This window comes from Vibrio celticus, assembly GCF_024347335.1.
Taxonomy (GTDB): Bacteria; Pseudomonadota; Gammaproteobacteria; order Enterobacterales; family Vibrionaceae; genus Vibrio; species Vibrio celticus.
Genome location: NZ_AP025464.1, coordinates 1095760 through 1153430 on the forward strand (window position 1 = coordinate 1095760; position 57671 = coordinate 1153430).

Below are 57671 nucleotides of genomic sequence, written 5' to 3' on the forward strand. Positions count from 1 at the left end.
TTGAATAACATTTAGTATGAGCAACACGTTAAAAAGTGCGTTGCTTCAGCTTTTGCTCATCAAATACATTGATACGGAGCAAAGCGCGGTATTCTGAGGCTTTTCCCCCCATTCAGCAACTAAATTCTAATCGCAGCTAAAATTCAACCTAGATAACTTGTCGCTTCTGTTCGTACATTTTTTCATCAGCGGCTTTCAAGAGCGCATCGACATCATTGTAGTTACTATTGTGAATAACCCAACCCACACTGATTCTGAGATAAATAGAGTGCGCTTCGTACACAACTGGCGCCGAGCATATCGCCTTTCGTAGTTTAGTCACGATTGAAGATACGTGTTGATCATCGATGATGCGTGGCAACAAGACCAAGAACTCATCACCGCCTATCCTTGCGACGATATCTGAAACACGCAGCTCACTTCTTATGCGGTTAGCACACTCGATCAATACCTGATCGCCTGCCGCGTGACCATAAGTGTCGTTGATTGCTTTAAACCCATCGAGGTCGATATTTACAACAGCAAAGGTTCTCGCTCTCTGTTTTTGAGTGGTTTTGAAGGCTTGCTTGAGGCTATACATGAAGTATCGACGATTCGGTAACATCGTTAACTCATCATGCATAGAGCGGCTATCTGCAATGCGGTAAAGGCGATAAATAGTAAAGAAAGCAAACGCCAGCACTAATATTATGGAGTAGCCCACCAGCCTTACCGCTTGGATGCGATACCAAGGCTCATCCATCAATACATGTTCGTTACCGGAGAGAGCAAGGTACCAACCCCCGTATGGAAAACTCACCTGTTCATTGGCAAACGCATTATCAAACACATCCTGAGTACCATAAAAGACAGCGCCATCTTTCCCTGAACTGTTTGCACCACGAATTGCTAATTCATACTTTTTCTCGATCTTGCCGATTCCAACATCTTCAAACAGCTCATCTAAACCGATAACAGCACTGGAGACACCCCAATAATCTTGATTAAAAGGCGGATCTCGGAAGATCGGAGTACGCGTAATGAGGGCTTGCCCACCTTGAAACAACTCAAAGGGACCAGCAATAAAGGTGTTGCCAAGATTACGGGCTATCTCAACCGACTCCCATTGATTTGGGTGATCACGATAATTAATACCGAGAATCTGCTCATTACCTTCCAGCGGGTAAACAAAATTTAGAATGTCGTCTTTGGCGAGTCCGATAAGTCGAATATGGAAGCCATCTTGAATGATATTCTCAGCAATCTTATCCCAATTTTTCACCTCACCATCGGGGTTGATGGTCACTAAGGTCGAGAAATTATTGAGGATATACATATCTGACACGATCGCGGCTTCAATCCGAGAACGAATAATGGATAGTTGCTTTTTTGCCTGTGAATACGATTCGTTTTTAAGAAAAGTTAATTGCTTGGCATGAAAGAACTCAATTGCGCTTACTATCGCAAGGAAAAAAAGAAAAGCTACTACTCTGGCAGACCACTGCTTGCTAGAACCACTTGGCATTTACGAACCTCTAACACTATTGTTCTATATACTGCCTTATAACGGCTCATTTCTGGCTTATTGCTCCAGTATGCCGCTAAGTCATTAAAAATCCATACTAACGTCGACTATCTATCAAATATTGAGTGATCCATCACTTCAAAATTCTTTACCAAACGAATGGTTTAATCAAAAAGGGTTAGTGAACCTTATAAAGCTTACATTGTATTGACTCAAACCTTACATTAAAGGATTCATCGATGTTATTTTACATAGACTATTAATCAGCTTGGTACCTCACGACATGAAGCTAAAAACGATTACACTGTGCACATTACTATCGGCCTCAGTTACGGTCGCTGTTCACGCACAAGAGAACGCTCTGGCGACAAATGTACCGAGTATTCAAACCCAAGCAGATTCTCTCAACTCTCATGAACAATCTTTCAAACAATCTGCAGACCTCATTCGCACCACCTACGAAAGCCAGCTTTACACTCTGCCTGCATTCAAAGAAGGTCACTACGGGCTGCGCATGTATCGCCAAACATTAGACGATAAGTATTCGGCTGCGGTGTGGAGTGACATGGCACGAGTGGCAAGCAAGCTCAGCACCCTGTCGAATGACGTTCAAACCATGGAACAAATCGTACTCTACTCAGAGAAGCGCGTTGCATCTTACATTGGTGATAATGATGAGCGCAGTGTTCGACGCTACAACATCACCAAACACATGCCTGAATACCTTTACCTTGGTGTTGACCTTCTAGGCTCTATGGCTCGTGCTAATGAATACGGTTTAGAACACAAGAACGATGCCAAGCTGCGCGAAATCATTCGTCGCTATGACTTCTCACGATACGTGACCAATGAAGACATGGTGAAAGCGTGGGCGGCTCAACTCGCCAATCAAGTCTACTGGCTGCGCCAACTGGGTGAACAAGATGTCGTTGATGAGTTTGTCGAAACCTTCAAAAAAGCGTACCCAGACGATGAAGATAAGAAGCTTTCAAGTCAGCAATTTGGCAACAAACTCTACGGCATGACACACGTCATCTTTGGCGATTCCGAGTACTATCAGCATCAAGTGAGCGAGCAAGATCATCAATGGATCTACGATTACTTCAGAGAAAACATCGATACGATTCTGTTGCGTGCGAAAGAAGATGTGATTGCTGAGGTTGGATTGACCTTCTTGCTGGCAGGTTTAGAAGATGACCCAGTTCTAGAGAAAACTCGACTCGCGATTCAAGCTTCTATCGATGAGAAACAAGGCATGATCCCTTCTATCACTGGTGATTTTGATCTTGAGTACGGTGAACACCGCAATGTGCTAGCAATCATGCTACTCGATTGGCAGCAAGTGAATGAAGCGCCGACCTATGAAGGCAACCCTAAGGTATTTACTAACATCCCTTACGGACTTATTAAAAACCAACCACCGAAGAACTAGCAGCATACCTAGCCTAGGTTGGTCATAGAACCCAAAAAGCCGCATACCTTTCAAGGTCTGCGGCTTTTTAACTCTTACCAAACAATCACTTCACTCAAGCTTAGTCTTAGGTTTAAGTTCAGGGGCAGACTTTGTTCATCACTATCGTGAAATCCCCTTCTGCGTAGCCCTCTATTAAAGAGACATCATCGCAGAGCGTTTTACAGAAACGATAGACACCTTGAGGGTGATAACTCATCAAGGTATTACGTGAAGGATATTGGCTTGAATTGAGAAGATTAAAAATCACCGTCTGATTCGCCAACTCAAACATACGAGTAATCATGTTTGTCAGATAGTCAGGATCACGAGAGATGTAGTTCAGTGAACCACTAGCGATAACAATGTCGTGCACCTCAAGGCTCATTTTACTCATGTCACCCGACAAAAACTGACAACGATCTTCTGTGTAGTTCTGCCTAGCCTTTTTTAGAAAGCCTGCATGTTGGTCAACGCCGGTGTAAGATTGAATACGATAGATGCTGTCGAGTAGTTCAAACAACTCGCCATAGCCACAACCCAAATCTAAAACACGCTTCTTTTCGAAGTCCGCCGCACGAGCGATCACTTCAAAGCGACACAATTGACTCTCTTCACTAGTCCAACCTAAAGCTTTAGCCTTGTCGCCATTCGAGCGGTTAGTCTGTTTTCGATGATAGCGATACACCTTCCAACGATCGAGCCAGTGCATTCAAATCAGCCCTACTTCAATGAACATCAGCACACCTTGATAAGATTAAGCTTTAGAACTTGAAGAAAAGAGCCCACCGATTTTATAACCGATCGCATAGCAAACCACGGCGACAGTGACAAACACCAATGCCGAGAAGAAATACGCTACAGACGCTGCGACACCAGCCCCCCACACGACACTGAACACCAAACCGAGATAAGCCTCTTTTGGCCACTGGTAGATAGGAAACTGAGCGCCGCCGGCAATTAGGTAAACCGTCGCAAACAAGCCAATGAAGGTAACAATAAGACCGATGAGAACGCGAATGTTCATGGAGAGACCCTTGATTAATTTGAGCTTGGTTGCCATTGTTTTTAGTCGAAAGCGGATATGCTTAGTCGAAACCGAATATTCTCAATCGAAACAGAATGTTATTAATCGCAACCTGATGATATTCAAGTATATCGGATAAAAGGAACTGGCTCTATTACTCTTCCGAGTGAGCTTTTAGTCACGACAGGCAAATGGCACTCGACAACGAAAACCTAAGTTCGCTTGATTAGCAGGCACAAAAAAGCGGACACCCTTCTTACGTTAACTCCGTAAGCAAAGTGTCCGCTTTAACTGAATCTAGCTTAAAGCAGGATGAAAATACCCGCTAAGCATGCACTCATTAGGTTTGCTAGCGTACCAGCAGCTACAGCCTTCAAACCTAAGTTTGCAACTTCAGCACGGCGCTCTGGTGCCATAACACCGATTGAACCTAACTGAATCGCGATAGAACCAATGTTAGCAAAGCCACACAGAGCAAAAGTCACGATTACTTGGCTGTGTTCAGATAGTAGCGCTTTGTTCTCAACGAAGTCGATGAAAGCAACAAACTCGTTCATAACGATCTTCTGACCGATGTAAGAACCTGCCATCAATACTTCATCACTTGGGATACCGATTAGCCATGCAAGAGGCGAGAACAGGTAACCGAAGATAGCTTGCAGCGTAATACCCGCAAAACCGAACGTTTCACCTAGGCTTTCTAGGCCAGTGTTGACCATCGCAATCACACTCACGAAGGCAACCAACATAGTACCAACCGCTACCGCAACCTTCATACCGTTCATCGCGCCGCTTGCCAATGCATCAATCACGTTGCTTTGGTCAGCTTTATCTAGTTCGATATGGTCGTAATCACTTGGTGTGCTGCGCTCAGGAACGATGATCTTCGCCATTAACAGACTGCCCGGAGCCGCCATAAAGCTTGCAGCGATAAGGTATTTAAGCTCAACACCAAGGCCAGCATAACCACCAAGTACACTACCCGCTACCGACGCCATACCACCTGCCATTACAGCAAACAGTTCCGAACGAGTCATAGACTTTAAAAAGGGACGAATTAGAAGAGGAGACTCACCCTGAGAAAGGAAGATATTACCTGTAGCAACCAGAGATTCAGCTTTACTTGTACCCAGCAGTTTTTGCACCGCTCCGCCCAAGATTTGAATCACTTTTTGCATGACGCCTAAGTAATAAAGCGCAGAAATCAAAGCACTGAAGAAGATAATGATTGGAAGCACGCGAACCGCGAAAATGAAGCCTTCAGTAGCAAGGTCACCGAAAAGGAATGCGATACCAACGTCTGCAAAACCAAGCAGGCTAGAAACACCATTACTTAGGCTTGTTAGCGCCAATTGTCCCCATGGGAAATACAATACTAAGGCTGCAAATCCGATTTGAAGTAATAGTGCACGAGAGACCGTTTTCCAGTTAATTGAAGAACGACTTTCAGATAGCAGGTACGCGCAAGCAATCAGTGCAAGAACACCGACAAAACCAAATAGAATATTCATAATGTGTCCTAGTAATCCTTAAAGAGTGAACATGAGCCAAGCAAATGACATCAAAGGAACAGGACAAAGAACCGCAAGCAAAACGCTACGCGATGAAGGAGCTAACAGGGTTAGCGAATGTAACAACGAGTTGTTCATGTAAAAAATCACCTTATACAAGCAGTGGAACGTAGCTGGTCCGGTCCGTGGGGTCATTCACATATCCATGTGACGGCTTGTATTGGCTAAGCACCGGCTTAAAACCGGAAGAGAAGTATAAACAGTTAAGTGAGACTTTCATCACATTTTTTGACGCAAACGATCGCGCGGTCAAGGATTAAGCAAAATGTATTGTTTGTCGTCATTTTCGTGCTTCAAAACTGTAAACAATCTGTAGGGAGTTGAATTTGTAATGTTAAGTCTTTAAGTGTGTGAGCGTAATCACTCGGTTAATTCTGTGTGATTCTTACTACTTTTCTGTGCTCTGCCTCATTTCCCGAGACTTCAATATTCATCTTAAGTTTAGATGCGTATATACTTTGTGTGATCTCACCAAATAATTATCTATAAAATACCAATAGAGCTGATTAGATATAACAGCCATCGAGACTAAGAGAGGAAACACGTGAAGAAAATGGAAGCTCCGCACGACATGAACAATGGAGCTAGATTCAAAACAAATAGACACGGCTATGTGACAGTAGTTGAATATTATAATACCTATACTGTTATTGTCGCGTTTGAAAATACCGGAAATATCCGCGCTATTAGTGCGGCGAAATTACGTACAGGTCAACTCACCGATCGCTCTGTTGCGCCTGAATCAATTATGATTGGTGAAAAGGTTGAATCGGTTAAACACGGGATATTAACCATAACCCAAGTTGAATCTGAAAATATTGTCGTACTGACCAATGCCAATAACGAAGAAATTAGAATGTTATTGCCTGCCGTACAGAAAATGAAAGATAAAACTGAAGAAGTCGACAGTGAAAATATTGCCTCACCAAAACCAACCTCTCTTAGCCAACTGACTAAAAGAAATAAAAAGACCAAAGACGTTAATAGCATGCTTAAGAAAATGCTTACTGACTACGGTCGATACGATTAATTCTCTATTTTCTACAATAAAGCCTCTATAGATTTATATTCTGATATAAAAATTAATTAAGCCCGCCTTTCTCAATAAAATACGTTGCATATTCGAGTGAAAAGTTAAATTTGATCAAAGTCTCACTCTGGATCTTTACTACAAATTAACGAGATCTCCGTCACAATCTCATTTTAGCTTTGTGATGGAGATCTTATTGAAATCTGAATATTTCCATTACTATGCTCTCACACAATAAGAGAACGAAGTTTCTCAACCCCTAAAATCCAATTGAGACAAATATTATGAAAAAGATTCTTGTAGTTTGCGGTAACGGCCTTGGTACTTCTCTAATGATGGAAATGGCAGTAAAAGAAGTCGCTAAAAAAATCGGTTTCGAAGCAGAAGTTGATCACGAAGATCTATCATCTGCAGCATCAAGCAATGCGGATATTTGGGTTGCAGCAACCGACGTTGCAAACCAACTAAAAGACGCTGGTAAAGAGAACATCATCAGCCTTAAAAATATTTTTGATAAAGCATCAATTGAAGAACAACTAAAAACTTTCATGTAAGGTCAAATTTATGCAAAACTTTTTCGAGTTCATGCTCGGCTTATTAAAAGAGCCGGCGATCATGGTAGGTTTAATTGCTTTTATTGGCCTAGTTGCACAAAAAGCAGATGTTTCTACCATTCTAAAAGGCACAATTAAAACCGTAATGGGTTTCCTAATTTTAGGTTTTGGTGCTGGTGCTCTTGTTGGCGCACTAAATAACTTCTCAGTTGTATTTACTGAAGCATTCGGCGTAAGTGGTGTTATTCCAAATAACGAAGCAATTGTTGCATTAGCACAAGAAGCATTCGGTTATGAAATGGCTCTAATTATGTTTTTCGCATTCGTTGTGAATATTTTATTGGCTCGTTTAACACCTTTAAAATATATTTTCTTAACGGGTCACCACACAATGTTCATGTCTATGCTGGTAGCGGTAATCCTGTCTACAGCTAACATCGAAGGCACTGCTTTAGTTGCAATCGGCTCGATCATTGTGGGTTCACTGATGGTTATCATGCCTGCACTTGCTCAAAAATACACAGAGAAAGTGATGGGTACTGATCAGTTGGCGATGGGTCACTTCTCAACGTTCTCATACTTAGTATCGGGTTACATTGGCAGCAAGTTTGGTGACACTTCAAAATCAACAGAAGACATCAACGTACCTAAGAGCCTAATGTTCTTGCGTGATACGCCTGTTGCAGTAGCAACAACAATGGCTATCTTCTTTATGTTTGCTTCAATTGTTGCTGGCGGTGACTTTGTTGAAACAGTATCAAACGGTCAGAACTGGGTAGTATTCACCTTCATGCAGTCTCTTGTGTTTGCCGGTGGGGTTTACATCGTACTGCAAGGTGTGAAGATGCTGATTGCTGAAATCGTTCCTGCATTCAAAGGTATCTCTGACAAGCTAGTACCGGGCGCAAAACCTGCTCTAGACTGCCCTATGGTATTCCCTGTAGCACCAAACGCGGTACTTATCGGTTTCCTTTGTTCTTTCGCTGCTGGCCTACTAGCAATGGCAGTTCAAGGCGCGCTTGGCTGGACAATCATTGTAGCTGGCGTCGTTCCACACTTCTTCGTAGGTGGTGCAGCAGGCGTTTACGGTAATGCAACAGGCGGTCTACGTGGTGCAATTCTAGGTTCATTCACGCAAGGTCTATGTATCTCTTTCCTACCAATGCTACTGCTTCCAGTACTGGGTGGCCTTGGTCTTGAAGCGACAACATTTGCTGACTTCGACTTCGGTGTTGTTGGTCTTATCCTAGGGTGGATTGTTTCATGAGCTTATTCGATTTAATTGGTAACCAAGGCGTTATCATCAACTCTGAAGAAAACCTAACGGTTGATGCTGCGATTGATGTGACTTGTTCAACACTGCTAGCGAGCAACAAAATCGAAGCAAGCTATGTTGAAGCTATCAAGCAAAAACACAAGGACATTGGCGCGTACTATGTTCTAGCACCAAAGATTGCGATGCCTCATGCTCGCCCTGAAGATGGTGTGAACGAAGCATCACTGCAAGTAACGGTATTCAAAAAGGGTGTTGATTTAGAGTCAGAAGACAACGGTGACGTTTACCTTTTGATTACTCTGGCGGCGATGGACTCAGATAGCCACATCCATACGATTATGGCGCTATCAGAGTTGTTCCAAAATGATGATGACATTGATGCCATCATCGCAGCGGAAACTGAGCAAGCGATCATCGAGATCTTAAAACGCTACTAATCTCGATATAAAGATCCTGATAAGCCCCCATGAAGAAAGCGATAGCCTCGGCTATCGCTTTTCTGTTTCTGGTGCTTGGTCATTCCTCATCGAATATGAGTTAAGGCATCACACCTCGAAAGCATTCAGTGGCGTTAAAACGCGTACATTCTTTTATCTGTCGATAATTCAAAGCAATATTGCGCGTGTTTATTAAGGCACTCAAACACTTCTCGATCCAACTTAAAGTTATCAACGTGGTCCGTCAAAATAGCGAGTGTTTCTTCTAATGTCATACCTGCACGATAAGGGCGAGACTGAGTTAGCGCTTGAAACACATCCACTACAGCAACAATTCGACTGGGTTGATCCAACTCTTCAGCCGTTTTGCCCATTGGGTAACCCGAACCATCTAACCTTTCATGGTGATTAGATGCCCACTGACAAACCTGAGGTGAACTGAACAACTCCTGCAATGCGAATCGAGTGTCCGTTGCATGGCGTTTAATACAGCAATACTCTTCTTCAGTAAGTAAATCCGGCTTATGCAGAATGTCATTAGGGGTTTGCAGTTTACCGATATCATGAACCAACCCAGCCAGATAGAGTTTACGCTGAGTGGTGTATGAATAACCCAGCTGTTTGGCGAGGTATTCTGAAAGCTGCCCAACCTTCAAAGAGTGCTTAAAGGTAAACGAACTTTTGGTATCAACGACGTTGGCAATAAATTCGGCAAAGGCCACTGTTTCATCCAACGACATCTGTTGAGAGAAGAATGGCACAGGCTCAAAATTATCCCTCATGTTCTCGATGTATGGGATCTCCATAGAAAACCAGAAATCATCTAGATCGACCAACTCACACATGTGTTGAACAAGGTTGGTTTCGAACATCTCATCGGCTTGTTCAGTCAAACGTTCAATGATGCTCGCTTTACCATCGGGTGTTAGGTTTCCATAACGATCAGAAGAAGTTATGCCGTATAGATAATCCACTCTATCAGCAAGCATCACGATAGCTGCTAACTCTTTTTCTAACTCGCTGATATGAATAGCCTTTAGCTCAGACCACGGAGTATGGTGATAAAGAACCGGCTTAGCGAATATAGAAAGAACTGGGCACTCTTTTAATATTTGGTAGCCCTTTTGACAATGGTGATAGCTTGAGTCAGGTACAAACCCAGACGTTAAACTGAGCTGTTCATCAATTTGCGAGACACCACAGTCGTGAATCAAGCCTAACGAAAACGCGAGCTGCGCTTGCTCTTCTTCCCACCCCACACTCAGAGCACATCGATACGCGATGTAGCCCACTCTCTGTCCATGATTTTTACTTTCGAAACCGACGTTATCAAGCGCCTTAGCAATACCGAATAGAGCCTTCCTTAGGTCCACGGTCACGTCCTGGCAATGTTGATTCATTATTTAAGCCTAGCATTTTTATAGTTTTTATATATTTAGGCCGCTAATACTAATGCATAGCTAATGATTATATACACAACTATTGTAAGGTTTAATGAGTTTCGTGATAGATCTAACGTATCACGAAAAATCCGTGCTACAAGTGGTTGCATATTAAAAATCATGCGACATTATAGCCTGCCGACTAAGATTCGCTTAAATTAAGCAGCCATAAAAAAGGAAAGACATGTTTAAAACGGTTATCGACAACGAACTCTCCATCGCATTGGTTGAAGAAAGCTTCGCTTCTCACTACGCGGAAATCTCACAAAGCCAGAATGAGTACCTAAGCCAATGGCTCGCGTGGCCGCCACATTGTAAAACCGAGCAAGACTTTAGGATCTTCATCCAACGCTCGCTACACGATTATGCGGAAGGGAAAAGCATGACTTGTGCGATCGTGTATCAAGACAAGGTCGTCGGTAACTGCAGTTTCAATACCATTGACCATGATAAGCAAAAGGTGACGATAGGTTATTGGTTATCTGAGACATACCAAGGAAAGGGGATTGTGACGCGCGTTGTCCAGAAGCTGATTGATATTGCTTTCAATGAGTTAGATATGGAAAAGGTCGAGATATCAGCCGCAACCGGTAACCAAAGCAGCCGCAAGGTTTGTGAGCGCTTACATTTCACGTTAGAAGGCATCATCACGCGTAACGAGAACTTGAATGGTCGCATCGTTGACCACGCTATTTATGGCCTTCATCGCTCTAAGCTCTAAGCTCTAAGCTCTAAGCTCTAAGCTCTAAGCAGTAGTACTAAGAAGTCACTAGCTTGTAAATCGGAATATGAAAAAGCCACGGTATTAGTCCGTGGCTTTGTTATTTGACGAGCCAGAAGAGCTCTTAAAGCTACAGTTTATGCGATCTTAGGAATCACGATACTGAACTTGGCACCACCATGGTTGCTGTCGTCGATTTTAATATCCCAAGAAAGCTTTTTAGCCGCCGATAGAGCAATCGCGAGGCCTAACCCCAATCCACCTGTGGTCGACGTTCTGCTTGAGTCTAGTCGAGAGAACGGAAGGAATACCTCATCACGCTTATTTTCGGGTATTCCAGAACCATTATCTTCAATCACCACCAGCCAGTTTTCTGAGTTCTCATCTAACGTCATCCACACTTTGTCTTTCGTGTAATTACCCGCATTCTTAAGAACGTTATCGAACACCAAGCGCGCCATTGAACAGTCACACTTAATCTTGCACTCTAGCTGTACCTTAGATTCAAAGGTGGCATTGTCTAGTTTCGAGTAACGAATTCGGTCTAGGCAATAGTCACGAAGATCGGAGGTCATTTTAACGAGCTCAAAGAAAGAGTTATCCATGACATTCAACTTCGACAGCATGATGATTTCTGACGTGAGCTCGTTGATATCCTCAATGTAGGTATCAATGTCATCGAAAAGAACCTGATGATTATCGGGGGCTCCCCTTCTTAGGATATCGGTCGCCAGTTGAATACGACTTAGCGGAGTTCGTACTTCGTGTGGGATAGCTTGAGCGAAAATATGACTTTGTTTTACTTTGCTTTCGATCTCTTCAGCCATGAAGTTAAAACTGCTGGCCAAATCAGAAACAGGATGGATATCGTCCATGTCAGATCGAGTACTAAGCTTGCCCTTACCAAACTGTTTCTGCTTCTCGACGAGCAACTCTATTCTTTCTTGAAAACGCCTCACAGGTAAGTAAACACTTGCTCCAATCGCCACAATCACAGCCAACAACAGCCCTAACAAAAAGTGTCGTTCTGAGTCTTCGTACCATTCAATGTCAGGAGAGAAAAAGTCCCCTACCTCACTGAACCCAAAACTGAATTTAGAGTTTGGTAGCTGAAACACGGCCGAATAGAGGTTGTCATCACTTAGATATATCGGCACACCGTTTAAGGTTGTGTATAACTCACATTGTTGGCAAGGCGCCTCGCCCGACCAATTCTCCAACAGGCGCAAATTGAAGATATAAAATTGTTGGTAGCCTGTTCTATCGAGCTCTTTATAGAGTGAGTTTTCTTGATTGTGTTGACGAACATACTGCTCCGCAAAGTAGATGCCATCATTGAGGAAGGTTTCGATCTCGGTGCGTCGCATGTGCCCCTCACCAAGGTTCAAGAACAAAAATATCGTTGCCGACATCCCAGTCACAATCCCAAGGTATAAGCGAGCAAACATCGAAACCGAGCGAAGCTTCGTAGCAATGAACTTACGCAACCAGCATGTACCCCTTGTTGCGAACCGTACGAATCAACTGTTTGTCTTTTGCGTGAATGCGCAGCTTTCGGCGTAACCCAGACACGCGCATATCAATCGAGCGGTCGTTGAACGCGTAATCTATCCCTCTAAATAACTGACAGCACTGGTCTCGAGTCACGACCTGACAGATGTTATTAACGAGAAGGTTTAAGATTTCAAATTCAGCAGAAGTAAGCTTAAGGTTTTGGCCGTAGAGCGTGGCACTTTGAGCAGAGCTGTTGATTACAATATCGCACTGTTTTTCAGCCGTAGTTTCTTGGGCAGTTGTTACGGGAGTCGCTCGACGTAATAACGCTTCAATTCGCGCTAACAAGGCATGGCCACGAATCGGTTTGGCAACGTAATCGTCCGCACCAAATTTAAACAAGCTGACCTCGCTCATTTCATCGGCGGAAGCCGTTAGCACTAAAATCATTCCATTGTAAAACTCACGGGCTTGACGGCAAATTTGCGCTCCGCTCATCCCTGGAAGCATCAAGTCCAACAGCACTAAATCAGGTTCAATACTGCGGATCGCTTCAAGTGCCAAGTTCCCTTCATGAACAACGCTAACATTGTAACCTTCAGCTTCGAGGTAAAGCGTCGTTAGACGAGCTATCTCTTGGTCATCTTCAACAATGAGCACTTTGGTTTTCGACATTCCTATCACCAGTATTTATTAAAAGCGAAGGCAGTATATATACTGGTCATAGATCATCAATATTGGAATCAGAGCCCTACATTTACCGTACGCAAAACATAGTAATCACTTTTGTACATACACGTTTACAGAATAGAGAACCAACAACCGGTGCGCCTTGGTTTATCAAGGTTTCCTCCTTCAGAGCACATTATTTGCTGTGTTTTAATCGCCTACCACCCGCTTACATTTGCTTTATTTTCTTACGCGCACTTACATTTGATGCGTTTACAAAACCCAATCAAACCAACTATCCATACACCAATGATATAACAGTTAATAATACTGAAAAATCTCAATTTACTGGATATAAAATTCAATGTTATAGACTTACAAGCAAAGGTAATCGATTACCTAATCCTACGCTCAGAGCTTTCCATTTTTCATCGTGAGGTGGACCCTGTTAAGCAATACCTTATTAAAGTAACATTCACCCCATTAATAAATAGATTCAATATTACGCAATAATTACTTCCACAGGGCCTATTTTAAGATGAATAAAACGCTTTCACTGTTATTGACCACCACCGCTTTAATTTCAATATCGTCTTCTACTGACGGTTAGAAACCAGAATCCAATTTGATGCGCGACAACCGAACACACGATTTCGGTGATCGCTGTTCGACCAAAATATCAGTTCACCGAGTTCAATATGATGACAAGTTATCAACCTTTCGAGCATCTCCAGTGTCCAATTTGAATATATGACATTGATAATAAGAGAATAACTTGGGCAAACAGCAGCGCCCTTCCTCTATGGGAGTCTGAATCTCTATTTGAGCTGACATCACGCGACTTTAGTGTCGAGATGTCAAAAGCAATCGAAGCGACATTGGAAGAGTACCAAAGGCAATTTCTACGCAACGAAAGCATCAAGACATGGTGGAACTTCACTCCCAACTACATTTCGAAGCGTGCATTATGTCTGTTTTCTGGGATCCCATTGCACGATGGTCGAACGGGTATGTTGGTACAAGTCGTCGCTGAAGAAGGCAGTTTAAGGCACGACCTCGCTTGCTCTGATGGTGCAAACCTCTCCCTTCTATTTGATAAGTCGGGAAGCGTAGTAAGTGCTAACTCCGCGTTTTTTCACAACTACGGCTCACCGTTTAGCACCCTATCCGACTTCGTTTCAAGTGAAGAGACAGCAGCACAATGGCTGTTTACCGTGCGCAAAGGCCGAGAGATATTAGAAGAAGTCAGCTGCGAAATAGATGGCAAGACACACCACTTTGATGTGCAAGGAAAGTGGCTCTTTGATAAAAGCGAACTGCTGTTAAACCTAACCTGTACCACAAAGCAAAAAGAGAAGCTGATAAAAGCCAGATACAACGCAGAACACGACTGTTTAACGGAGCTTTATAATCGCCGTGGGATCAGCAACCTTCTAGAAACCAGCATTGCCTATCGCTCACCGTTTGAATTGATGTTTGTCGACCTTGATGGCTTCAAATTAGTTAATGACACTTATGGGCACACTGTCGGAGACCAACTACTCAAACAGGTTGGTGAACGCCTTAAACAGTTGGTTGATGAGAAATGCATGATCGGGCGATTTGGTGGCGATGAATTCATTGTGATTGCCCACACCTGCCGAAATCAAAATATCCCATTACTCTGCTCTCGTATCATTGATGCATTAAACCAAAGTTTCCATATCAGAGGCATCGGCAGTTTGTCTGTCGGTTGCAGCATAGGTACCGCGCATTTCCCTGATAACGCGGTTGACCAAGAAACATTGCTAAAACAAGCGGGTATGGCGATGCATCTTGCAAAAGCGAATGGTCGAAACCGCTTCCAAACGTTTACCCCAGACTTAGCGCAAACCCTGCATCGCAAAGTAGAGATCCGCCACCGACTGGCACGCGCCATAGAAAACGACGATCTCAACCTTCACTATCAACCGATCATGAACACTAACAGCGACAAGGTGAAAGGGTTTGAAGCCTTACTTCGATGGTCAGATAAAGAACTAGGTAACATCGTCCCTGATGAGTTTATTAGCTTAGCGGAGGAGACAGGGCAGATTGTACCGCTCGGGAAATGGGTTCTTAACTCTGCACTCAAACAGCTATCTATATGGCAACGTGAGTTTGATAGTGAGTTGATGATGAGTATCAATATTTCGAGTATTCAGATGCACGCAACCTTTGCCGAGCAGCTATTAGCAATGTTGAACTTCTACAATATCCAACCTCAAAGCATCGCCCTTGAGATCACCGAATCTTCCATGATCTTCAAACATGGTGAAGTCAGACAAGCGTTAAGCGATATTTCTAAGTTGGGTGTTGAACTTCACCTTGATGACTTTGGCACAGGCTACTCGTCACTATCGATGTTGCATGACTTACCGATTAGCACCGTAAAACTCGATAAAAGCTTTGTCCACGGTTCACACAAAGGGAGCAAAGCGATTGTCCAAGCCACCCATGCTATCTGTGAAAAATTGGGGTTAAAAGTGGTTGCTGAAGGTGTCGAAACCGAAACGCAAAAAGCGTTCTTAATCGATTGTGGATACGAGTATCTTCAGGGGTTTTTATTTAGTAAGCCAATTCCCTCAAATGAAGTCGAAAGTCAGTTTTTGAATGGTCGACAATCCTACAATTAAAGACTTATTTATCAATAAATTAAGTCGTTTTAATGTTTCGTAAACAATCGGCTGCTGTGGGTGTGTACGCTTACGTATGCTTACATAGCGTTTAACAGTAAGAGGAAATAATTAAGCTATTGTTTATAAAGAAAATTAATTAGAAATTCACCCAATAAAACACCAAACCATTATACCCACTAACTGTAATGACTTTGGTATTTAGATTACCCTCATTCCGTCCCTTTAGCAGAGCAAATAATCGGTAACCATGAACAGACAAAACGGCTTCACTCTTTTAGAACTCATCATCTCTGTATTAATTTTAGCGATCGTTTCGGCGACAGCTATGGTCAAGTTCTTAGACGTTCAAGGAAGTGCTCGGGCGAGTAAAATACATGATGTGGCTGGTAACCTTCGCACGGGTATCGATATGATCTACGCGAAGTCAGCAATTGCTGGCGTTGAGGATGAATGCAACTATGTTGAAAAGACGGAGATTGAAACCTACTACGTCTGCCACGGCTATCCAATCGCCTATGTTGACTCACTAAGAAGACTGCTCAATATCGACGCAACAGAGCTTCATGTCATCAACAAAGAAGTAGACTCTGGCAGCAATGCAGAAAGAGTAGCCGCCATCTCTTTCGACACCGAAAACTACACCTATTCGCCAGAAGGAGACTTTTGTCAGGTGCTTTACCAGCCAGAAAAAGAACCACAAATCGTGGTACTTGATGGTGCATGTTAAATACTCAACGATTGCACGCTTTCATAGTTAACACAAAGCCACCGCAACAGATCTTTGAATATCATGTGGTTACGCTAACATTTGCTCAAAAATAACACGAATTGATCTAACTTGTTGCTACTTACACTTTTAAGCAGTGCTCATGGTATAACACCAACCTCATTCATATCTTATTTTCATCACTAGCCGATGAATATTTACATGCACACATATTTGATACATATGTCAATGATAATCCCATTAAAATCCTTTAATCAACACCTCATGATAAACATCACCCTTTCCCTATTTTAAATATCCCATCTTAAAGTTTCATTATTTAAATTCCGTAACAGAATAAATTAAAGTCAATTATTTAACAAATATAGTTAATTCTATCATTGATTAATTTAATTAAATCACCAAAACAATAATCCGTTTAAATTATATTAATATCACATAAACTGACATAATTTAATTTTATCCTGAAAAATTCTGATAAATCTGACACATAGATAATCTGAATGAATACCATCAGAAGCTACATTAGAAACCTCTAAATCCAGTCGCTAAACCTACCGCGTAGAAGCTGTGAAATGGATAAATACCAAAACAAATGGATAAATCCCCTTTACCCCTTGTAAATCATTGGCTTTCATTTATAAATTCAACTTTTGGGTGAACATCTCCATAACCTTTCATTAAAGCCCAAATTCTGCGATTAGTATCAACATCTTAAGAGAAAATGGTGACATTTTGGTTATATTATTTAGATCGAACTCTTGTGTTGAATGACAATCCCAGCCATCACATATCCATCACACAAATATAATAACTATCGCTTAGGAGTTGAGCTATGCACTGTTCTTTCAATATAAATAACAATAATGAGAGCTTGCAACTGATCTACAATGAAGAAAAAATATACATAAAAAGAGACAGTAATAAGATATCAGAGGAAACTCTTAATAGTAAAGAGAGTTTTGTTTTCAAATACCTTATTGAACACTCGTCAATATCAAACCCTCAATCTGCACGAGATGTTGAAGAATCTTTTAAATTACATTTTGACGAAGAGTTTAGCTTATACGCGTTAAAAAACATTATTGCTTCTATAAGAAAGAAATATCGAAGCTTATGTAAAAAAGCGAAGGTAGATAATAATAGCGAACTTATCTCTAACCTTTATCATAGACTGAACCTTAAGCATTAAGACCAGCATAAATCCCGTCTAACGTGATGTTTTTCTTTGACTTCCTCTGGGCGGACTTTTGTGCGTTCTTAAATATATAGCTAGAGGCCCATTCCAGTTTATTACCTATTTCTGACCATGCCTTGTGGCTGATACATTCAAATATGGGCAACAGCCACACATCCACATTTTTTGCCGCCTTAAACAGCGAGACCGATGGCATTATCTGAAGCGCAGTACTGCGCCTGATGATCAGCGAGAGTAAACTGGCCCAGATAAGCCCATCAACGATGGCCTTTTGTGCGGTGACAAATCGTTGCCAGTTTGTGTGAGATTTTAATTCTTTAAAAAGCAACTCCACCTGCCATCGACAGCGGTAGATCGCCATTATGTCATCAGCAGTATAGGTACCTGAAGGCAAGTTAGTTAACCAAATACAGAATCGCTTTTCTTCTGCAAACCAACGTCTTACCACTCTAAATTCTTGCTTACCACTACGAACTTTAAGGTCGAGTACCTGTGAGCGATTAGTACCTCGAGTGATGTCTTTGAGCTTCTTTCCTTCTAGTTTAGATAAATGCCGGCCCTGACCGTTTCTCGCTTCTATAACATGAGGATTCAGGGACTTTGCTCCTCGAAAAATATAGAAACCACCATACAGTTCAAGCTCAGTAAAGAATTGGAAGTCAGGGTACCCTGCGTCAGCCAACAACAATTTGTTACTCATTGTTTTGGGGGGCGGGCAAAAAGTCTCTTTCTGATGCTGTATCAGCGCTGATGCTCATTGCGACTGGAGAAAAGCTTTTTTAAAGACATTGTCATATGGCATTCAACTGCGGCTGGATTGCGTTTAAATCGGCTCGGGTAAACGTTCGAAAGGTCACGATGAATGTGGAAAGAGCTACCATCTTGAAGCAGCACATCATCAAAGGTAGCGAGTTTATCTGGTAGGTTGGCACTCTGCTGGCGAGCAAACTGAGCTATCGCTCGCATGGCCAATTGGCGCATGAATATCGGAAATTCTTCTTTCTTAACTGGTTATGGTAGGGCTTATAAGCCACAGTATCTTTAGCGCTTAAGCACATCCCATTGAATTGCCTTAGTAAATCGGCAATAGATGAGCAGTTTCCTTTGCTCAAAGCGGCCACTAGGCTTACTACTAGCTGGTCGGGTAAGATAGCCCGACATCGCTTCATAAGTCCTGTACTTTTCGCCATTTTTTGAAGGCTATCAGCATTAAAGAATTGCTTAAACTGCTTTTGTAGGGAGATAATCGTCATCGGCTTCACGGTTGATATGGGTGGTTTGTTTGGCGACGATTATCTGATCATAAATGAAGCCTTTTTTCTATCTAAATAAATAGCTTAGAGCTTAAGATCCTGTCTATGTAACCTTTATAAGGTAGGTTACTTTATCGATCTCGATAAAAGCTCAACCAACCGTATCGCACCTAAGTACGACATCAACCAGTTCAAGCCCAGCCAGTTCGAGATGTTGAAACTGATGTTCAACACCTATCATAGAGAACTGATTAAGGCTCTGATAACCGTGTTCACCATCTCTTCATTTTTCCTCTTCGTTGTCTACTTTTTCCAAATCCTTTATACGACGAAGATTGCAGATGAATACAGCGAAAACACCAAACATATTGTTGAAGAAATCATGCTCTATGGTTGCGATAACCAAGGGGCTGTGCACTCATTAAGGCATTCGCTCAACCTAGATTCTGTCATCATGACTACGTCTTATGGTTCATGTTATATCTCCAAAACACGATCGAAAATGGTAGACCTTGATCAAGTTGATGACTTTTACGATAGTGCCGATTTCGCTTATTCACGTTTCGCAGACACTAAGCATGACATTGACCTTACGGTGCGTATTTCTACACGCTCTATTGAAGCTCGATACAAGAACTCACTATTGCCGCTGTTAGTCGACTCGGTCTCGATCCAGAAGAATGGTTATTACATTCTGAACCTTGGTGAAGAAAGTAAAGCTATCTATCAAACATCACTGCCAACCGGTGCAACCATTACCTTTTACAGTGACGATATTACCGTACTGTGGACTGCGCTTTCTCTGATTCTCGCCACACTGCTTTATCGTTCCTATATTCTGGGCTTTATGATCTACCTGTTTCGTTGGAAACACATCTCCTTTGAAGAAGAGCCCATCATCAACACCGAAGACAACAGCGTCCTGTATTACGAGTTGTTATCTCGAGTTCGTAACGTCGGCGTTTTAAGCTTCATTAACACAATGAGACGCACCAATTTACTCACCTTTCACACTATCTTGCTCATCGAGACGGTCAGAAAAGCCAAATTACACAACAGCCATGAGATCTATGGTGTCAACGTGTGTCCGAGCGCTTTGGTGGGGTCGAACTTCGCAAGGCTCAGAGAGCATTTGGCCGCGATGGAAGCGAATGAATTTGTCGTCGAGATTACTGAATATTCGAATATTGGCTATGGATGTGAGGTTATCGATAACATTAAGGATATCAAAAAGCTTGGTATTACCATCGCTCTGGATGACTTTGGTACGGGTAATAACAACATCGAAATCATCAATGTTATCTCTCCGACCTATCTAAAACTGGATCGTTGCTTTGTTAAGGATATCGAGTCAGGAGAGCACCATCAGGGTGTATTGCTTAATATCTCTGAGATTGGACGCTTATCAAATATCACGATGATTTATGAAGGTGTCGAGACGCGCAGGCAGCAATATATCTTGTGCCAGCTAGGCTACAACTTACATCAAGGCTATCTGTATAGCCGGCCCAATGACTCAGAGGAGCAATAGGCCCCCCTATTAGAAATCTTGATGAGCAACCATTTCCTATTCAAATAATCATCGCTCATACAGCTGCTTGAAAGCCCACAAGGACGTAGGCTTCAAGTACCCTCCCCGCCAAACATGCTTTATCCAACTATAAAAATATCCGATCCATTTTCATAAAATCCTTGCCAATTCGAATAAAAAGGTTAGTGTTATACACATGTATATCACCATGCAGTTTTAATTATGACCGAATGGAAAGACGACCAACCGATCTTTAGGCAGCTTGCCTCAAAGATCAGTGACCAAATTCTTCAAGGTGTTTGGTTAGAGCAACAAGCATTACCCTCTGTGCGCGCGGTTGCTGCCGATCTCAAGATCAACCACCTTACTGTCATGAAAAGCTATCAGTTACTGGTGGATGAAGACTTGGTAGAGAAAAAACGCGGCCAAGGCATGTATGTGGCCGAAGGGGCACTTCAAAAATTGAAAGAGTCTGCACACCAATCATTCATCAACACACAGATCCCAGCCATCGCTGAGACGCTAGGCATCATTGATATGAGTGTCGAAGAACTCGTGAAACAGCTAGCACAACATATAAAGGACAAGTCATGAGTACGTTACTTTCCGTGAAAAACGTAACCAAAACCTATTCAAATCAAGTGGGTGTCGAAAATATCAGCTTTGAGTTAAAGCCAGGGCAAGTACTTGGTCTGCTTGGCCACAATGGCGCGGGTAAATCGACTCTGATCAAATCACTGCTTGGTGGACACAACTATCAAGGTGAGATTGAAGTAAACGGCTACCACCCTATCCACCAGCACGCAGAGCTCATGCAGCACTTGTCGTACATCTCAGATGTTAACGTGTTACCAGAGTGGATGACGGTTAAACAACTGCTTCGATACACACAAGGTGTGCACCCTAGCTTCAACAAGCAAAAAGCAGAACAGACGTTAAGCAGCACCAATATTAAGTTGTCTTCTACTATCAAGCAGCTTTCTAAAGGAATGAAAGTACAACTTCACCTTGCGATCATCATCGCGACTGACACTCAAGTGTTGATCTTAGATGAGCCTACACTGGGCTTAGATTTGCTGTACCGCGATACTTTTTATCGCCACCTACTAGAATGGTTCCACGACGGCGAACGCGCCATGATCATTGCAAGCCATGAGGTTTCAGAAATTGAACACCTATTAACGGATGTACTGATTTTGAAGCAAGGTCATTGTGTCCTGCAAAAAAGCATGGAAGACATCGAGAGCGACTATTTCATTATTGAAGTCGCAAACAACCATTCAAGCGAGATTCAGAAACTCAACCCACTGACCTCACAATCAGGGCTAGGCACTACTAAGTGGTTATTAGAAGGTCAATACAAAGCGCAGGTTGAATCACTGGGTAACATCTATAACGTTGGTCTCGCAGATCTATTCCTTGCAACACAGACGGAGAAGGCATAATGCATCCAAGTTTTTACATGCTAGAAAAAGAACTCATCGAGCACAAAGTTAACACTCGATTGCCTCTGTTTGTCGCGTTATGTGGTTTCTTACTGTTCGTTGGTCTGTTCTTTAATGGCGCAGCACAACATGAGTTTTTCTTTGAAATGCAAGTGAACGGTGACGTGAGCGACATCCACAGAGAGTTCGCACAAGATCTCAACTCAGTGATCTACTTTGGTGCGGGCCTTATTTCACTGATCCTGTCGACGCTATATATCCCTAAAACGCTGCGTAAAGAGCGCCAAGAAGGCAGTTCGATGTTTTGGAGAAGTATGCCGGTATCTAACGCAATGACTCACGGCGTGAAGCTAGGATTCGGTTTAGTGGTTATTCCGGCTATCTGTGCATTGTTAGTGCTGTTCGCAGATTTTCTATTCTGGATATTGAACGTCTCAAGTGAACAACAACTGGCGCTATTGGTTGAGCAGCAATCTCTGTTTTATGTGCTGAGCAACTGGGTCGTGTTTTTTGGACGAATGATGTTAGTTGCACTGGTTTTATTGCCACTGGCAACCGTCACTCTAGCGATTTCGCAGCTGGTAAACTCTCCATTGCTTGTCATTTTCATCTCAAGCTATGCGATTAAGTTCCTCTCTGTCGCCGTTTTTGGGTTCTATGGCATCAATGACTTCCTATCTCTCATCGCGTCATTGCCAATGAATGTGCTCATAGCAAGCAACCCATTAAGTGCGATTGCAGAAGCGCCGATTTTATCTCTAGGTATTTACGCACTGATCGGTGTTGGTGGCTATCTGCTGAGCCTAAAGCTGAACCGAACCGATGATGTCAGTTTGAAGACGCTCTTCCAACGTTAACGCATTCGCTCCTGACGTTGGTGTTATCTCTCCCGAGCAGGTAACCACATCAGATATCAAAATCTAAATCAAAGCTTCTGAGAAATCGGGAGCTTTTTTTGATCACGACTTTGCGAATACAGAGATGGGTAACAAGAACAAAGAGACAGAGGGGTTTTAGTTAGGAGTAACAGAGTGAAGCAACAAGAGAATCTAAGAGGAGGTATTAATGAGCTGACATTGAATGCATTGTTGTTAATGCCTGTCAGCTCTTTGGAGGATGATTTCTTTAGTCGCCGACCAGATGAAGATCCTTGAGAGTGCTAATGAAATCGATTTGTAGCGTTTTACATTTGATTAAGCTTTTCAGCTTTTTTTATCTTAAAGCTTTACGATTTAAAGCTTATTTCTTTGAAGCTTCTTTCGCTGTGTCTTTCCAGTATTGGATGCGAACGCGATGAAGCTGTGCTCTTCTCATTTTTTTCATAAGGGATATTTCCTTTTCTTTAACTGCTCTTCATGAGCTATTTTTATTGCCAACCATTCGAATCTAACGGTGTTTGATGTCCAGATCAATGATACAAATCACAAAATTTATAGAGTTTTGAGTACCATTTACATCAAAGTATGACCTAGCTATCAACTATGGCTCAATTCAATCCTATGAGCCGCTCTTCAAAATTAAGGTTAGTTCTCTCAGATGACAAATTCATTTCAGTATCAATACAGTTCAATGATACTAATTTAATAGACCGGACCAACGCGGATTTAGTTCCAGCATCTTATCTTTTATTACTCGCCTTACCCATAAAGTTACAGCGTAACTAGGCCTATATTCAATGTGAACAATTAATCGCCACATTAGCCTATACGTCACAACATCAAAATGGGATTATGTTTGTAACGGGTGGAACTTTTGATAGAAAAAAGCCGTAGTGAATAAAATTAAATGGACGTAATTATGAGTAAAGTAATTCTGCAAGGGCATATTCTAGTGCCAGACAACGACCTAAAAGCCGTCACACAAGCCTTGGTTGTACACAAAGAACTGACACTGGAAGAACCTGGTTGTATCGTGTTTCGAGTCAGTCAGAGCACGCTTCAACCTAATCGCTTTGAAGTGTATGAAGAATTCACTAGCCGAGAAGCATTCGAAGCGCACCAACAGCGAGTCAAAGCCTCTGAATGGGGTGAAATCTCCAAGAATGTGACTCGTCATTATCAAGTCACCGATGTTCCGACATCATAATGATACATCCGCTAGCCAACAGTATCGTCACGTTGATCAAACAAGATCCCTTACGAATGCAGGTTTTAGACTGTGTCGCTCAGCTGGATTTGCCGCAGTGCTATGTTGCTGCGGGCTTTGTGAGAAACCTCGTTTGGGATCACCTACATTGTTATGCCTCCCCGACTCCACTCAATGATATTGATGTGATCTACTTTGATCCCATTGATACCTCTTACGAATCGGAGCTTAGATACGAGGCTCAGCTTAAACAACGGTTACCCGAACTGAATTGGCAAGTTCGCAATCAAGCCTGCATGCACACCAGAAATGGGGATGAACCTTACCAAGGCTCATTGGATGCGATGAGTTATTGGCCAGAGAAAGAAACCGCCGTCGCCGTAAAGCAAAGCCTCAATGGAGACATCGAATGTATTTCGTCTTTTGGTTTAGAGAGTTTGTTTGATTTGCAAATCACACCCAACCCAAAGCGTAACCGAGATATCTTTGATCAAAGAGTACAATCCAAGAACTGGCTGACCCAGTGGCCCAAGTTAACGATTAGTCACAGTGAACTAGCTTTCGAATTCAAACGCTAAAACCATTGACTAAAATCCCAATCAGATCGAACATGCCCCACTTATTAACTTATTAACTTATTAACTTATTAACTTAGTAACTTAGTTAGTAACTAACCAACTCATCAACCGCGCGTGGCGACTAGCAGCTACGCTCTCTCGTCATACTGAGTAACGACCATGAACCAACAATACATGCTGCAAGCACTCGAAGCTTCGCGCCAAGCCTTACCTGATTGCCAACCAAACCCGCCAGTAGGCTGCGTTTTGGTAAAGAACGATAAGGTGGTATCTGTTGGGTACACGCAAAAAGTCGGTGGAAACCACGCCGAGGTTGAAGCACTGAATAGCTATGACAGCGAAACGGACGGAGAAATGGAAGGGGTTACCGCTTACGTAACTTTAGAGCCATGTTCATTTGTTGGCAGAACACCCGCTTGCGCCAATACATTGGTTAAAGCCGGTGTAAAACACGTAGTAGTAGCAATGCTAGACCCTGACCCTCGCAATAATGGCCGTGGTGTTGCGATCCTTGAATCGCACGGCGTGAAGGTGGATGTGGGGTTATGCCAAGCGCAAGTAAGCGCCTTTTTAACCCCTTACCTTGGTAAGTCCTAGATCTTAAACAGCCAGTGCTAGTTCAATTTCACGCGGTAAAGCGGATTGACTGGCTTATCGACAAAGTATGACCAAATATGATCGTAGACGGCATGTTGGTTGGGGAACGGCGCAAGTGCTTTCGCTTCCTCTAAATCGCACCAGCAGTACTCTGTATGTTCGTCATTCAGTTCAATCGCTTGGTTGGGTGGGCATAGCACCGCAAACACAGGGATTAGCTGAATCACATTAACGTGAGCCTCGTAAAACTGCTCCAGAAACTGCGCGTTATACAAAGCTTCCACTTTAATTTGGGTCTCTTCTTCAAATTCGCGCACGATAGCCTGCCAACCTGTTTCGCCCGCTTCAATCGAGCCTGCGACATGGCACCAAAACTCGCCCTTCACACGCTTCATTATTAGCATTTTCATTTGTCCGTCGATCTCTGAAATAGCGACACCGGATACAATCGAAGTATTGAGTGGAATCATAGCGTTACCTTAGGTTGAACAAGAGGGCGGCAAGGCTACCACTCTTCGTTTGTGAAGTTACCTTCTATGATTAAAAACGAGAAGTTACTCATCAATTAATGAAGTTCAAGCCATAGCTCATGGGTTCAGTGTTAACCATCTCGCTTAGCTATCCAGTAATAGAACCATTTCTTATTTGAGGCGTATTTCGATAAAGAGTAGAATCGCCGCCTTGTACTGTGTTTAAAGCCTTTAAACATACACAGTAGACTCACAACCATTTATCACCACGATATAAGTAGTAAGACGACAATATGCACTCATCCAAACCAACGCACGTCTCAGAAAACAGCCACACACCTGAGCATTGCTTCACTCGCTTTCAACAGCCGATCGAGTCATATTCGTTGCCTGAGCGTTTCACCTTCCCGTTCTATTATGAACCACACGCACTGTGTGAAATCGCTTCTCATCAGCTTCAACAATATCTAGAAACTCAAACCGACTGGCAGCATGACTTCGGACTGGATTCTGACGCTGGTCGCGGCAAAATGTTTGGTGTGTTACTGGTGAAAAGCCCTGAAGGTGAATTGGGTTACTTCTCTGCTTTCTCTGGAAAAATCGCCGACCAAAACCTACTGCCCCATTTTGTGCCACCCGTATTCGACATGTTGAGCAGCGACAGCTTTTTCCATCAAGACACAGCCGACATGATGGCTGTGAATGCGAAGTTTAAAGCGCTGCAAGCAAACGCTGATTACCTTGAACTGTGCGAGCAACTGGCACAACAAAAAGCACAAGCTGAACAAGAGATCGAAGCGCAACGTCTGTTGATTATAGAAGGCCGAAAAACACGTAAAGAACAACGTGAACAAGGTAAAGAAAGCCTTGATGAGCAAGCCTTCGAACAGCTAAATAACGAGTTAAACAAGGCCAGTGTTGCCGACAAAAATCAGCAAAAATATCTTAAGCTCAACTGGGAACAGACTCTGCAAGTGTTGCAGGCTAAAGTTGATGTGTTCACTAATCAATTAGCTGAACTCAAAGAGCAAAGAGCACACCTTTCTCATCAGCTTCAACACAAGTTGTTTTCACAATACGCTTTCCAAAATGCGGAAGGAAACATTGAGGATCTGAACCAGATCTTTGAAGACACCCCAAACAAGATACCACCAGCGGGTTCTGGCGAATGTGCCGCGCCCAAGCTGCTGCAATACGCGTATTTGAACGGTTACACACCGCTGGCATTGGCTGAATTTTGGTGGGGTCGCTCACCGAAGTCTGAAATCCGTAAACACAAGAAATACTACGCGTCTTGCCAAAGTAAATGTGTACCGATTTTAGGCCATATGATGAAAGGCCTAGAGGTGGATCCAAACCCATTGCTAGAGAACCCAGCAGAAGGAAAAGACCTCGATATCCTGTTCCAAGATGAACACATCGTTGTAGTCCACAAACCAGCAGGTTTTCTATCCGTGCCAGGTAAAAACATTAAAGATTCCGCCTACACACGTGTTCAAGAAATGCACCAAGATGTTGAAGGGCCATTTGTTATCCACCGTTTGGATATGGCGACCTCAGGCATTCTGATATTTGCTCTAACACGACGTGCGAACAAAAGCTTACAGAAGCAGTTCATTACTCGTGAAGTTGAGAAGCGATATGTCGCAATGATTGAAGGTGTACTAGACCAAGACGAAGGCTATATTCGACTGCCATTGCGTGGTGACTTGTATGACCGCCCTCGTCAGATTGTTTGCTTCGAACACGGCAAGCCTGCAGAAACCAAATGGGAAGTGATTGAGCGAAACGAGCAAACCACTAAGGTTTACCTGCACCCTAAAACAGGCCGTACACACCAGTTACGTGTTCACTGTTCACACCAAGAAGGGCTTAACATGCCTATCGTGGGTGACGGCCTATATGGCAATAAAGCCGACCGACTGCACCTACACGCAGAAAGACTTGCACTGCACCACCCAGTCACCAAAGAGTGGATGGAGTTCCAGTTCGACGCTGAATTCTAAAATCTCTCATTAGTATCGAGCTTTAAAAAAGGAGTCACACCGCTTGTGGCTCCTACCTCTTTTGGGTATATCTCCACGCTTATTGCACTACATCAAGATTCACTTTGTTGTGAAGAGTAGCATGCCCTCCTTCTTCTCTCCTTGAGGCCTTTGATATGTCATCAGCTGCTTTGAATATACAACCCAACACAACTACGTCTTCCGTGATCACTTCGCAAGCACTAAGCTTGAAACCACTCACAGACAAAAAGCCAGACCTAAATTCAGCAATGCTGAGCCTAATTGAAGAAGTTAAAAACGAACTCCCACTTTACGAATCAGAGACGTTTATCTGTGGGCCAAAAGGAAACTGTTCGGGTTGCTCTAAAAAGCTACTAGAAATGGTCGACAGTGAGTTGATGTACTGGGAGCACAGTATTTCAATTGGCCAAGGCCCCAACTTCGAAGAACTGCGCCGTTTTGGTAAGCTATGCAGTAGCGTTAGACGCGGTTTAGAGCGTAACGGTTTAGTCGAAAAACGCCCAAAGAAAAGATAACAAGCCAACTCGATAATCATTACAATGTGTCGCTGGCGATCACAAGCCACCCTGCTACTAACTGATTGAACTCGTTAGCTATAAAAGCAATAATGTTTTGTAATACAATTCAGTGCACAGACCGACTTCGTAGATTCGAACTCATAGAGATAAGTTCATCGATACTTTCAGCATATTCTTGAACGACTCTATCCTTCTTGTCTGACGTGCCTTAGCCTTCTGTATAGCAATATCACATCAATTAAAAACCTATTTTGGACAACGGAGAGCCACCTTGAAGAGACCACAACCAGTACTGGGAAAGACCGGTATGCTATTTTTTCTCGTCATAATAAGTGCTTTCCCTCCATTGACCATCGACCTTTACTTACCTGCACTCCCGCAGATGGTCGAGGTGTTTAATACTGACCGATCAATGGTCAACCTAACCCTGAGCAGCTACTTCGTTACTTACGCCATCGGTCTTTTGTTCTGGGGGCCACTCAGCGAAAAATTTGGTCGTAAGCCGATCCTATTAATTGGATTAGCGGGTTATATGGTCGCGAGCATATTGTGTGCGATGACCAATAGCATCGAACAGTTAATTGGCGCTCGTGTATTCCAAGCCTTTGCTGGCAGTGCTATCACCGTTATCGCTACCGCCATTGTCAAAGATCTTTATGACGGCCGAGAACGTGAAAAGATCATGGCGACTATCATGTCACTGGTGATCATCGCACCAATGGTTGCGCCTGTATTTGGTGCCTTTCTACTGAAAATTGCTTCTTGGCGAATGATGTTTGTCACGCTCGCCATTTTTGGTGCATTTGCGTCAGTATTAGCTTGCTGCTACCGAGAAACACTCGAAAACAAATACCAAGGTTCTATATTCCGCTCATGGGGAAGAATGGGCGTGGTCATGAAAAACCGCTCGTTCGTCAAGCTGCTGGTCATTTTCTCTATCATACCGATGGCGTTGATGGGCTTTCTTGCGGCGGGTTCTTATATCTACATCGATCACTTTGGATTGACCGAACAACAGTTTAGTTACGCGTTCGCATTCAATGCACTGTGCGCCTCATTTGGTCCAACAATTTACATGAAGTTGTCCTACCGAATGCCGGTTCAAAAGGTCATCTCAGGATGTTTTGCTTTATTAGCGCTTGCGGGAATCTTCACCCTAACCATTGGTGACCTGTCCCCTTGGTTCTTTATGTTCATCGCTGCACCAGCGACACTGATGGCGATCATCATGCGAGTACCGGGCACCAACTTGATGTTGAACCAGCAAGATCATGACACGGGCTCTGCCGTCGCACTGATTCAGTTCTTCAGCATGATTTGTGGCTCGCTAGGCATGGTATTAGTGTCAATCCGTCCAGAGTCGCTGATTGAAAACCTCGGCTTTATCCAATTATCCATCGGTACGCTAGGCGGCCTGATGTGGCTAATGGTCAGAAACAAAGAGTTCGTGACTAATAAGCTGAATTAAGCCCTTCCAAGATAATCACTGACAGTATGATTCGATAAACCTGAGGAATGGAGACTAATTAAAATCATTCCTCAGATAGAAATCTAGAGCGAAACCTTGAGGGTGTTAAGCCAATGATTTTCATAAAGACTTTTCGGAAGCTGTTTACGTCCTCATAACCAACTAGGTAGCTGATCTGCTCAACCGGTTTGTAGGAGCTTTCCAATAGCTCGCACGCACTTTGAATACGTATGTGTTGGATATAATTGATAGGCGTAAAGTTGGTCGCTTTGGTAAATTGTCGGATAAAGGTTCTTCGTGTCATGAAGGCTTCTTCTGCTAATTGATCGAGCGACAAAGGGAGATGATGATGCTTCTGAATAAAACGCTGCACCGAGACAATCTTGTCATTGCCGTGAGCATAATTCGGCACAAAACTCTGATAGTAGCGCTGCTCTCTCAAGCCCGTATCAAGCACTAGGTATTTACCGAGATTACGAGTATTGGTCGGCGTTGTGTATTTAGTCAGGATAAACAGAGCCAGATCCATCCACGACATCAAACCACCTGCGGTGATAATGTCAGAGTCATCGATCAAGATTTTGTCGACATCAACATCGACCTCAGCATACTGCTCCGAAAACTGTTGCTGCGCTTTCCAATGCGTTGTCACGGTTCGTCCTTGCAACAAACCCGTTCCCGCCAAAATAAACACGCCCGCGCAAGCTGAACACAGGATCGCCCCACTTAGATGAGACTGCACAAGGTAGTCCAACAGCCCTTCATCTGGCTCTAGGTAGTATCTGCCATCTAAGTTTGGCGGCACTAGAATGATGTCGGCCTTTGAGTTCTCAAGTGGTCCGTTGGTCGACATAGACAAGTCGTCATGAGGCTTAATTTCAACATGAAACTGAACCTGCTCATTGGAAGACTCAATGCTATTCGCCAATTGAAGAAACTCTTTCACTCCAAACACGGCACTTTGCAAAGAGCCCGGGTAGTCGATGATTTCGACCACAACTGATTTTGTCACTATTGCCATAGAATCTGTCATTTTTGACGTGCGATAAAAACTAAAGAGTATTCATAATATCCCTACACCGCAACACACCAAATACAAAGGTATAGACTATGAAGAACACTGCATTACTACTTATCGACTTTCAAAATGACTATTTCCCTTCATACGAAGGTGCAAAGTGGGCACTGTCTGAAACAGAAAAGGCAGCTGAAAAAGGTGCTCAGTTATTACAGGCTTTCAGAGAGAAGCAACTACCAATCGTTCATGTACGCCATGAATTTCCGACCAACGAAGCACCCTTCTTCTTGCCAGATTCAGACGGTGCTCAAATCCACAACAGCGTGACTCCGCTAGAAGGTGAAACTGTTATCGTAAAGCATCAAATCAATAGCTTTAGAGATACGGAACTGAACAAGGTACTAAAAGATCAAGGTATTGAGAAACTGATCATCGTTGGCGCAATGAGCCACATGTGTATTGATGCGGTGACTCGTGCAGCAACCGATTTAGGCTACGAATGTCACGTAGCGCATGATGCTTGCACAACCTTAGACATGGAATTCAACGGTATTAAGATTCCCGCTGCGTATGTCCATGCAGCATTCATGGCCGCATTGAGCTTTGGTTACAGCAATGTCGCGACAGCCAGCGAACTTGAAAGCCAACTTTAATAAAGCTCAAAACCGTCCACATGGGCGGTTTTGTCTATATTCAAATCAGAATTAGCTTCCAAACAATTCGTTCAGGCGTAAAAAAGGCCCCTGTCGGAGCCTTCTTATTAGAGCCAGTGATCACTCAGTTTGGACAATTACTACTAAGCTTGAGCCACTTGACGTGCTGGGTGTTTAATAAACACAGCGACCACAGCCACGATTGCAAGCGCGAAACAGTAGTAAGAGTTAGACACGATCTCTAGAGGCGATAGGTTAAACACAGAGCCCAATAGCAATACCTGAGCACCATAAGGCAATACGCCTTGAATCACACACGAGAAAATATCCAATAAGCTTGCAGAGCGACGTGGCGATATATCGTTCTCTTCAGCTAATTGACGAGCAACACTACCAGACACAATGATTGCGACCGTGTTGTTTGCCGTACATAGGTTCACCATTGATACCAAGCCTGCAATGCCTAGCTCACTTGCGCGGCCATTCGCTTGCTTAGAGTGAGAAGAACCAAATGCACGAATCAAACCGCTCACTAAGTTAGTCAGAAACGCTAATCCACCTTGGCGACGCATCAACTCACTCAAACCACCAATCAGCATCGACAGTAAGAAGATCTCTTGCATGTTGCCAAAGCCTGCGTAGATGTCTTGAGCGTAATCCGTCAAGCCGTAGTTCTCAACAGAACCTAGGCTCACTCCACCCGCTAGCAAGATACCAATCGTCAACACAACGAATACATTCATGCCCGATACCGCAAGGATTAGGATAGTGATGTACGGTAGTACTTTCAGCCACTCGATTGGGCCTGTTTCAGGCACCTGAGTTGCCGTGCTGTTGAAAGCAAAGATAACAATCGCGATAAGTGCAGCAGGAAGTGCAATGCGGATGTTCTCTTTAAACTTGTCTCTCATCTCACAGCCTTGCGAACGTGTCGCGGCAATCGTGGTATCAGAGATGATAGAAAGGTTGTCACCAAACATAGCACCACTTAACACCACACCAGCAGTCAGAGGAATGCTCATGCCAGCTGAGTCAGCAATGCCTAGCGCAACAGGGGCAACCGCAGCGATAGTACCCATAGAGGTGCCCATTGCGGTCGCAATGAAAGCAGAAATAAGGAAGATGCCCGGTAGGATCATGCTCGTTGGGATAGCAGATAGACCAAGGTTTACCGTCGCGTCCACGCCACCAGAAGCTTTAGCCACAGCAGCAAAAGCACCCGCCAATAGGTAGATCATACACATTGCAATAATGTCTTTGTGACCCACGCCACCTAAGAACTGCTCGATCGCACGGTTCAATTTATCTTTGCTCAATAGCAACGCTAACATCACGGCAGGCAGAGCCGCAATCGGTGCTGGAAGCTGATAGAAAGCAAAATCGACGCCTTGTAGCGACAGGTATGTACCCACGCCAATAAACAGCGCAAGGAAAACGATCAGAGGGATAAGCGCCACTGCCGAAGGGGCAATTACCGCGTTAGAATTTTTTGAATTGGACATGGAACGACAACACAATAGAACAGGAAGGAGAGCAGACTAATGTCACACTTAGAACTTGTCAACGTCTAGACGTCTAAACGCCTAATTTAATGCAAAGTAATAAGAACCCTATTGAGCATCACGTAATAAAAAAGGCCTAGCAATCGCTAGACCTTTATCTGTTAGTTAGGCTATGAACCCAACCGCTAATATCACTTCTTTTAGACATGAAACCTGTCTAAATCAACTTAGTGAATTGGCGTATCATTCTGTTTGTTGAACTGGCCAAAATGCTTCTCTAACACTTCAGGTGTCAGTTTGCCTTCCGCTTCTAGTCGTTTGAACTCAGCAACAATTGCTTTTTGCTCTTCAAGTGATGGCAGTTTCACCTCAGGCTCATCGCCCATCTCTTGAGTCATCTGCTCTAGTTCTTTTTCAAAATCGCTCATGATACTTACCTAAATATTAAACCTAACCAGATTTTACTCATTTACGCCCTATGATGCTAGGGCGATTGAGTGCAAAGCCCGAAACCAGATCAAGCTAAGGTCCGTTAGAAGAAAACAAACCTACAAAATAAAAAGAGCTGGATTCACGATTAAATGAATCCAGCTCTTCGTCGATGTAACTATCTAAGCTATGCAATGACCCAAGGGATTAAAGCTTAAACGAACCAACCATCTTATCCAGACGTGAAGAAAGGTCTCGAAGCTCTTGGCTCGCTTCAGCAAGTTGCTCAGCCGTGCCCGTTGTCACTTCGTTAATCGCGTTAATTTCTTCAATGTTCTGGTTGATGGTGTGAACAACGGTTGATTGCTCTTCCGTTGCCGTTGCCACTTGAGTGTTACGGTCTGTGATATCAACGATACGGTCTGAAATGCCACTCAGCACGTCTACCGCTTCATCCGACGCAGATACACCTTCAAGGGTAATCACCTTACCCGCACTCATTGCCGTTACTGCATCTTTAGCATCGCTTTGCAGTTGGTTGATCATCTTCTGAATCTCTTCCGTTGAATCGGCAGTACGGCTTGCTAAGTTTCGTACTTCATCTGCTACCACGGCAAAACCACGTCCTTGCTCACCGGCACGTGCAGCTTCGATCGCCGCGTTTAATGCGAGTAAGTTAGTTTGCTCTGAAATATCACGGATAACACCCAGAATAGAACCGATGTCTTGAGTTGTAGAAGCCAGTTGTTCTACTACCTGACCCGTGCTTTCGATATCTTGCGCCAAACGACTGATCGCGTCTTTTGCTTTGTTCACCACAGAGCGGCCTACTTCCGTATTGCCTGAAGCTTGGGTAGCCGTTTCTGCTGCCGTTGCCGCGTTCGATGCAATCTCACTGATGGTCATACCCATTTGGTTAATGGCAGCTACGACTTGAAGGGTTTGATCTCGTTGCTCTTGGCTATTGTCGTGGGTGATGTGAGCTTTGTTAGAAACACTCTCTGCTGCCACTTGCAACGCTTGGCTTGTCGAACATACTTCTTTCATCGACTCGTGAATTTTTTCAATGAATCCATTGAAGCCCTTTGAAAGCTGTGCGATTTCATCGTTACCTTTCACTTCGATACGCTGCGCAAGGTCACCGTCACCTTCGCCAAGGTCGCCGAAACGCTTAGCCAGAAGTTTAATAGGTTGAGTAATGCTGTTCGCCAGAACTACGCCCATTAGGATAAATACTAATGCCACTACCGCAGTCATGATCAGCATCTTCTGCGCTGTCGCATCTAGCTCTGCAAATACTTCACCAGTCGGAACGACACCAATAACGAACCAGTCCATTGACGACACATACAAGCTCGCCACAAACAGCTCTTGGCCTTGGCTTTCAGTGGTAATCAGGTTAAAGCCCGACTTATTCAGTAGTTGACTGGCTTGAGGGCCGTAGAGTTGTTGAAGTGAAGAGTCACTGCGAGATCGCTCACGGTGAATTTGAACATCACCTTGGCTATCGGTTAAGAAGACAAAACCGGTATTTTCAATCTTGAAACCGTTCAGCAGGTTAACCATGTCATCCATCGACTTTGATAGACCAGACATCGCCAAACCAGAAGGCTGCTGATAGTTAGCAAACATCTTCACTTCGCCATTGGCTTCTTGGAACATGCTCACCATGGTCGGCTGTCCAGATTGCGTAAAGCCAAAGAACCAACCATCTTGCTGTTGGTTTAACTGACGTAGGAAACCATTTTGGTTCCAGTAATACGCCGTTTGACGGTTCGCCACTGAGGCATCATTCAACTGATACTGGTTACGAACATTGTTCAGTTGTTTCACCAGCTTGTTTTCTAATGACGGATCGCGATCGGTCGATTCTATAGCATCAGAAATAAATTCATTTGAAGCAATTTGCTCCGCCGCTAGCAATAGCTGAGAGACTTCTCGGTCAATTTCACCATTGATTCGCTCTAGCATTCCTGGAAGTTCAATATCGATCAATCGATGACTTAATACATCTCTTGCTTGTTGTTGTGCCATTGCGCCGACAATCACTGTCGATGCAAGAACCGCAAAGGTAATTCCAAGTACAACTTTTTGCTTGATACTCAGAGAGTTAGTTTTAAACATATTTGGACCTTTAAAAAGAATCGCTCGTTATTGGTATACCCTGAACAGGACTTTTTTAGTGCACTCCAACAAGCAATGCACAATCTGAGTGATGTATCGACCACAACCAATAAAACTAGAGACTTTTCTCTCAAAAAATTGCAAATTTGATGTAACAATTAGAAACATTCACCTTGAACATGAATTAACTAAGCAAATACCGCATTGTCGAGAGTCGATTTTAGCTCTCAGCCCTTAGATCCACCCGAACTCAAACCACTATCCACCGCCGAGCTTTTGTATATAAAAACCAATTGATATGGTAATAATCACAACCTAACGATGTTTTTAGCTAACCACTTGTAAATCTTTCCAATTTTGAAAAAATAAATTACGCAAATGTACTGGAACTTTTTCCTCGAAATCAGTGACCAATACACAAAATAAAAATCAAATGGATACCCAGAGAGTCCAAAATGCATAAAACAAATTTCGAAGTCCTTCAAAACTATCTAGAGTCTCAAATCATTGGTCAAAAAGAGCTCGTTAAGCAACTGATGATCGCCCTTTTAGCGGATGGTCATATCCTCGTTGAAGGACCTCCCGGCTTAGCAAAAACTCGCGCAGTAAAATCATTGGCTGACTGTGTTGAGGGCGACTTCCACCGTATTCAATTCACTCCCGATCTATTACCAGCTGATTTGACGGGTACCGACATTTTTCGTCCTGAAACTGGAAAGTTCACCTTCCAATCAGGTCCGATTTTCAACTCACTGATTCTAGCGGATGAGATCAACCGAGCTCCGGCGAAAGTTCAAGCGGCAATGCTGGAAGCGATGGCAGAAAAACAAGTGACTGCCGGTCGAAAAACCTATGCGCTGCCTGAGCTATTCTTGGTCATGGCAACACAGAACCCGATTGAACAAGAAGGAACTTATCCACTGCCGGAAGCTCAGTTAGACCGTTTCTTACTTCACCTAGAAGTTGAATACCCAGATATGGAAAGCGAGCTTGAGATCTTACGACTCAACCGAGGTGAGGCTCAAGGCAACGGATCAACTCAGCCACAACAGATATCTCAGCAAACGATCTTTGAAGCGCGCCAAGAAGTGCTCAACATTCACATGGCAGACACCATCGAGCAGTACATAATCAGACTGGTAATGGCGACTCGCCAACCTAAGCAATACAGTGACCAACTTGATCAATGGTTAGACATGGGTGTCAGCCCGCGTGCAACCATTGCGTTAGACCGTTGTGCCCGCGCTCACGCTTGGCTTGCAGGACGAGATTACGTCACGCCACAAGACGTTCAAGCGATGGCATTCCCTGTGTTACGCCACCGTCTACTGCGCAGTTACCACGCACAAGCTGAAGGTGTCACCGCAAACCAAGTGATCGCACACCTTATTTCATTGGTTGGCAGCGCATAGGGATACGCGCATGAATAATCAACTACCCAACCATAGTGACGGCGTCACGTTAAATCTAGATGAGCTGCTGCAATACAAAGCGCAGTCTGTTCGCTGGTTGCCTCCAGCCAAGAGCCTTTGGTCGCAGCTTAACGGTCAACACGAGAGCAACCGCAAAGGTCGCGGGATGAATTTCTCTGAAGTTCGTCAATATCAAGCGGGCGATGACATTCGCAGCATTGATTGGCGTGTAACAGCCAGAACGGGCAAAGCGCATACCAAGCTGTTCTCTGAAGAACAAGAGCAGCCTGTCATTTTATTCTTGGATCTATCAAGCAGTATGATTTTCGGCTCAACCTTGTTGCTGAAATCGGTTCAACTTGCTCACTTTGCTAGCCAACTGTGCTGGCTCACTGTGGCTCAAAAAGACCGAATTGGAGCGGTGATCGATACTGGCAAAGAGGTCATTGAGATTAAGCCAAGTGCTAGCAACCGTGCTCCACTGCGTATTTTGCAAAAAGTCATAGAAATCAATAATACAGCACTGATTGAACACGACAATCATAGTGACACGACCTTAGATCATGGACTGAAATCTCTGCACCAGCTTTGCCCTAAAGGAAGCGATATCATAATGCTCAGTGACTTTGTGCGTTACCAAGAAAGTGACTACTCACTTATCAGTCAAATTCGGAGGCACAACAGAGTACGTCTGGTGCATTTCTACGATCCGCTAGAGCAAGGTGAAACCGCCTATAAAGGTTCTAAACAGGTCACCGATGGCAGCAAAACTCAATGGTTTAATTTCTCCTCTAATAAAGAAAAGGAAAAGCTCAACCATGCTTTTTCGCTTAAGAAACAGCAGCTGCAACAGATGGGGTTGTCTCTCGCGATACCCTATAGCTCGCTGTCGAGTGCGCAGTCACTCATGAGCCAGATTTCAGGAGCTCAGTCATGAAACAGCCCTTAGATTTAAGTCCGGTTATTGCGCCAGACGCACCGACTTGGTGGCCTTTGGCGTGGGGCTGGTGGGTAGTAATTATCACAGCCATTGCCCTGATTGCCTTGGTGTTTTTCATTGTAAAACGTAGAAAAAACAATCAACAGGCGAAGCAAGAAGCGCTGTCCTACTTTAGTAATAGTCAGTCCCAAGATGGCTTGTCTCCGAGCAAAGCTCAAGACATCGTTCGTCAGGCAGCACTGAGCTATTTCCCTCGTGAAAAAATTGCAGGCTTGTCTGGTGATGATTGGTTGACGTTCTTAGATGCGCAATTAGCGAAGCCGTTATTTGTAGCAAAACAATCCCAGTGGCAACAAGCGCTCTATCAAGATGCAGCCCTAATGAACGACGACCAGAAAAAGGCTCAACAGCAATTGGTTAATGACTGCGAAATGTGGCTTCGCAAAGCCCTTCCTCCTAAGCGAGGTCGTTATGAGTGATTTTCTAAGCACTATGTTTCTAAGCAGGGACTTGCTAAACATCGAGTTCGTTTGGTGGTGGATGTTCTTCATCGCGCCACTGCCGTTGCTCGTTTACTTGTTCTCACCAAAGTCAGAATCGAGCAATGCCCTAAGGCTTCCATTTCTGCCCGAAGACAGCAATACCAAAACACCGAGCAGTCGCTTACCAAAGGTGTTGTCCGTGATTATCTGGCTTCTGCTGGTTACGGCGAGCGCACGCCCTGTATGGTATGGCGAACCGGTAGAGTTTCAACCGAAGCATCGTGATTTGATGTTGGTTGTCGACCTCTCCTACTCTATGAGCCAAGAAGACATGCAGTTCAATGGCGAATACATCGACCGCTTGTCGGCGGTGAAACGAGTATTGAGTGACTTTATTGAGCGACGAAAAGGCGACCGAGTCGGATTGGTGCTATTTGCCGATCACGCCTACTTGCAGACCCCGCTTACGCTAGATAGAGATACGCTTTCACAACAGCTCAATCAAGCGGTGTTAAAGCTGATTGGTACTCAAACCGCGATTGGTGATGGTATTGGCCTTGCCACCAAAACCTTTGTCGATAGCGATGCGCCCCAACGTGTAATGATTCTACTCAGCGACGGCAGTAATACTGCTGGGGTATTAGACCCGCTAGAAGCGGCGGATATTGCAAAGAAATACGACGCGACGATTTACACCGTGGGTGTCGGTGCAGGCGAGATGATGGTCAAAGAGTTCTTCATGACGCGCAAAGTCAATACTGCTCAAGACTTGGATGAACGCACACTAATAGAAATTGCCAAACGCACCGGCGGTCAGTACTTCCGAGCACGTGACAGCAAAGAGTTAGCGACGATTTACGACACCATCAACCAGTTAGAGCCCGTGACGAACGCCACTAAGATCTGGCGACCGCAACAAGAGTGGTTTGTATGGCCACTGTCGGCGGCAATGTTCTTCGCATTTATGCTGTTAGCCATTAGGAGAAACAATGTCTAACTTTACTTTTATCTACCCATATTGGTTCTTGGCGCTTGCCGTGCTGCCCGCTATTTGGTGGCTGAGCAAGAGACAATCCAAACAAGGATTGCTCGCGTCACACATCGCTCGATACTTGGCGCCAGAATCGAGTAAGCCATCGAAAAATCGCAGTACTTACTTCGGTATTTGGTGGCTGGTCGGCGTTATTGCATTAGCTGGACCAAGCTTCGAGAAAAACGAACAGCCGAGCTTCGAAAAAACGCAGGCACGAGTTGTGATCATGGATATGTCGATGTCTATGTATGCCACCGACATTAAGCCGAATCGTTTAACGCAAGCCCGATACAAGGCTCTGGATCTGCTTTCATTGTGGAAAGAAGGGCTAACAGGCATGGTGGCGTACGCTGGGGATGCTTACACCATTAGCCCGCTAACGTCAGACATCAACACCATCAAGAACCTAGTCCCTAACCTATCGCCAGATATCATGCCTTATCAAGGCGGTGATGCCGCATCAGCCGTTAAGCTTGCGATTGATATGATGACTCGCGCTCATATCTACCAAGGCGATCTGGTTCTGATTGCTGACGATATTGATGCTCAAGAGAAGAAAGAGATCCATTCCCTACTCTCTGGCAGCGATTGGACATTGTCGATTTTAGCCGTCGGGACTGAAAGCGGTGCGCCAATCTCGTTACCTACGGGCTCGATGCTGCAAAGCGACTCAGGACAAACCGTGGTGGCAAGAACCAACTTGAAAAACATGCGCGAGCTTACACGCAGCTATGGCGGCACGTTCACTGAAGTTCAATTTGATAACTCAGATGTTGAACACATCGCGAGCTACCTCGACCGCGTTGCGACAACATCGGAAGTCACCAAGACCAACAACTCACTCAACACCAGAGTTAACAATGGTTTCTGGTTACTGCCTTTGCTATTACTTCCGGCACTTGGATTATTCAGGAAAGGGGTTATTTGGTGTGCCTTAGCTGGAGTTATCTCTTTTAGCCAACCAAATACTGCGTTTGCGAACCCGTGGAAAACCGATGATCAAGTAGGCTATCAGCTATATCAGGACGAGAACTTCCAACAAGCTGCTGAACAGTTCACCCAGCAAGAGTGGAAAGGCATTGCTCAATACAAAGCCGGTGATTTCGAAGCCGCAGAGCAGACGCTGCAAGAGCTTTCTGGTGAAGATGCTCGCTACAACCTTGCTAACGCCCAAGCCCAACAAGGTAAGTACGGCCAAGCTATACAAGAGTATCAACGTATTCTTGAAAGCAACCCTGAGCATGCTTATGCGAAGAAGAACTTAGAGGTCGTCGAACAAGCCCAGAAGAAGCAACAGCAACAGCAACAGCAACAGCAACAGCAACAGCAACAGCAACAGCAAGGCGATTCTGAATCCAAAGACCAGAAAGACCAAAACCAGCAAGGTCAGCAAGGTCAGCAAGGTCAGAAAAATGATTCTTCGCAAAGCTCTCAGGATCAACAACAAAGTTCCAGTGGCAAGTCGCAAGATCAAAGCAGTAACCAAGATCAACGCGGTAGCCAAGACCAAAACTCATCTCAAGGCCAACCTGAAAATCACTCTGACTCTGAAAAGTCTAAACAAGACGACAAGCAAGCCGGTCAACAAAGTAAGAGTGATCAGCCGAAACAGAGTGACCAAGAAGGCGCTACACCTCAAAGTGCTAGCGCACAACAAGCTTCAAAAGAAGATGGTGAGCAAAGTGGTCAGCAAGCTGTAGCACAAACCTCAGATCAACCTCTGTCGAGCGACCCTGACATGCGAAAACTTGAGCAAGTAGAAAGCGCCCGTGACCCGAGCCAACTGCTTAAAGCGCAAATGATTTTACAAGCACGACAAAAAAGTGCTCCTAACAACCAGAACAAAAAGTGGTAACCATGCGATTTCTAAACAAGCCATTTTTATCCGTACTCCTAACATTGTTGTTGGGAGCTTTCTCGTCCTTCTCAGTATTGGCTGCAAACGCCGTGGCGAGTGTTTCACATAACAGTGTCACCAAAGATGAAGTGTTCCTTCTTAGAGTCGCAACCGATGAAAAGGTCTCCTCTGATGCTCTAGATCTAACGGCGCTCCAACAGGATTTCTATGTCGGCACACCAAACTTTGGGTCGTCGATGCGAATCGTCAATGGCAGCCGTTCGGTGTCAAGTGAATGGAACATCAGCCTTGCTCCTCTACGTTTAGGCAAGGTCCAGATTCCTAGCTTCGATATTGAAGGGGCGAAAACTAAGCCAATCACCATCAATGTTGCCGTTAATAAAGCTGCGCCCACTCAACATGACATGGCAGAGTTCCAGCTTAATCTCAGCAAGAACTCGCTGTACCCACAAGAAGTGGCTGAGCTTGATGTAAAACTCATCATTAAGGCTGATCCTAGAAGACTGCAAGATCCTAAAATTGCGCCACCAAGTTCAGCGCAATTAGACGTGGAACCGATTGGAGAGTCTAAGCAATTTCAAGATGTTATTAACGGACAAGAAGTCACGGTTGTTCAGCAATCTTTCCATATATCGTCACAACAAGCTGGGCAATTTCAGCTTCAAGGACCAAAGTTAACCGGTGCTGTTGTTTACTCAACCAACAACTCAAGCACAACGCGCCTTTTCCAGCTCGACACGCCTGTTGAAACCTTAGATGTCACAGTGAATCCGGTACCAAAAGGCTATCAAGGTGAGTGGTTACCAACATCGAACTTCAAGTTAATTCAGAAATGGTCAGATAGCCAAGGCAATCAACTGGGAAATAGTAATGGTTTAGAAGGCGGTAACCCAACCATTGAAATGGAAGCGGGTGATTCGTTAACCCGTACCATCACCATGACGGCTAGCAACTTAACGCAACACCAGCTGCCAAAACTGAATATCACCTACCCTAAATCGATACGTGTTTATGAAGAGAAGCCGCAATTTGGCACAACTCAGTCAGGTGATTCTGTCGTTGTTTACAAGCAAGTCTTGATTCCGAAAGAGGCTGGAAACATCTCGCTTCCTGACGTGTCTCAAGCTTGGTTTAACACCGATTTGCAATCAGAACAAACCAGCAAAGCGCAGGGGCTAGAGTTAGCGGTAAAAGCAAGTGATCGTGCAGCGTCAAGCACTCCACCAGTTACTGATACGCCCGCCCAACAAGTAAGTCCGACGGTTGTTACTGTGGATAGCCCCGGGGTCTGGCCTTATCTCACCACTCTGTTTGCTGTTTTATGGTTAATCAGCTCAGCGATGGCTTTCTATTTCTGGTCACGACATGGTGTAACGACAAAACCAACACATACAGTTGAACGTCAATCAGATACAACCGAAGCGCTTATTGAAGCGCTGCAAACGAAAGATGGCGTGATGACCAGAACCTTGTTTGAACAGTGGAAAGCTGAAAACCCAGACTTGGATGATGAAACGTTAGAAGCCGTCGAAGCCGAGCTAAGCAAGCTCAACCAAAGCCTCTATGCTGAAGCTGGTTCACCAAGTCAATCATGGGACCCGGCTCAAGCAATCAAAGCAGTTAAGAAGCCAAAGCGAGTCACAAGCAAAACGCGTAGAAGCACATTGGAAAAGCTTTAGTTAACCAGCAATCTAAGCAAGCAAAAAAGAACGAAGCCGTGATGACCACTTTGTGATCATCACGGCTTCATTCGTTTTACGCTAGGAAAAAACAGATACCACACTAGGAAATTGAAACTGCGACCTTTTTACGTTTCAACGCAGAAACGATTCGATTTCTCCCAGAGTCTTTGGCTTGATACAAGGCTTTGTCTGCCTTGCCATACAGTAGGTCGAAGTCAAACTGGTGCTGATCAGAAGTTATCGAAGCATACCCGACAGACGCGGTTAGATACTTGCTGGTACTGCTTTCACAATGGAGGATCTTCGCCTCTTCAATACATTTTCGGATCGACTCTGCTCGCCGCTTGGTCTCAGAATGATTTGTGCCGATCATCAACAACATAAACTCCTCTCCCCCAATACGGCAGAAAGTCTCTTGTTCACTATAAACATGGTTATTCAGTATCTTACCTATCGAGCGTAAAGCAGCGTCACCTTCGGTATGGCCATAAACACTGTTGTACAAACCAAAGTGGTCTAGGTCGACAAGGATCAATCCAAATGTGACTTCATGTTGTGTGGCAAACGCTCCTTGATCGTCGCAGTTCAAATCTTCTAACACTTGCGACAACATACGGCGGTTTCCAAGGCGCGTCAGCGGGTCTAATTTAGAAATGATATCCAACTGTTCATTGACTCGTTCAAGCTCTTGAGTGCGCTTACTGACCTCTTGCTCGAGGGTTTCATTGAGCTTTTTGAGCTCCTCTTGCGCCATGGTTCTCTGTAGCACCTCCGCAAGGCTAGAAGCGAAGATACGTATAACTTCACGCAGTTGTGAGGTTAAAGGACTGCGAGTTAACAAGTTATCCGCAGCGATAAACGCAATCGGCTCACCCGTATTGGTGGTAAGCATTGTCATTGCCGTCCAACCGACTCCCACAATATTGAAATCGTGATAGATAGGCACGGACTCTTCAAAGGCGACTTGATTAGGACAGGCTCGTGCTGCGGCGACAATGTCACGCTCCACCAGCTCTGAGCGGTAATAGGATTCATCGACAATGTCGCCTTTTATATCCGTACCCCACGTGCCTTGCATGTAATTGCAGCCTTTATCTGTTAAAAAAACCGCTAATCGGTCTATCCCTAAGTGCTGAATAGCAAAGCTAACCGCAGATTTACAGACTTCGCTTACGCTATCGCAGCGAGACAGTTCCACCATACTTGAGTGCAACATACGGATGTTCTGTTCTTGCCGTTTGCGGATGTAGATTTGAGAAAGCAGAGAACCAAAGGACTCAAGCATCTGCTTTTGATAATTGGTAATGGGTGAACGGTGGATGTAGTTATCCATCGCAATCCAGCCGACCGGTTTATCCCCTTCACGCAAGATAAGCATCCCATTCCAGCCCTGCCCCACCACCTTGCCTTCAGTGTAGAGTGGCGCTTGTTCAATAATGACTAAGTTGGTGTATTTCCTGTCGATCAACTGGCATCCAATAAAGAAGTCGATATTCGAGCACGCATTACCATACCCGAGTCTCAACTCACAGCAGGAGAGTTTCACTTCAATATGGAGTGGGCAGTTGAGTGTCTATAAATTAGTAACTTAAGCTGAGTTTTTAATCAAAGAAGAAAAAGTGAGTGAGCTGGAAAGAAAATCAATGGAGTGACAAGTTCGGAATTATAAAACCGATAAAGAGAGATTCACTGGGAATTCGCTGTAGGTTAGCGCAAATTATCAAGGATGGAGTTTTTTTAAACATGTCTTTAAAACACGAAACATAATATGCGATCAGTTCATCGGACTTTCAAGGGAGTAACAAGAGAATATTTGATAACACTGAAGTCAATCACACATGTGCTAATTCTCAGTTGGTTAATCTATCCGATGTTTGCTACGTTTAAATGACACAGTCATTGGAAAGGTATGATTTATGAAAATAAATGTTCAAACACATCATGTATCAATTAACGACGAGTCACGCAAAGACATCGAAGGTAAATTCGAGAAGATATCTAACCATTTCCCATCACTGATAAGTTGCGACATCATCATTACTAAAGAACACGGTCAACATCAGGTTGAAGTATTCACCAACTACGAAGGTGTACGAGTAACAGCAAAATCGACAGACGATGTTATGTACCCAGCTATCGCTGCAGCACTTAAGAAACTTGAAGCGGGCCTAAGTAACCGTAAGGGACAATTGAAAGCCGACCTACACGAGAAACCAACAAGCACGAAGCCAGAGATTGCTTCGGACATCATCCAAGAGATGAAATTGGTATAAATCGATAAGTAGTTAAAGCGAAATAACGAATAGAAACTTATTAAGAATTTCAAAGCCAGCACACGTGAACTGACCCCCAATAGTTGGACACCAATTATTGGGGGTCTTTTTATGTCCAAATATAGCCGAGAGCTAAAATGTATCATTGCTAAGCAATACTTAGATGGCACGTCATCTCTCTACTTAGCAAAACAATATTCAATTTCTTCAAGGCAGATACGGTATTGGGCTCAAGTCTTTGCCATCCATGGTACTGATTCATTTTTACCAACTAAGCATGCCGCGACTGCTCAAACAAAACGAAAAGCATTGAATTTAATGTGGGCGAATGAATGGTCTCTCACGCACACTAGCGCTGTATTAAACCTCTCATCCCCTGGGATACTCTCTGTCTGGCTCAAACGATTTAATGAGCTCGGTATCAAGGGGCTCAAAATGCGCCAGAAAGGAAGACCCTCAATGAAACAGCAACCTCAACGAACCACTAAGCCGGATAATGAAATGACACTTGAGGAGCTAAAAGAGGAGTTAGTCTACTTACGAACCGAGAATGCTGTTTTAAAAAAGTTGGAAGAGTTGGAGCAGGAAAAAAACCGTCGAACAAAGAAAAAGCGGTCATAGCTCTAACTCTTAAAGGCAAGTACCCGTTGAAGCACTTACTGCAGACTCTACAGCTGTCAAAAAGTGTCTTTTATTATCAGGCTCAAACGAGCAAGCGCCCAAATAGCTACGAACGTGAGCTGCGGTTGATAAAGTCAATTTATCATGAACATAAGGGCCGATACGGTTATCGTCGTATTCATTTAGAACTAAAAAATCAGGGGGTCGCGCTTAATCACAAAACGGTTCAAAGGCTTATGGCTCAGCTAAACCTTAAATCGACGGTCAGGATTAAAAAGTATCGTTCATACCGAGGAGAGTCAGGGAAAGCTGCTCCCAACGTGCTTGAAAGAGATTTTAGTGCGACTCAACCCGATGAAAAGTGGGTAACTGATGTCACGGAGTTCAAAGTCAAAGAGCAGAAAGTATACTTGTCTCCCGTTGTCGACTTGTTTACTCAGGAAGTGGTAGCTTATAGAGTGGCCAAAAATGCCTGCTTGCCGCTTGTCACGGATATGCTGACGGAGGCTATATCAAAGCTGAAACCCAACTCAAAGCCAATTATACACAGCGATCAAGGTTGGCAATATCGCCATCGACAGTATCAGAAAAAGGTAGCGGAGAGTGGGTTAACGCAAAGCATGTCGAGAAAAGGTAACTGCTTGGATAATGCTGTTGCTGAAAACTTTTTTGCTTTACTCAAAACCGAGATGTATCACAACCAAAGCTTTGAAGATGCAGATGCTCTGATAGAGCAAATTAAAGAATACATCGAGTACTACAATACCAAACGTATAAAAGTGAAACTAAAAGGCCTGACTCCGATAGAATATCGAACTCAGGCCTTGAAAGCCGCTTAACAGAAATGTCCAACTTTATGGGGTCACTTCACACGTTGCTGGCTTTTTCGATCTTAAAGCCAAGCAAACCTTCCCTTCTTTACCGTCCCTCGAATTCAGCTCAACCCCACATCATTATTAACGCCCTTCATAGACTGAACCTTAAGCATTAAGACCAGCATAAATCCCGTCTAACGTGATGTTTTTCTTTGACTTCCTCTGGGCGGACTTTTGTGCGTTCTTAAATATATAGCTAGAGGCCCATTCCAGTTTATTACCTATTTCTGACCATGCCTTGTGGCTGATACATTCAAATATGGGCAACAGCCACACATCCACATTTTTTGCCGCCTTAAACAGCGAGACCGATGGCATTATCTGAAGCGCAGTACTGCGCCTGATGATCAGCGAGAGTAAACTGGCCCAGATAAGCCCATCAACGATGGCCTTTTGTGCGGTGACAAATCGTTGCCAGTTTGTGTGAGATTTTAATTCTTTAAAAAGCAACTCCACCTGCCATCGACAGCGGTAGATCGCCATTATGTCATCAGCAGTATAGGTACCTGAAGGCAAGTTAGTTAACCAAATACAGAATCGCTTTTCTTCGGCAAACCAACGTCTTACCACTCTAAATTCTTGCTTACCACTACGAACTTTAAGGTCGAGTACCTGTGAGCGATTAGTACCTCGAGTGATGTCTTTGAGCTTCTTTCCTTCTAGTTTAGATAAATGCCGGCCCTGACCGTTTCTCGCTTCTATAACATGAGGATTCAGGGACTTTGCTCCTCGAAAATATAGAAACCACCATACAGTTCAAGCTCAGTAAAGAATTGGAAGTCAGGGTACCCTGCGTCAGCCAACAACAATTTGTTACTCATTGTTTTGGGGCGGGCAAAAGTCTCTTTCTGATGCTGTATCAGCGCTGATGCTCATTGCGACTGGAGAAAAGCTTTTTAAAGACATTGTCATATGGCATTCAACTGCGGCTGGATTGCGTTTAAATCGGCTCGGGTAAACGTTCGAAAGGTCACGATGAATGTGGAAAGAGCTACCATCTTGAAGCAGCACATCATCAAAGGTAGCGAGTTTATCTGGTAGGTTGGCACTCTGCTGGCGAGCAAACTGAGCTATCGCTCGCATGGCCAATTGGCGCATGAATATCGGAAATTCTTCTTTTCTTAACTGGTTATGGTAGGGCTTATAAGCCACAGTATCTTTAGCGCTTAAGCACATCCCATTGAATTGCCTTAGTAAATCGGCAATAGATGAGCAGTTTCCTTTGCTCAAAGCGGCCACTAGGCTTACTACTAGCTGGTCGGGTAAGATAGCCCGACATCGCTTCATAAGTCCTGTACTTTTCGCCATTTTTTGAAGGCTATCAGCATTAAAGAATTGCTTAAACTGCTTTTGTAGGGAGATAATCGTCATCGGCTTCACGGTTGATATGGGTGGTTTGTTTGGCGACGATTATCTGATCATAAATGAAGCCTTTTTTCTATCTAAATAAATAGCTTAGAGCTTAAGATCCTGTCTATGTAACGCCCTTAAGTTCTTAGCAGCTATAACAATCACTTGTGGGATTTGATACAGTTATAAGCAGAAATTTAGACCACAATGGAATGTTTATTATGAAGAAAATCGCGTTGATACTTTTCCTTGCTACTCAATTAATGGCTTGTACCGAGGTTGGCAGTGAAGCTTGGTGTGCGGATATGAAAGAAAAGCCTAAAGGTGACTGGACGGCTAATGAAGCGGGCGATTTTGCTAAACACTGTATTTTCTAATCACGTTAGCTTCTAATTCTACATTGGGCTGAATTAATACGCTCTGTGTAAAACAATCCATGGAATAAGTGAGTTTTAATGGAACACCAACTAGACAACAACTGGAAGCACATCGAATGGGTATTAACCGACGTCGATGACACGCTCACTTGGCAAGGTTCACTCCCTCCAGAAACCCTGATTGCGTTACAAAAGCTGAGAGACAATGGAATCAAAGTGGTCGCTGTAACGGGAGCCTGTGCTGGTTGGTGTGACCATATTGCGCAGCTTTGGCCTGTCGATGCCGTGCTAGGAGAGAACGGCGCCTTCTTACTAGAGAAGCAAGATGGTGCATTACAACTCTCATCTGAAACACCGCTAGAACAAGTGCGTCAGAACCAAGCAAAGCTAAAACAAGAAGTTGAAGCGATCTTGTTGAGTTACCCTGACCTCTCGCTAACTTTGGATCAATCTTACCGCTTGTGTGAGGTCGCGATTGATATCGGCCAAAACCGTAAGCCTGTTGATCCTGAAACTGTTCAAGCGGTACTCGAAAGAATACACGCTTTAGGCGCACACGCGACGGCAAGTTCGATTCATATCAACGCTTGGTACGGCGAACACTCAAAGAAAAACGCCGTGCACCGTTTCCTTGCTAATAAAGGCTTATCGCTTGAGCAAATCCACAATCAAGCCTGTTATGTCGGCGATTCAATGAATGATCAGCAGATGTTCGAATCACTTCCACTTGCCGTTGGCGTGGCAAACATTCAACATTATTGGGATAAGCTAGAGCATCATCCAAGCAGGGTGATGTCGCAGCCGGGTGGTTATGGGTTTGCAGAATTTGTGGATTCGCTGCTGGCAGTTAAAAGCTAGACACTTAAAAACGAGTCACGCCCTTCTACTTCTAACAAGGTCTTAGGTCACTCAATAGACATAAAAAAACGACCGCTAGGTAGACCGAAGTACCTAGGGTCGTTTGAGCTTCAAAATGCTAGATAAGCTCTTAACTTTGACACATCACACAAAACACGCTGCATTTCACTATATGTTTATATGAGTTTGTTACGGATGTGGATCACCACTGCTTCTGCAACGATAACCACTGCGAAGATACTCACTAATACCATCGAAACTTTTTGCCACTCAAAAAGGTTCTGCGCATCGTTTAGCACCACGCCAATACCACCAGCGCCCACTAACCCCAATACCGCAGATTCACGCACATTGATGTCCCAACGGAACAACACGATGGAGTAGAATGCGGGCATAACTTGTGGCCAATACCCTTTAAGCAAGATGCTCATCCAAGAAGCGCCGGTTGCGCGCAGAGCTTCGATAGGCCCCATGTTCACTTCGGCAATCGCTTCCGCTAACAGCTTCCCCACAAAGCCGATACTGCGAATGGCAATTGCCATAATGCCTGCGAGAACACCGGGGCCAAACAGTGCGATAAACAACAAAGCCCAAACCAATGAGTTCACAGAACGTGAAGACACCAGAAAGAATTGAGCCACCCAGTTCAGCGCTTTATTAGGTGTGATATTTGGCGCGTTCAACAACGCCAATGGAATCGCAAATATCAAGGTAAACAAGGTACCTAACGTCGCGATGTGCAGTGTCTCAATCATCGCTGCGTGAATCGACTCAGGATAGAAAGCGTAGTCCACTGGCACCATACGCTCGAACATGTCAGCAAATTGCGCTGGCGCGTCGTATAGGAACTCAGGAATCACTTCAACCGTCTGCCAAGACCAAACAATCGCACACACTAAGCTAAGGTAAACGGCAAATCGAGCCACGCGTTCGTTTGGTGTAAAACGCTGCCACTCTTTATCGATAGATGCAGTTGTCATTAGAAGATTCTCCTAACAATGTTGGAAAGAAATTCACCCACAAGAATCAGTGCGATAATGGTGATCAAAATAGCCGCGACGAAGTCGTAGTCAAAACGTTGGAATGCCGAGAACAATGTACCGCCAAGGCCACCCGCCCCCACGATGCCAACCATGGTTGAGTTACGTAGATTCGAATCCAACTGGTAGCTAGCAAAGCCAATAAAACGCGTGAATACCTGAGGCATCACCGCATACAGAATAACGCTGATGAAACTTGCGCCAGTTGCTTTAATCGCTTCAACCGGTTTAAAAGAGATCTCTTCGATAGCTTCAGCGAACAGCTTAGCGATGAAACCAATAGATGCGAATACCAAGGTCAATATGCCTGCCAGAGCACCAAAGCCCACCGCTTTCACAAACAAGATGGCGATGATCACTGGGTGAAAAGAGCGACACAATGCAATAAATCCACGAATGGGCGTTGATACGATTGAAGGCATCATATTTCTCGCGGCTAGCAAGCCTAGAAACAGTGAAATAACGATGCCAAAGAAACTTGAGATAATCGCAATCTGTAAGCTTTCCGCTAACCCACTCAGTAGTAAACTGGTTCGCGAGAAATCAGGCGGAAACATTCGAGATAGTAACCGCTCACTTTCACCAAAACCGATGATCAAACGATCAAAGGTAAGCCCTAGCGTCGAGAAGCTGTAAAACAGATAAGCCACGATCCCAGTGATAATCGCACGGTTTGTCCATGACACCTTGAATGGGTTTTCATGCTTCGCTGACGCCTGATTTGACGGTACGCTTGGCGATGAACTTGGGTTTAATCCAGCCATGATTCACCCCCATAGATAATTTTTAGATCTTCCTCAGAAATACCTTCAGGGTTACCGTCGTAATGTACTTTGCCATTACACATACCGATGATGCGCTTGGCGTAACGCTTGGCTAAGTTCACATCGTGAATGTTCACCAATACAGGAATATTTTTCTGCTCAGCGAAAGTTTCCATCAACTCCATGATCTCAACCGCGGTTTTCGGGTCGAGTGATGACGTCGGTTCGTCAGCAAGAAGAATGTAAGGGTCTTGCATCACCGCACGGGCGATACCGACACGCTGTCTTTGCCCGCCAGACAAGCTGTCGGCACGTTGGTTTGCAAAATCTTGCAGGCCAACAAATTCCAGTAACTCAAACGCTTTTGCTAAATCTTCAGCTGAGTAATTACGACGCCACGCATTCCAAGCGGTCATGTAACCCAGACGACCACTCAACACGTTCTCGATAACCGTTAAACGCTCTACCAAGTTGTACTCTTGAAATACCATGCCGATATGACGGCGCTGTTTACGAAGTGCTTGACCTTTTAGTTGAGTCAGGTCTGCGCCATCAAAAATGATTTCACCTTGGCTTGGATCGTTAAGGCGATTTATACAGCGTAGAAGTGTGCTTTTACCTGTACCGGATGGGCCGATAATCGCGATGATGCCAGGCTCACCGATGTCTATATTAATGCCTTTAAGGATTGGCTTGCCTGCGACGTACTCGTGGAAAAGGTTGTTTATCTTTATTCCTTCATAGCTTGCTACGGCCATACTGCATTTCCTTGTGCGAATTTTAGAATGCTCTATGCCCTACCCGCGAGGGCATAGATTCTTAGTTGAGGTAAGTGTTTTTAAAGGGCTCAGTCTTTCTAAAACTGAGCCTTCCAACTGAGTGAAGAACTAACCGTTGTTTGCTTGTTTTGCTAGCTCAGCTGCTTTTTTCTTTGCGCGTTTAGCCGCATCTTTTTCAGCGAGCTTCTTAAGACCAGCTTTGGTGTAAGCCGTACCTGTCGCGTGGGCGATATCACGAATCACGTCCCACTCTTCTTTGTAGCTGATTGGTGAGAAGCGGTCTGCACCTTTAAATGATGCACTCATCTCTGGAGTAAAGCGGTAGCTAAAGAAAGCTTCGTTGATCTTCTCAACAAGCTCTGGTTTTAGGTTGTACGCGTAACCAAAAGCAGACGTTGGGAAACGTGGGCTACGGTAGATGATCTTCAGTTCAGAATCGTCGACACGACCTGCTGCTACCATACGATCGTAAACATCTGATGCCACCGGTGCTGCGTCATAGTCTCCATTGAAGACACCTAGAATCGATTGGTCATGCTTACCTGAGTAAAGCACTTTGTAATCTTCATCTGGCACTAAACCTTTCGCTGGGAATAACGCACGTGGAGCTAGGTTGCCAGAGTTGGAAGATGCAGAAGTGTGTGCAACCTTTTTGCCTTTTAGATCAGCCATAGTATTGATACCGCTGTCTTTGCGCACGATCGTGATTAGGTTGTAGCCTTGGAAGCCAGACTCATCCCCCTTCACCGCAATTGGAACGTAACCTGCTAAGTTAACTGCGTAGCCTGTTGGGCCCGTAGAGAAACCTGCAACGTGCAGTCGACCAGAACGCATCGCTTCTACTTGCGCAGAGTTCGAGTGAACTGTGTAGTAAATCACTCGCTTACCCGTGATTTTACTTAGGTGAGCTTGGAAATCCGCAAACGCATCTTTGTACAACGCAGGGTCTTCTACTGGCGTGTAGGTAAATACAAGCGTACTTGGGTCGTTCCACTCATCTGGGTTCTTTGGTGAATCGGCCACCAAATCTTGGTTTTCATCACAGTATCGATCGTCTAACACACCACGGCTAGAGCAGTCGCTTGCCATAGCCATTGAAGGAAGTAGCAATGAGCTAGCGATTAACAGTCCTTTAACACTGATTTTCATATTCAAACCTTACTTTTACTTATTGTTGAAAGTCACCTTCACTATTGCAGCCTTTGTGCCACCTTTTTATATCTTTAATTTCAGCAACTTAAATAAAAACCCTCACTTTCAAATTACTTTTGAGTCATTCGTGTCCAACTCAAAACCCATCATTTGGGTCATTTCTGTCTCGTCGATTTCAGTGGTTAAAAAAAGAGCCCGAAGGCTCTTTGGTTCCCTGCTTTTTCTTTTGTTATTCTTTAGTTAAGCGCTCTCTATACAAACGCCATAATTAGCGGGCGTAACAGCGCACTCAGAAGAACCTAAGCGTCGCTGTCCATGCAGTTTGCGTAATAAGTTACCGTTGCAGGCCAATCGCTGAATACGCCCATCACACCAACATCTTGTGCCAGCACATCAAGCATTTTCATCATATCGCCGTCATTGTTGATACCGTCTTTCACGCTCTTGTAGTACCAACCACCACCTTGCGCTAGTGGGCCAGAACGTTCCAATGTCCATGCGATAATGTCGAGGTCAGCATCCTTAGCAAGCTTGGCGTAGTTAGACGCAACCAGTTCGTTGTTTTCGTCTAAATCAACCAGAGCAAACAGAGGTGGTGCGATGATATTCACACCCGCATCGTGCAGCTCTTTCATATTCTCAACGGACGCGACAAAGTCCGCTTGTTCGTAAACACGGTCATCAAGATAAACGGCTTGTTTGCCGAACTTCGGTGCTTCTTTGATCCAGTACTTCACATCATCCAAGTTGAATGACTGTAGGTAAGTATCAGAAGGCTCGAAGCCCGCCTGTTTCAGTTCATCCACCAACTTTTGCGCGTACATCTCTTGGCTAAAGCCATTGAAAGGCATGTCTACTGCTGCCGATTTCAATTCAGGTGTGACCTTCACGCCGTGCTCTTTAAACAATGCCGCACTTTCTGCGTGTGTCATCAATGTCCCACTTTGGCTGTAGAGATCGGTTCTCCAACCTGGAGTCCCGTTCATGTACTCTTCAACCGTGGTGGCTTTTGGATTCGCACCATCCATTTTCCCTTTAAGAGTCTTAAACTCCGCTAGTGTGAAATCAGAGGTACGACACTCAACCTGAGCATCTTCGCCTGTCGCTGGGTTAGCCGGCGTGAACGGTGTTGAACACTTCTTAGCGAGATCGGGATGCGCCAAAACATCGGTTGTGGTGTGCAGGTCACTTTGAGAATGCCGACACACCAATTCCTTATCTTTAGTAAAGGTTACATCACACTCTACGACACCCGCTCCCATCTGAATCGCCGCTAAGTAAGATTCTTTGGTGTGCTCGGGAAACTGCATTGCAGCTCCGCGATGCCCAATAGAAAAATCGCTACGATGAAATGGTCCTTCGCTACAACTGAGCAGCTTGGTTTTCAAAGGGCTCTCGTCCATATTGTTGACTAAAAAGAGGGGACGAGGTCCTAGGTTTGCTGACTCTGTAGCCGCCCATGCTGTCATTGAGCTAACGCCGAGTATCAGAGCAATCGAACCTTTCAGTATTTGCTTCATGTTTGTATCTCCTTGCAACAAGCAATTATTTTTCTAATTTCCTTAATACGGTCATTTCTACCTTCTATGAGATGACCTCATGTGGGCAGGTGCCACAATGTAGGGATTGCACGCTTTGTGCCAAATGTTAAAACTCTTTTATTACAATTACTTGAAACAGTTAATCATTCGACTAAATGATAAATGGGTCATTGTTGTCTTGTGCTTTTCTTTTGACCTTGCTCTTTGCTCCTCAAGAACCAAGTTAATGAGTTAGGCTTTAAAACTCTCTTTATCCAACTGGTGTTTTTTCATTTTTCGATAAAGCGTTTTGCGTGGCAGATTAAGCTTACTCGAGACCTCATTGATATTGCCTGCGCTCTCTATCAAGGCTTCGGTTAACACATTTCTCTCGTACTGCTCCATCTGCTTTTCAAAAGCGAAATCTTCTCCGGACGCTTCACAAGTTGGCGATTGAAGATCAAAGCCATCACCGACGATACCCAACACAAATCGATCAGCGACATTACGTAGTTCACGCACATTGCCCGGCCATTCATGTCGGCATAGCTGCTGAATTTGTTCCGGGTAGATCGTCGAAGGACGTGTCTTGTATTTATGACTCGCTTGAATCACAAAATGGCGAAACAGCACCTGAATGTCTTCTTTTCTTTGACGCAATGCAGGAAGGTTTAAGCTCGCAATGTTAAGGCGATAGAAGAGATCGGCTCTGAATTCTCCAGACTCACTCAAGCTCGCGAGATCAGCTTTACTAGCGGCTACCACGACGATGCCGACAGGTATCAACTCGTTACCACCAACACGCTCAATCATTCGCTCTTGAATCACACGCAACAATTTGATCTGCACGGCAATCGGCATGCTTTCAATTTCATCGAGAAACAGAGTCCCGCCATTGGCTTGTTCTATTTTGCCAATACGCTTCTTGTTCGCGCTAGTAAACGAACCCGCTTCATGGCCAAACAACTCACTCTCAATAATGCTTTCTGTCATGCCGCCACAGTTAATTGCGACAAATGGTTTAGTCTTACGACGACTGAATTGATGCAGAGCGCGAGCTATCACCTCTTTACCCGTTCCCGTTTCTCCATTGATAATGGTATCGACGCCAGTATGTGCTAAAGCGAGTACTTGCTTACGTATCGTATCCATCGCTGTTGATTGGCCAATAACCACAGACTCTATCGGTAGCTCCTCTTGCTCATCGCCATCCGAGGTTGAAGGGCAATTGTGTTGACATTGGGTAATCGCCAAATCAAGCTTCTCCACCAGCTCACTCGAACTAAGCGGTTTTTCCAAAAAGTCGAAAGCACCAAGCTTCATCGCTTCGATCGCCATTGGGATATCGCCATGACCACTCATCAATAAAACGGGCACATTCGGGGCTCGGTGTTGGATTGAGCTCAACAGCGTTAAACCGTCCACTTTCGGCATGCGAACATCACACAACACCACCGACTGACTGTTTGCTTTGAGTGATTTAAGGCCAAGGTTAGGATCGGTAAAGCTAGTGACGCTAAACCCTTCGAGCTCCAACATTTCACTCACTGCTTCAACAACGTCTGTTTCATCGTCGATAAGAATTATGTGTTTTTCTGAAGTCATGAGCCTGTGCCTTTTGGTAGAGTGACGATAAAGGTGGTGCCTTGGTGTTCAACTGATTCCACGTGAATCGAGCCGCCAAAGTCTTTAATTATGTTGTATGCGATAGACAAACCAAGCCCGAGCCCTTTGCCGGTGGTCTTACGGGTATAAAATGGGTCGAACAGATGCGGAATGTCTTCTTCGGGTATCCCTAATCCATTATCTTTAACTGATATCTGAATGGTATTCAGGTGCTCTTGAGTGGAGATGTTGAGCTGAGGCTGCTCCTTATGCTCAACGGCATCCAACGCATTGCTGATCAAATTCACCAACACCTGCTCCAAGCGAATGCTGTTGGCACGAACCATTTGGTCACTCTGCGGAGAATACTGAATCGAGACCCTACTTTGCCTAGTTTCAAACAAGTCGATAGCATCACCAATCACCTTTATCAGTTTTACGTTATCAATCTTGCCGTCACTCTTACGTGAGAAGGCTTTCAAGTGACGGGTGATTGCCGCCACCTTATCTAGCAGCACTTCAATCTTTTGAAGATTTTCTTCGGCTCTATTTGGTCTTTGCTTACCTAACCACAATTGAGCGCTTCGAACATGGCTGTTTACCGCAGTTAATGGTTGATTGATCTCGTGAGTGATTCCAACACTTAATTGCCCCAACGCGGCCAGTTTCCCTGCTTGGATTAACTCATCTTGAGTAATACGCAATTTGGCTTCGGCTAGGGTTCGCTCTTCTACTTCGGCCTCTAATTTTCGATTGGTTTGTTTCACGACTTTGGCCGTTGTCTGGAATACCTTTAGGTACTTGGCCATTTGTGTCACTTCGTCTTTGCCACGAATCGAAACTTCGGTATCTAAATGGCCGGTAGAAATTGCAAACATGTTGTCTTTAAGCTGTAAAAGCCTTTCCAAAATGCTCTTACGCACGTAGAACCATGAAATAGCCGCAGCAGCCAGCACACTGAACAAAGAAAGGAAAAGAGAGAGTTGTTGGTTCGATTGTAACGACAGCTGAGCCTGCTGAATCGACTGATCAATATTGCGATTCACTTGGCTAGTATTGCGCTCGATCTGCACAGTTAATTGGTTAAGATGCTCACGGCTGTTTTGCAGGAAATACTGCTCTTGATAGAGGTGATCGAGCGCTTTGTTTTTCAACCCATACAAGCTGCTATCACTTGAGGCTAGGTTGTAAATTACGGTGAGTTGGTGATCTAATTGGGGAAATTTGCTTCTTAAATCACCATTTACCCAAAGCTGCCACCACTCTTCTCCAACCTGCCCTAGCCGTAAGCTGGTGTAATCCAACTCATTAAAGCTAGAGTCGTTATACAGCTTTTCGACCAAGCCTAATTGGTAATACAGCAGGGATTTTAACTGCGTGTATTGGATCTGGTCTTTGGCTGATTCAGGTAAGCTATCGAGTGAATCACTGGCTTGTTGCAATAGAGGATAAAAGCCTTCAAGCAAATTACGAAGTTCTTGATTGAGTTGTTCTGACTCAATCTCACTTTGATACAACAGGCTCAGACTATTATTAACTTGGGCGATAAGATCTTTAAAGTAGGCGTGATAATCAGGAAACTGAACCATAACGCT

At 44.2% G+C, this 57671-nt stretch carries 47 protein-coding genes and 6 pseudogenes (1 of these 53 running past the window's edge); 31 read left to right on the forward strand and 22 right to left on the reverse strand.

Annotation, left to right across the window (positions count from 1 at the left end):
* Nucleotides 1-148 precede the first annotated feature (148 nt).
* On the reverse strand, nt 149-1504 hold the full coding sequence (locus OCV19_RS20860) for a diguanylate cyclase (RefSeq protein WP_065675831.1): 1356 nt from the start codon (nt 1502-1504) through the stop codon (nt 149-151).
* Between the two features lie 283 nt (nt 1505-1787).
* Between OCV19_RS20860 and OCV19_RS20865 the strand changes: the two genes are divergently transcribed.
* Complete coding sequence (locus OCV19_RS20865; RefSeq protein WP_065675830.1) at nt 1788-2936, forward strand: DUF3541 domain-containing protein; 1149 nt, start codon at nt 1788-1790, stop codon at nt 2934-2936.
* Between the two features lie 118 nt (nt 2937-3054).
* Here OCV19_RS20865 and OCV19_RS20870 read toward each other — a convergent pair whose 3' ends face one another.
* The 3 genes from OCV19_RS20870 to OCV19_RS20880 all read right to left on the reverse strand — a co-directional run bounded on the left by OCV19_RS20870 (nt 3055) and on the right by OCV19_RS20880 (nt 5492).
* Nucleotides 3055-3666: a class I SAM-dependent methyltransferase gene (locus OCV19_RS20870; RefSeq protein ID WP_065675829.1), complete on the reverse strand. Its 612-nt coding sequence runs from the start codon at nt 3664-3666 to the stop codon at nt 3055-3057.
* A gap of 45 nt (nt 3667-3711) precedes the next feature.
* Nucleotides 3712-3981 (reverse strand): hypothetical protein, encoded by a 270-nt coding sequence (locus tag OCV19_RS20875; RefSeq protein ID WP_065675828.1) that lies wholly within the window; start codon nt 3979-3981, stop codon nt 3712-3714.
* A 302-nt stretch (nt 3982-4283) separates the two neighbouring features.
* Nucleotides 4284-5492 carry a NupC/NupG family nucleoside CNT transporter gene (locus tag OCV19_RS20880; protein ID WP_017060598.1) on the reverse strand — a complete coding sequence of 403 codons (1209 nt, stop codon included), beginning with the start codon at nt 5490-5492 and terminating at the stop codon, nt 4284-4286.
* 613 nt (nt 5493-6105) lie between these two features.
* On the opposite strand from OCV19_RS20880, the gene OCV19_RS20885 reads away from it, so the two are divergent.
* The 4 genes from OCV19_RS20885 (at nt 6106) to OCV19_RS20900 (ending at nt 8849) form a co-directional block, all read left to right on the forward strand.
* On the forward strand, nt 6106-6582 hold the full coding sequence (locus tag OCV19_RS20885) for a hypothetical protein (protein WP_048613010.1): 477 nt from the start codon (nt 6106-6108) through the stop codon (nt 6580-6582).
* 284 nt (nt 6583-6866) lie between these two features.
* On the forward strand, nt 6867-7136 hold the full coding sequence (locus OCV19_RS20890) for a PTS sugar transporter subunit IIB (protein ID WP_017064872.1): 270 nt from the start codon (nt 6867-6869) through the stop codon (nt 7134-7136).
* Between the two features lie 10 nt (nt 7137-7146).
* The gene (locus tag OCV19_RS20895) at nt 7147-8403 is read left to right on the forward strand and encodes a PTS ascorbate transporter subunit IIC (RefSeq protein WP_065675827.1); all 1257 of its coding nucleotides are present in this window, start codon (nt 7147-7149) and stop codon (nt 8401-8403) included.
* Nucleotides 8400-8849 carry a PTS sugar transporter subunit IIA gene (locus OCV19_RS20900; RefSeq protein WP_065675826.1) on the forward strand — a complete coding sequence of 150 codons (450 nt, stop codon included), beginning with the start codon at nt 8400-8402 and terminating at the stop codon, nt 8847-8849. Before OCV19_RS20895 ends, OCV19_RS20900 begins: the two co-directional genes overlap by 4 nt.
* Nucleotides 8850-8983: 134 nt before the next feature.
* Here the strand turns inward: OCV19_RS20900 and OCV19_RS20905 are convergent, their stop codons facing one another.
* Complete coding sequence (locus OCV19_RS20905) at nt 8984-10249, reverse strand: HD-GYP domain-containing protein (RefSeq protein WP_048608967.1); 1266 nt, start codon at nt 10247-10249, stop codon at nt 8984-8986.
* Nucleotides 10250-10475: 226 nt separating this feature from the next.
* Between OCV19_RS20905 and OCV19_RS20910 the strand changes: the two genes are divergently transcribed.
* Entirely contained in the window at nt 10476-11012 is a 537-nt protein-coding gene (locus tag OCV19_RS20910) for a GNAT family N-acetyltransferase (RefSeq protein WP_065675825.1), read from the forward strand.
* A 137-nt stretch (nt 11013-11149) separates the two neighbouring features.
* Here the strand turns inward: OCV19_RS20910 and OCV19_RS20915 are convergent, their stop codons facing one another.
* The gene (locus tag OCV19_RS20915) at nt 11150-12499 is read right to left on the reverse strand and encodes a sensor histidine kinase (protein ID WP_065675824.1); all 1350 of its coding nucleotides are present in this window, start codon (nt 12497-12499) and stop codon (nt 11150-11152) included.
* Nucleotides 12492-13181, reverse strand: a complete 690-nt coding sequence (locus OCV19_RS20920) for a response regulator transcription factor (protein WP_029405609.1) — start codon at nt 13179-13181, stop codon at nt 12492-12494. Before OCV19_RS20920 ends, OCV19_RS20915 begins: the two co-directional genes overlap by 8 nt.
* Nucleotides 13182-13921: 740 nt before the next feature.
* Here OCV19_RS20920 and OCV19_RS20925 point away from each other — a divergent pair.
* The 3 genes and pseudogenes from OCV19_RS20925 to OCV19_RS20935 form a co-directional block, all read left to right on the forward strand.
* On the forward strand, nt 13922-15829 hold the full coding sequence (locus OCV19_RS20925; RefSeq protein WP_240508220.1) for a putative bifunctional diguanylate cyclase/phosphodiesterase: 1908 nt from the start codon (nt 13922-13924) through the stop codon (nt 15827-15829).
* 250 nt (nt 15830-16079) lie between these two features.
* On the forward strand, nt 16080-16559 hold the full coding sequence (locus OCV19_RS20930; RefSeq protein ID WP_017060589.1) for a type II secretion system protein: 480 nt from the start codon (nt 16080-16082) through the stop codon (nt 16557-16559).
* A gap of 835 nt (nt 16560-17394) precedes the next feature.
* Nucleotides 17395-17727 (forward strand): annotated as a pseudogene (locus tag OCV19_RS20935) (EAL domain-containing protein); the annotation flags it as partial.
* A 13-nt stretch (nt 17728-17740) separates the two neighbouring features.
* Here the strand turns inward: OCV19_RS20935 and OCV19_RS20940 are convergent.
* A pseudogene (locus tag OCV19_RS20940) lies at nt 17741-19010 on the reverse strand (IS4 family transposase).
* Nucleotides 19011-19113: 103 nt separating this feature from the next.
* Here OCV19_RS20940 and OCV19_RS20945 point away from each other — a divergent pair.
* From OCV19_RS20945 to OCV19_RS20975, 7 genes and pseudogenes are all read left to right on the forward strand, one after another.
* A pseudogene (locus OCV19_RS20945) lies at nt 19114-20541 on the forward strand (EAL domain-containing protein); the annotation flags it as partial.
* 222 nt (nt 20542-20763) lie between these two features.
* Entirely contained in the window at nt 20764-21135 is a 372-nt protein-coding gene (locus OCV19_RS20950; RefSeq protein ID WP_017079597.1) for a GntR family transcriptional regulator, read from the forward strand.
* Nucleotides 21132-21986 carry an ABC transporter ATP-binding protein gene (locus OCV19_RS20955; RefSeq protein ID WP_017072200.1) on the forward strand — a complete coding sequence of 285 codons (855 nt, stop codon included), beginning with the start codon at nt 21132-21134 and terminating at the stop codon, nt 21984-21986. The genes OCV19_RS20950 and OCV19_RS20955 overlap by 4 nt, the downstream gene beginning before the upstream one ends.
* On the forward strand, nt 21986-22843 hold the full coding sequence (locus OCV19_RS20960) for a hypothetical protein (protein ID WP_017083226.1): 858 nt from the start codon (nt 21986-21988) through the stop codon (nt 22841-22843). Before OCV19_RS20955 ends, OCV19_RS20960 begins: the two co-directional genes overlap by 1 nt.
* A 940-nt stretch (nt 22844-23783) precedes the next feature.
* Nucleotides 23784-24071 (forward strand): putative quinol monooxygenase, encoded by a 288-nt coding sequence (locus OCV19_RS20965; RefSeq protein ID WP_017091513.1) that lies wholly within the window; start codon nt 23784-23786, stop codon nt 24069-24071.
* The gene (locus OCV19_RS20970; protein ID WP_065677373.1) at nt 24071-24649 is read left to right on the forward strand and encodes a nucleotidyltransferase family protein; all 579 of its coding nucleotides are present in this window, start codon (nt 24071-24073) and stop codon (nt 24647-24649) included. Before OCV19_RS20965 ends, OCV19_RS20970 begins: the two co-directional genes overlap by 1 nt.
* 159 nt (nt 24650-24808) lie before the next feature.
* Nucleotides 24809-25246, forward strand: coding sequence for a bifunctional diaminohydroxyphosphoribosylaminopyrimidine deaminase/5-amino-6-(5-phosphoribosylamino)uracil reductase RibD (locus OCV19_RS20975; RefSeq protein ID WP_065677372.1), 438 nt, complete (start codon nt 24809-24811; stop codon nt 25244-25246).
* 17 nt (nt 25247-25263) lie between these two features.
* Here OCV19_RS20975 and OCV19_RS20980 read toward each other — a convergent pair whose 3' ends face one another.
* Nucleotides 25264-25716 (reverse strand): NUDIX hydrolase, encoded by a 453-nt coding sequence (locus OCV19_RS20980; RefSeq protein WP_065677371.1) that lies wholly within the window; start codon nt 25714-25716, stop codon nt 25264-25266.
* Between the two features lie 293 nt (nt 25717-26009).
* On the opposite strand from OCV19_RS20980, the gene OCV19_RS20985 reads away from it, so the two are divergent.
* The 3 genes from OCV19_RS20985 to OCV19_RS20995 all read left to right on the forward strand — a co-directional run bounded on the left by OCV19_RS20985 (nt 26010) and on the right by OCV19_RS20995 (nt 29729).
* Nucleotides 26010-27722 (forward strand): RluA family pseudouridine synthase, encoded by a 1713-nt coding sequence (locus OCV19_RS20985; RefSeq protein WP_065677370.1) that lies wholly within the window; start codon nt 26010-26012, stop codon nt 27720-27722.
* Nucleotides 27723-27877: 155 nt separating this feature from the next.
* Nucleotides 27878-28258, forward strand: coding sequence for a hypothetical protein (locus OCV19_RS20990; RefSeq protein WP_017088689.1), 381 nt, complete (start codon nt 27878-27880; stop codon nt 28256-28258).
* Between the two features lie 274 nt (nt 28259-28532).
* Nucleotides 28533-29729: a Bcr/CflA family efflux MFS transporter gene (locus OCV19_RS20995; RefSeq protein WP_442478166.1), complete on the forward strand. Its 1197-nt coding sequence runs from the start codon at nt 28533-28535 to the stop codon at nt 29727-29729.
* A 64-nt stretch (nt 29730-29793) separates the two neighbouring features.
* On the opposite strand, the gene OCV19_RS21000 is transcribed toward OCV19_RS20995, so the two are convergent.
* A complete protein-coding gene (locus OCV19_RS21000) occupies nt 29794-30750 on the reverse strand; it encodes a GlxA family transcriptional regulator (protein ID WP_065677368.1) in 957 nt (318 codons plus the stop codon).
* Nucleotides 30751-30839: 89 nt separating this feature from the next.
* On the opposite strand from OCV19_RS21000, the gene OCV19_RS21005 reads away from it, so the two are divergent.
* Nucleotides 30840-31400 carry a cysteine hydrolase family protein gene (locus OCV19_RS21005; protein WP_065677367.1) on the forward strand — a complete coding sequence of 187 codons (561 nt, stop codon included), beginning with the start codon at nt 30840-30842 and terminating at the stop codon, nt 31398-31400.
* Nucleotides 31401-31543: 143 nt separating this feature from the next.
* On the opposite strand, the gene OCV19_RS21010 is transcribed toward OCV19_RS21005, so the two are convergent.
* The 3 genes from OCV19_RS21010 to OCV19_RS21020 form a co-directional block, all read right to left on the reverse strand.
* The gene (locus OCV19_RS21010) at nt 31544-32902 is read right to left on the reverse strand and encodes a Na+/H+ antiporter NhaC family protein (protein ID WP_065677366.1); all 1359 of its coding nucleotides are present in this window, start codon (nt 32900-32902) and stop codon (nt 31544-31546) included.
* A 227-nt stretch (nt 32903-33129) separates the two neighbouring features.
* Nucleotides 33130-33330, reverse strand: a complete 201-nt coding sequence (locus tag OCV19_RS21015) for a restriction endonuclease subunit S domain-containing protein (RefSeq protein WP_010431457.1) — start codon at nt 33328-33330, stop codon at nt 33130-33132.
* Nucleotides 33331-33538: 208 nt separating this feature from the next.
* Entirely contained in the window at nt 33539-35455 is a 1917-nt protein-coding gene (locus OCV19_RS21020; protein ID WP_050620444.1) for a methyl-accepting chemotaxis protein, read from the reverse strand.
* Between the two features lie 455 nt (nt 35456-35910).
* Here OCV19_RS21020 and OCV19_RS21025 point away from each other — a divergent pair, with 455 nt between their 5' ends.
* From OCV19_RS21025 to OCV19_RS21050, 6 genes are read left to right on the forward strand one after another with little or no spacing between them, the layout of a single operon-like run.
* Nucleotides 35911-36867 carry an AAA family ATPase gene (locus OCV19_RS21025; protein ID WP_052879159.1) on the forward strand — a complete coding sequence of 319 codons (957 nt, stop codon included), beginning with the start codon at nt 35911-35913 and terminating at the stop codon, nt 36865-36867.
* 10 nt (nt 36868-36877) lie between these two features.
* A complete protein-coding gene (locus OCV19_RS21030) occupies nt 36878-37804 on the forward strand; it encodes a DUF58 domain-containing protein (RefSeq protein ID WP_065677365.1) in 927 nt (308 codons plus the stop codon).
* Complete coding sequence (locus OCV19_RS21035) at nt 37801-38286, forward strand: DUF4381 domain-containing protein (RefSeq protein ID WP_065677364.1); 486 nt, start codon at nt 37801-37803, stop codon at nt 38284-38286. Before OCV19_RS21030 ends, OCV19_RS21035 begins: the two co-directional genes overlap by 4 nt.
* Nucleotides 38279-39286, forward strand: a complete 1008-nt coding sequence (locus tag OCV19_RS21040; RefSeq protein WP_065677363.1) for a vWA domain-containing protein — start codon at nt 38279-38281, stop codon at nt 39284-39286. The genes OCV19_RS21035 and OCV19_RS21040 overlap by 8 nt, the downstream gene beginning before the upstream one ends.
* The gene (locus tag OCV19_RS21045; protein WP_065677362.1) at nt 39279-41177 is read left to right on the forward strand and encodes a VWA domain-containing protein; all 1899 of its coding nucleotides are present in this window, start codon (nt 39279-39281) and stop codon (nt 41175-41177) included. Before OCV19_RS21040 ends, OCV19_RS21045 begins: the two co-directional genes overlap by 8 nt.
* Nucleotides 41178-41179: 2 nt before the next feature.
* A complete protein-coding gene (locus OCV19_RS21050) occupies nt 41180-42859 on the forward strand; it encodes a BatD family protein (RefSeq protein ID WP_065677361.1) in 1680 nt (559 codons plus the stop codon).
* A 103-nt stretch (nt 42860-42962) separates the two neighbouring features.
* Here OCV19_RS21050 and OCV19_RS21055 read toward each other — a convergent pair.
* Nucleotides 42963-44315: pseudogene (locus tag OCV19_RS21055) on the reverse strand (GGDEF domain-containing protein); the annotation flags it as partial.
* Between the two features lie 463 nt (nt 44316-44778).
* Here OCV19_RS21055 and hpf point away from each other — a divergent pair.
* The 3 genes and pseudogenes from hpf to OCV19_RS21070 all read left to right on the forward strand — a co-directional run.
* On the forward strand, nt 44779-45135 hold the full coding sequence (gene hpf / locus OCV19_RS21060) for a ribosome hibernation-promoting factor, HPF/YfiA family (RefSeq protein ID WP_017061680.1): 357 nt from the start codon (nt 44779-44781) through the stop codon (nt 45133-45135).
* Nucleotides 45136-45246: 111 nt separating this feature from the next.
* Complete coding sequence (locus OCV19_RS21065) at nt 45247-45756, forward strand: helix-turn-helix domain-containing protein (protein ID WP_261875688.1); 510 nt, start codon at nt 45247-45249, stop codon at nt 45754-45756.
* A pseudogene (locus tag OCV19_RS21070) lies at nt 45723-46595 on the forward strand (IS3 family transposase); the annotation flags it as partial. The gene OCV19_RS21065 and the pseudogene OCV19_RS21070, both read left to right, overlap by 34 nt.
* Nucleotides 46596-46736: 141 nt before the next feature.
* Here OCV19_RS21070 and OCV19_RS21075 read toward each other — a convergent pair.
* Nucleotides 46737-48002, reverse strand: a pseudogene (locus OCV19_RS21075) (IS4 family transposase).
* Nucleotides 48003-48202: 200 nt separating this feature from the next.
* On the opposite strand from OCV19_RS21075, the gene OCV19_RS21080 reads away from it, so the two are divergent.
* Both OCV19_RS21080 and OCV19_RS21085 read left to right on the forward strand, forming a co-directional pair.
* Entirely contained in the window at nt 48203-48358 is a 156-nt protein-coding gene (locus tag OCV19_RS21080) for a DUF3012 domain-containing protein (RefSeq protein ID WP_017061679.1), read from the forward strand.
* Nucleotides 48359-48436: 78 nt separating this feature from the next.
* A complete protein-coding gene (locus tag OCV19_RS21085) occupies nt 48437-49216 on the forward strand; it encodes an HAD-IIB family hydrolase (protein ID WP_065675267.1) in 780 nt (259 codons plus the stop codon).
* 176 nt (nt 49217-49392) lie between these two features.
* Here the strand turns inward: OCV19_RS21085 and phnE (OCV19_RS21090) are convergent, their stop codons facing one another.
* From phnE (OCV19_RS21090) to OCV19_RS21120, 7 genes are all read right to left on the reverse strand, one after another.
* Nucleotides 49393-50196, reverse strand: a complete 804-nt coding sequence (gene phnE, locus OCV19_RS21090; protein WP_004732994.1) for a phosphonate ABC transporter, permease protein PhnE — start codon at nt 50194-50196, stop codon at nt 49393-49395.
* Nucleotides 50196-51020 (reverse strand): phosphonate ABC transporter, permease protein PhnE, encoded by an 825-nt coding sequence (gene phnE, locus OCV19_RS21095; protein ID WP_019821355.1) that lies wholly within the window; start codon nt 51018-51020, stop codon nt 50196-50198. The genes phnE (OCV19_RS21090) and phnE (OCV19_RS21095) overlap by 1 nt, the downstream gene beginning before the upstream one ends.
* Nucleotides 51008-51778, reverse strand: a complete 771-nt coding sequence (phnC, locus tag OCV19_RS21100; protein ID WP_065675268.1) for a phosphonate ABC transporter ATP-binding protein — start codon at nt 51776-51778, stop codon at nt 51008-51010. Before phnC ends, phnE (OCV19_RS21095) begins: the two co-directional genes overlap by 13 nt.
* Nucleotides 51779-51907: 129 nt before the next feature.
* Nucleotides 51908-52948, reverse strand: a complete 1041-nt coding sequence (phnD, locus tag OCV19_RS21105) for a phosphate/phosphite/phosphonate ABC transporter substrate-binding protein (protein ID WP_008216587.1) — start codon at nt 52946-52948, stop codon at nt 51908-51910.
* Between the two features lie 302 nt (nt 52949-53250).
* On the reverse strand, nt 53251-54471 hold the full coding sequence (locus tag OCV19_RS21110; RefSeq protein WP_065675269.1) for a glycerophosphodiester phosphodiesterase family protein: 1221 nt from the start codon (nt 54469-54471) through the stop codon (nt 53251-53253).
* 252 nt (nt 54472-54723) lie between these two features.
* Nucleotides 54724-56076: a sigma-54-dependent transcriptional regulator gene (locus OCV19_RS21115; RefSeq protein ID WP_065675270.1), complete on the reverse strand. Its 1353-nt coding sequence runs from the start codon at nt 56074-56076 to the stop codon at nt 54724-54726.
* Nucleotides 56073-57671: the 3' portion of an ATP-binding protein gene (locus tag OCV19_RS21120; protein ID WP_065675271.1), read on the reverse strand. Its footprint extends 375 nt past the window's final position; only the last 1599 of its 1974 coding nucleotides appear in the window; the start codon falls outside the window, past its right edge; its stop codon occupies nt 56073-56075. The genes OCV19_RS21115 and OCV19_RS21120 overlap by 4 nt, the downstream gene beginning before the upstream one ends.

Coding starts and splice junctions, on each gene's coding strand:
- OCV19_RS20990 (WP_017088689.1), top strand. CDS start 27,878: ATGTCATCAGCTGCTTTGAATATACAACCCAACACAACTACGTCTTCC.
- OCV19_RS21110 (WP_065675269.1), bottom strand. CDS start 54,471: ATGAAGCAAATACTGAAAGGTTCGATTGCTCTGATACTCGGCGTTAGC.
- OCV19_RS21030 (WP_065677365.1), top strand. CDS start 36,878: ATGAATAATCAACTACCCAACCATAGTGACGGCGTCACGTTAAATCTA.
- OCV19_RS21005 (WP_065677367.1), top strand. CDS start 30,840: ATGAAGAACACTGCATTACTACTTATCGACTTTCAAAATGACTATTTC.
- OCV19_RS20865 (WP_065675830.1), top strand. CDS start 1,788: ATGAAGCTAAAAACGATTACACTGTGCACATTACTATCGGCCTCAGTT.
- OCV19_RS20950 (WP_017079597.1), top strand. CDS start 20,764: ATGACCGAATGGAAAGACGACCAACCGATCTTTAGGCAGCTTGCCTCA.
- phnE (WP_019821355.1), bottom strand. CDS start 51,020: ATGGCTGGATTAAACCCAAGTTCATCGCCAAGCGTACCGTCAAATCAG.
- hpf (WP_017061680.1), top strand. CDS start 44,779: ATGAAAATAAATGTTCAAACACATCATGTATCAATTAACGACGAGTCA.
- OCV19_RS20930 (WP_017060589.1), top strand. CDS start 16,080: ATGAACAGACAAAACGGCTTCACTCTTTTAGAACTCATCATCTCTGTA.
- OCV19_RS20910 (WP_065675825.1), top strand. CDS start 10,476: ATGTTTAAAACGGTTATCGACAACGAACTCTCCATCGCATTGGTTGAA.
- OCV19_RS21025 (WP_052879159.1), top strand. CDS start 35,911: ATGCATAAAACAAATTTCGAAGTCCTTCAAAACTATCTAGAGTCTCAA.
- OCV19_RS20880 (WP_017060598.1), bottom strand. CDS start 5,492: ATGAATATTCTATTTGGTTTTGTCGGTGTTCTTGCACTGATTGCTTGC.
- OCV19_RS20875 (WP_065675828.1), bottom strand. CDS start 3,981: ATGAACATTCGCGTTCTCATCGGTCTTATTGTTACCTTCATTGGCTTG.
- OCV19_RS21015 (WP_010431457.1), bottom strand. CDS start 33,330: ATGAGCGATTTTGAAAAAGAACTAGAGCAGATGACTCAAGAGATGGGC.
- OCV19_RS20960 (WP_017083226.1), top strand. CDS start 21,986: ATGCATCCAAGTTTTTACATGCTAGAAAAAGAACTCATCGAGCACAAA.
- OCV19_RS20965 (WP_017091513.1), top strand. CDS start 23,784: ATGAGTAAAGTAATTCTGCAAGGGCATATTCTAGTGCCAGACAACGAC.
- OCV19_RS21040 (WP_065677363.1), top strand. CDS start 38,279: ATGAGTGATTTTCTAAGCACTATGTTTCTAAGCAGGGACTTGCTAAAC.
- OCV19_RS20895 (WP_065675827.1), top strand. CDS start 7,147: ATGCAAAACTTTTTCGAGTTCATGCTCGGCTTATTAAAAGAGCCGGCG.
- OCV19_RS20920 (WP_029405609.1), bottom strand. CDS start 13,181: ATGTCGAAAACCAAAGTGCTCATTGTTGAAGATGACCAAGAGATAGCT.
- OCV19_RS20905 (WP_048608967.1), bottom strand. CDS start 10,249: ATGAATCAACATTGCCAGGACGTGACCGTGGACCTAAGGAAGGCTCTA.
- OCV19_RS20890 (WP_017064872.1), top strand. CDS start 6,867: ATGAAAAAGATTCTTGTAGTTTGCGGTAACGGCCTTGGTACTTCTCTA.
- OCV19_RS20970 (WP_065677373.1), top strand. CDS start 24,071: ATGATACATCCGCTAGCCAACAGTATCGTCACGTTGATCAAACAAGAT.
- OCV19_RS20885 (WP_048613010.1), top strand. CDS start 6,106: ATGGAAGCTCCGCACGACATGAACAATGGAGCTAGATTCAAAACAAAT.
- OCV19_RS21020 (WP_050620444.1), bottom strand. CDS start 35,455: ATGTTTAAAACTAACTCTCTGAGTATCAAGCAAAAAGTTGTACTTGGA.
- OCV19_RS21115 (WP_065675270.1), bottom strand. CDS start 56,076: ATGACTTCAGAAAAACACATAATTCTTATCGACGATGAAACAGACGTT.
- phnE (WP_004732994.1), bottom strand. CDS start 50,196: ATGACAACTGCATCTATCGATAAAGAGTGGCAGCGTTTTACACCAAAC.
- OCV19_RS21050 (WP_065677361.1), top strand. CDS start 41,180: ATGCGATTTCTAAACAAGCCATTTTTATCCGTACTCCTAACATTGTTG.
- phnC (WP_065675268.1), bottom strand. CDS start 51,778: ATGGCCGTAGCAAGCTATGAAGGAATAAAGATAAACAACCTTTTCCAC.
- OCV19_RS21085 (WP_065675267.1), top strand. CDS start 48,437: ATGGAACACCAACTAGACAACAACTGGAAGCACATCGAATGGGTATTA.
- OCV19_RS21045 (WP_065677362.1), top strand. CDS start 39,279: ATGTCTAACTTTACTTTTATCTACCCATATTGGTTCTTGGCGCTTGCC.
- OCV19_RS20900 (WP_065675826.1), top strand. CDS start 8,400: ATGAGCTTATTCGATTTAATTGGTAACCAAGGCGTTATCATCAACTCT.
- OCV19_RS20980 (WP_065677371.1), bottom strand. CDS start 25,716: ATGATTCCACTCAATACTTCGATTGTATCCGGTGTCGCTATTTCAGAG.
- OCV19_RS21010 (WP_065677366.1), bottom strand. CDS start 32,902: ATGTCCAATTCAAAAAATTCTAACGCGGTAATTGCCCCTTCGGCAGTG.
- OCV19_RS20985 (WP_065677370.1), top strand. CDS start 26,010: ATGCACTCATCCAAACCAACGCACGTCTCAGAAAACAGCCACACACCT.
- OCV19_RS20955 (WP_017072200.1), top strand. CDS start 21,132: ATGAGTACGTTACTTTCCGTGAAAAACGTAACCAAAACCTATTCAAAT.
- OCV19_RS20860 (WP_065675831.1), bottom strand. CDS start 1,504: ATGCCAAGTGGTTCTAGCAAGCAGTGGTCTGCCAGAGTAGTAGCTTTT.
- OCV19_RS21000 (WP_065677368.1), bottom strand. CDS start 30,750: ATGGCAATAGTGACAAAATCAGTTGTGGTCGAAATCATCGACTACCCG.
- OCV19_RS20870 (WP_065675829.1), bottom strand. CDS start 3,666: ATGCACTGGCTCGATCGTTGGAAGGTGTATCGCTATCATCGAAAACAG.
- OCV19_RS21065 (WP_261875688.1), top strand. CDS start 45,247: ATGTCCAAATATAGCCGAGAGCTAAAATGTATCATTGCTAAGCAATAC.
- phnD (WP_008216587.1), bottom strand. CDS start 52,948: ATGAAAATCAGTGTTAAAGGACTGTTAATCGCTAGCTCATTGCTACTT.
- OCV19_RS21080 (WP_017061679.1), top strand. CDS start 48,203: ATGAAGAAAATCGCGTTGATACTTTTCCTTGCTACTCAATTAATGGCT.
- OCV19_RS21035 (WP_065677364.1), top strand. CDS start 37,801: ATGAAACAGCCCTTAGATTTAAGTCCGGTTATTGCGCCAGACGCACCG.
- OCV19_RS20975 (WP_065677372.1), top strand. CDS start 24,809: ATGAACCAACAATACATGCTGCAAGCACTCGAAGCTTCGCGCCAAGCC.